48 protein-coding genes and 1 tRNA gene (2 of these 49 cut by a window edge) are annotated in these 57,671 nt (G+C 58.7%); 18 read left to right on the top strand and 31 right to left on the bottom strand.

All coding sequences use genetic code 11. From position 1 onward, the window contains the following. The 5 genes from HMPREF2787_RS05210 to HMPREF2787_RS05230 all read right to left on the bottom strand — a co-directional run. A protein-coding gene (locus tag HMPREF2787_RS05210) for an anaerobic C4-dicarboxylate transporter (RefSeq protein WP_070858583.1) crosses the window boundary here: on the bottom strand, nucleotides 1-1,098 show its 5' portion. The gene continues 216 nt to the left of window position 1, outside the view; the window shows 1,098 of its 1,314 coding nt (coding positions 1-1,098); the start codon lies at nucleotides 1,096-1,098; its stop codon lies beyond the left edge, outside the window. Nucleotides 1,099-1,137: 39 nt separating this feature from the next. Continuing rightward, entirely contained in the window at nucleotides 1,138-2,586 is a 1,449-nt protein-coding gene (aspA, locus tag HMPREF2787_RS05215) for an aspartate ammonia-lyase (protein WP_069359542.1), read from the bottom strand. A 293-nt stretch (nucleotides 2,587-2,879) separates the two neighbouring features. Continuing rightward, a complete protein-coding gene (gene hisG / locus HMPREF2787_RS05220) occupies nucleotides 2,880-3,725 on the bottom strand; it encodes an ATP phosphoribosyltransferase (protein WP_016422792.1) in 846 nt (281 codons plus the stop codon). Between the two features lie 14 nt (nucleotides 3,726-3,739). Next, nucleotides 3,740-4,003 carry a phosphoribosyl-ATP diphosphatase gene (locus HMPREF2787_RS05225; protein WP_005510825.1) on the bottom strand — a complete coding sequence of 88 codons (264 nt, stop codon included), beginning with the start codon at nucleotides 4,001-4,003 and terminating at the stop codon, nucleotides 3,740-3,742. A 22-nt stretch (nucleotides 4,004-4,025) separates the two neighbouring features. Further along, nucleotides 4,026-4,709, bottom strand: coding sequence for an HAD family hydrolase (locus tag HMPREF2787_RS05230; RefSeq protein WP_083326665.1), 684 nt, complete (start codon nucleotides 4,707-4,709; stop codon nucleotides 4,026-4,028). Nucleotides 4,710-4,864: 155 nt separating this feature from the next. Here HMPREF2787_RS05230 and HMPREF2787_RS05235 point away from each other — a divergent pair, with 155 nt between their 5' ends. Beyond that, nucleotides 4,865-5,770: a thioesterase family protein gene (locus HMPREF2787_RS05235; RefSeq protein WP_070858585.1), complete on the top strand. Its 906-nt coding sequence runs from the start codon at nucleotides 4,865-4,867 to the stop codon at nucleotides 5,768-5,770. A 7-nt stretch (nucleotides 5,771-5,777) separates the two neighbouring features. Here the strand turns inward: HMPREF2787_RS05235 and metH are convergent, their stop codons facing one another. Genes metH through HMPREF2787_RS05255 form a run of 4 tightly spaced genes read right to left on the bottom strand, consistent with a single transcriptional unit; the run spans nucleotide 5,778 to nucleotide 12,152 of the window. After that, a complete protein-coding gene (metH, locus tag HMPREF2787_RS05240; protein WP_070858586.1) occupies nucleotides 5,778-9,437 on the bottom strand; it encodes a methionine synthase in 3,660 nt (1,219 codons plus the stop codon). A gap of 49 nt (nucleotides 9,438-9,486) precedes the next feature. Next, the gene (locus HMPREF2787_RS05245; RefSeq protein ID WP_070858587.1) at nucleotides 9,487-9,894 is read right to left on the bottom strand and encodes a hypothetical protein; all 408 of its coding nucleotides are present in this window, start codon (nucleotides 9,892-9,894) and stop codon (nucleotides 9,487-9,489) included. Between the two features lie 2 nt (nucleotides 9,895-9,896). Continuing rightward, complete coding sequence (gene mshC / locus HMPREF2787_RS05250; RefSeq protein ID WP_070858588.1) at nucleotides 9,897-11,252, bottom strand: cysteine--1-D-myo-inosityl 2-amino-2-deoxy-alpha-D-glucopyranoside ligase; 1,356 nt, start codon at nucleotides 11,250-11,252, stop codon at nucleotides 9,897-9,899. Between the two features lie 18 nt (nucleotides 11,253-11,270). Next, nucleotides 11,271-12,152: an undecaprenyl-diphosphate phosphatase gene (locus HMPREF2787_RS05255; protein ID WP_040361409.1), complete on the bottom strand. Its 882-nt coding sequence runs from the start codon at nucleotides 12,150-12,152 to the stop codon at nucleotides 11,271-11,273. A gap of 132 nt (nucleotides 12,153-12,284) precedes the next feature. Between HMPREF2787_RS05255 and HMPREF2787_RS05260 the strand changes: the two genes are divergently transcribed. The 3 genes from HMPREF2787_RS05260 (at nucleotide 12,285) to HMPREF2787_RS05270 (ending at nucleotide 15,593) form a co-directional block, all read left to right on the top strand. Continuing rightward, entirely contained in the window at nucleotides 12,285-13,220 is a 936-nt protein-coding gene (locus tag HMPREF2787_RS05260; RefSeq protein WP_070643496.1) for an aldo/keto reductase, read from the top strand. A gap of 108 nt (nucleotides 13,221-13,328) precedes the next feature. Next, nucleotides 13,329-14,492, top strand: a complete 1,164-nt coding sequence (locus HMPREF2787_RS05265; protein ID WP_210401194.1) for a hypothetical protein — start codon at nucleotides 13,329-13,331, stop codon at nucleotides 14,490-14,492. Then, a complete protein-coding gene (locus tag HMPREF2787_RS05270; protein ID WP_070858590.1) occupies nucleotides 14,493-15,593 on the top strand; it encodes a quinone-dependent dihydroorotate dehydrogenase in 1,101 nt (366 codons plus the stop codon). It abuts the gene before it with no gap. Nucleotides 15,594-15,728: 135 nt separating this feature from the next. Here HMPREF2787_RS05270 and HMPREF2787_RS05275 read toward each other — a convergent pair whose 3' ends face one another. Further along, entirely contained in the window at nucleotides 15,729-16,313 is a 585-nt protein-coding gene (locus HMPREF2787_RS05275) for a YbhB/YbcL family Raf kinase inhibitor-like protein (RefSeq protein WP_070858591.1), read from the bottom strand. 226 nt (nucleotides 16,314-16,539) lie between these two features. Between HMPREF2787_RS05275 and HMPREF2787_RS05280 the strand changes: the two genes are divergently transcribed. After that, a tRNA-Leu gene (locus HMPREF2787_RS05280) sits at nucleotides 16,540-16,625 on the top strand. 77 nt (nucleotides 16,626-16,702) lie between these two features. Here the strand turns inward: HMPREF2787_RS05280 and cls are convergent. Continuing rightward, complete coding sequence (gene cls / locus HMPREF2787_RS05285) at nucleotides 16,703-18,196, bottom strand: cardiolipin synthase (RefSeq protein WP_065419942.1); 1,494 nt, start codon at nucleotides 18,194-18,196, stop codon at nucleotides 16,703-16,705. Between the two features lie 186 nt (nucleotides 18,197-18,382). Between cls and HMPREF2787_RS05290 the strand changes: the two genes are divergently transcribed. Next, nucleotides 18,383-18,715, top strand: a complete 333-nt coding sequence (locus HMPREF2787_RS05290) for an ArsR/SmtB family transcription factor (RefSeq protein WP_048734120.1) — start codon at nucleotides 18,383-18,385, stop codon at nucleotides 18,713-18,715. 60 nt (nucleotides 18,716-18,775) lie between these two features. Here HMPREF2787_RS05290 and meaB read toward each other — a convergent pair whose 3' ends face one another. From meaB to HMPREF2787_RS05305, 3 genes are all read right to left on the bottom strand, one after another. Continuing rightward, complete coding sequence (meaB, locus tag HMPREF2787_RS05295) at nucleotides 18,776-19,888, bottom strand: methylmalonyl Co-A mutase-associated GTPase MeaB (protein WP_048734122.1); 1,113 nt, start codon at nucleotides 19,886-19,888, stop codon at nucleotides 18,776-18,778. A gap of 66 nt (nucleotides 19,889-19,954) precedes the next feature. Then, on the bottom strand, nucleotides 19,955-22,174 hold the full coding sequence (gene scpA, locus HMPREF2787_RS05300) for a methylmalonyl-CoA mutase (RefSeq protein WP_005510731.1): 2,220 nt from the start codon (nucleotides 22,172-22,174) through the stop codon (nucleotides 19,955-19,957). Between the two features lie 8 nt (nucleotides 22,175-22,182). Then, entirely contained in the window at nucleotides 22,183-24,075 is a 1,893-nt protein-coding gene (locus HMPREF2787_RS05305; protein ID WP_070858592.1) for a methylmalonyl-CoA mutase family protein, read from the bottom strand. Between the two features lie 386 nt (nucleotides 24,076-24,461). Between HMPREF2787_RS05305 and HMPREF2787_RS05310 the strand changes: the two genes are divergently transcribed. After that, nucleotides 24,462-25,133 carry a TVP38/TMEM64 family protein gene (locus tag HMPREF2787_RS05310; RefSeq protein WP_070858593.1) on the top strand — a complete coding sequence of 224 codons (672 nt, stop codon included), beginning with the start codon at nucleotides 24,462-24,464 and terminating at the stop codon, nucleotides 25,131-25,133. A gap of 127 nt (nucleotides 25,134-25,260) precedes the next feature. Then, entirely contained in the window at nucleotides 25,261-25,833 is a 573-nt protein-coding gene (locus HMPREF2787_RS05315) for a DNA-binding protein (protein WP_070547119.1), read from the top strand. 4 nt (nucleotides 25,834-25,837) lie between these two features. Here HMPREF2787_RS05315 and HMPREF2787_RS05320 read toward each other — a convergent pair whose 3' ends face one another. From HMPREF2787_RS05320 to HMPREF2787_RS05330, 3 genes are all read right to left on the bottom strand, one after another. Beyond that, complete coding sequence (locus HMPREF2787_RS05320) at nucleotides 25,838-27,238, bottom strand: SPFH domain-containing protein (protein WP_070858594.1); 1,401 nt, start codon at nucleotides 27,236-27,238, stop codon at nucleotides 25,838-25,840. Nucleotides 27,239-27,329: 91 nt separating this feature from the next. Beyond that, nucleotides 27,330-27,767, bottom strand: coding sequence for an NfeD family protein (locus HMPREF2787_RS05325; protein ID WP_042388696.1), 438 nt, complete (start codon nucleotides 27,765-27,767; stop codon nucleotides 27,330-27,332). 60 nt (nucleotides 27,768-27,827) lie between these two features. Then, the gene (locus HMPREF2787_RS05330) at nucleotides 27,828-28,682 is read right to left on the bottom strand and encodes a DUF3097 domain-containing protein (protein ID WP_048734135.1); all 855 of its coding nucleotides are present in this window, start codon (nucleotides 28,680-28,682) and stop codon (nucleotides 27,828-27,830) included. A 65-nt stretch (nucleotides 28,683-28,747) separates the two neighbouring features. Here HMPREF2787_RS05330 and HMPREF2787_RS05335 point away from each other — a divergent pair, with 65 nt between their 5' ends. Continuing rightward, nucleotides 28,748-29,605, top strand: a complete 858-nt coding sequence (locus HMPREF2787_RS05335; RefSeq protein WP_070858595.1) for a hypothetical protein — start codon at nucleotides 28,748-28,750, stop codon at nucleotides 29,603-29,605. 40 nt (nucleotides 29,606-29,645) lie between these two features. Here HMPREF2787_RS05335 and HMPREF2787_RS05340 read toward each other — a convergent pair whose 3' ends face one another. The 6 genes from HMPREF2787_RS05340 to HMPREF2787_RS05365 form a co-directional block, all read right to left on the bottom strand. Next, nucleotides 29,646-30,704, bottom strand: coding sequence for a ferrochelatase (locus tag HMPREF2787_RS05340; RefSeq protein ID WP_016422770.1), 1,059 nt, complete (start codon nucleotides 30,702-30,704; stop codon nucleotides 29,646-29,648). A 121-nt stretch (nucleotides 30,705-30,825) separates the two neighbouring features. Further along, the gene (locus tag HMPREF2787_RS05345) at nucleotides 30,826-31,818 is read right to left on the bottom strand and encodes a VWA domain-containing protein (RefSeq protein ID WP_016422769.1); all 993 of its coding nucleotides are present in this window, start codon (nucleotides 31,816-31,818) and stop codon (nucleotides 30,826-30,828) included. Between the two features lie 115 nt (nucleotides 31,819-31,933). Then, entirely contained in the window at nucleotides 31,934-32,782 is an 849-nt protein-coding gene (locus HMPREF2787_RS05350; RefSeq protein ID WP_016422768.1) for a DUF58 domain-containing protein, read from the bottom strand. Next, nucleotides 32,782-33,786, bottom strand: coding sequence for an AAA family ATPase (locus tag HMPREF2787_RS05355; protein WP_070858596.1), 1,005 nt, complete (start codon nucleotides 33,784-33,786; stop codon nucleotides 32,782-32,784). The genes HMPREF2787_RS05350 and HMPREF2787_RS05355 overlap by 1 nt, the downstream gene beginning before the upstream one ends. Nucleotides 33,787-33,840: 54 nt before the next feature. Next, on the bottom strand, nucleotides 33,841-35,469 hold the full coding sequence (locus tag HMPREF2787_RS05360) for a DIP1281 family NlpC/P60 protein (RefSeq protein WP_070858597.1): 1,629 nt from the start codon (nucleotides 35,467-35,469) through the stop codon (nucleotides 33,841-33,843). A 629-nt stretch (nucleotides 35,470-36,098) separates the two neighbouring features. Further along, entirely contained in the window at nucleotides 36,099-36,608 is a 510-nt protein-coding gene (locus HMPREF2787_RS05365; RefSeq protein ID WP_069359556.1) for an Rv1476 family membrane protein, read from the bottom strand. 366 nt (nucleotides 36,609-36,974) lie between these two features. Between HMPREF2787_RS05365 and acnA the strand changes: the two genes are divergently transcribed. The 6 genes from acnA (at nucleotide 36,975) to HMPREF2787_RS05395 (ending at nucleotide 45,309) form a co-directional block, all read left to right on the top strand. Beyond that, nucleotides 36,975-39,761, top strand: a complete 2,787-nt coding sequence (gene acnA / locus HMPREF2787_RS05370) for an aconitate hydratase AcnA (protein ID WP_080971469.1) — start codon at nucleotides 36,975-36,977, stop codon at nucleotides 39,759-39,761. A gap of 222 nt (nucleotides 39,762-39,983) precedes the next feature. Further along, complete coding sequence (locus HMPREF2787_RS05375; RefSeq protein WP_016422763.1) at nucleotides 39,984-40,550, top strand: TetR/AcrR family transcriptional regulator; 567 nt, start codon at nucleotides 39,984-39,986, stop codon at nucleotides 40,548-40,550. A gap of 142 nt (nucleotides 40,551-40,692) precedes the next feature. Next, nucleotides 40,693-41,442 carry a glutamine amidotransferase-related protein gene (locus tag HMPREF2787_RS05380; protein WP_016422762.1) on the top strand — a complete coding sequence of 250 codons (750 nt, stop codon included), beginning with the start codon at nucleotides 40,693-40,695 and terminating at the stop codon, nucleotides 41,440-41,442. Between the two features lie 47 nt (nucleotides 41,443-41,489). After that, on the top strand, nucleotides 41,490-42,236 hold the full coding sequence (locus HMPREF2787_RS05385) for a glutamine amidotransferase (RefSeq protein WP_083326666.1): 747 nt from the start codon (nucleotides 41,490-41,492) through the stop codon (nucleotides 42,234-42,236). Between the two features lie 45 nt (nucleotides 42,237-42,281). Next, on the top strand, nucleotides 42,282-44,558 hold the full coding sequence (locus HMPREF2787_RS05390) for a sensor histidine kinase (protein ID WP_070858598.1): 2,277 nt from the start codon (nucleotides 42,282-42,284) through the stop codon (nucleotides 44,556-44,558). Beyond that, entirely contained in the window at nucleotides 44,551-45,309 is a 759-nt protein-coding gene (locus HMPREF2787_RS05395; RefSeq protein ID WP_224433497.1) for a response regulator transcription factor, read from the top strand. Before HMPREF2787_RS05390 ends, HMPREF2787_RS05395 begins: the two co-directional genes overlap by 8 nt. Here HMPREF2787_RS05395 and HMPREF2787_RS05400 read toward each other — a convergent pair. After that, nucleotides 45,306-46,937, bottom strand: a complete 1,632-nt coding sequence (locus tag HMPREF2787_RS05400; protein WP_038625400.1) for an ABC-F family ATP-binding cassette domain-containing protein — start codon at nucleotides 46,935-46,937, stop codon at nucleotides 45,306-45,308. The genes HMPREF2787_RS05395 and HMPREF2787_RS05400 overlap by 4 nt on opposite strands. A gap of 20 nt (nucleotides 46,938-46,957) precedes the next feature. Here HMPREF2787_RS05400 and HMPREF2787_RS05405 point away from each other — a divergent pair, with 20 nt between their 5' ends. Beyond that, nucleotides 46,958-48,166, top strand: coding sequence for a lycopene cyclase family protein (locus HMPREF2787_RS05405; protein ID WP_049190721.1), 1,209 nt, complete (start codon nucleotides 46,958-46,960; stop codon nucleotides 48,164-48,166). Nucleotides 48,167-48,264: 98 nt separating this feature from the next. After that, the gene (locus HMPREF2787_RS05410; RefSeq protein WP_070858599.1) at nucleotides 48,265-49,728 is read left to right on the top strand and encodes an amino acid permease; all 1,464 of its coding nucleotides are present in this window, start codon (nucleotides 48,265-48,267) and stop codon (nucleotides 49,726-49,728) included. Between the two features lie 400 nt (nucleotides 49,729-50,128). Here HMPREF2787_RS05410 and HMPREF2787_RS05415 read toward each other — a convergent pair whose 3' ends face one another. The 7 genes from HMPREF2787_RS05415 to HMPREF2787_RS05445 all read right to left on the bottom strand — a co-directional run bounded on the left by HMPREF2787_RS05415 (nucleotide 50,129) and on the right by HMPREF2787_RS05445 (nucleotide 56,579). Further along, on the bottom strand, nucleotides 50,129-50,593 hold the full coding sequence (locus HMPREF2787_RS05415; protein ID WP_070858600.1) for a metal-sulfur cluster assembly factor: 465 nt from the start codon (nucleotides 50,591-50,593) through the stop codon (nucleotides 50,129-50,131). After that, nucleotides 50,586-51,101: a Fe-S cluster assembly sulfur transfer protein SufU gene (gene sufU, locus HMPREF2787_RS05420; protein ID WP_070567113.1), complete on the bottom strand. Its 516-nt coding sequence runs from the start codon at nucleotides 51,099-51,101 to the stop codon at nucleotides 50,586-50,588. The genes HMPREF2787_RS05415 and sufU overlap by 8 nt, the downstream gene beginning before the upstream one ends. Nucleotides 51,102-51,121: 20 nt before the next feature. Then, nucleotides 51,122-52,375, bottom strand: a complete 1,254-nt coding sequence (locus tag HMPREF2787_RS05425) for a cysteine desulfurase (protein ID WP_049190724.1) — start codon at nucleotides 52,373-52,375, stop codon at nucleotides 51,122-51,124. Further along, nucleotides 52,368-53,129 carry a Fe-S cluster assembly ATPase SufC gene (sufC, locus tag HMPREF2787_RS05430; protein WP_049190726.1) on the bottom strand — a complete coding sequence of 254 codons (762 nt, stop codon included), beginning with the start codon at nucleotides 53,127-53,129 and terminating at the stop codon, nucleotides 52,368-52,370. Before sufC ends, HMPREF2787_RS05425 begins: the two co-directional genes overlap by 8 nt. 92 nt (nucleotides 53,130-53,221) lie before the next feature. After that, a complete protein-coding gene (gene sufD, locus HMPREF2787_RS05435; protein ID WP_016422751.1) occupies nucleotides 53,222-54,412 on the bottom strand; it encodes a Fe-S cluster assembly protein SufD in 1,191 nt (396 codons plus the stop codon). Between the two features lie 5 nt (nucleotides 54,413-54,417). After that, complete coding sequence (gene sufB, locus HMPREF2787_RS05440; protein ID WP_016422750.1) at nucleotides 54,418-55,884, bottom strand: Fe-S cluster assembly protein SufB; 1,467 nt, start codon at nucleotides 55,882-55,884, stop codon at nucleotides 54,418-54,420. Further along, nucleotides 55,881-56,579, bottom strand: a complete 699-nt coding sequence (locus HMPREF2787_RS05445; protein ID WP_038625383.1) for a helix-turn-helix transcriptional regulator — start codon at nucleotides 56,577-56,579, stop codon at nucleotides 55,881-55,883. Before HMPREF2787_RS05445 ends, sufB begins: the two co-directional genes overlap by 4 nt. Nucleotides 56,580-56,765: 186 nt before the next feature. On the opposite strand from HMPREF2787_RS05445, the gene mptB reads away from it, so the two are divergent. Beyond that, nucleotides 56,766-57,671, top strand: partial view of a polyprenol phosphomannose-dependent alpha 1,6 mannosyltransferase MptB gene (gene mptB, locus HMPREF2787_RS05450; protein ID WP_070858601.1) — the 5' portion only. 834 nt of this gene lie beyond the right edge of the window; the window shows 906 of its 1,740 coding nt (coding positions 1-906); it begins with the start codon at nucleotides 56,766-56,768; its stop codon lies off the right edge, out of view.

Consider the following 57,671-nt stretch of genomic DNA (forward strand, 5'->3'; position numbering starts at 1 on the left):
TCCCACCGCGAGTGCAGCGGGCATGATGGCCTTTGCCGTGGCCGCCTGCGAGTACAGCAATGCGGCCGCGAAGAAGAGCACGATTGCCAGCATCCACGGCATTGTGGTCAGTAGGCTGCCGGACGCGGCCTTAATGTCGTCGATGTAGTGGTTGATAATTGTGGTTCCCAGCCACGCCACACCGAGAACGCAGACGCTGGCGGACATGCCCGATTTGAACACCGGTGTGTTCAAAATGGTTGCCGCGTCCAACTTGCAGGCCAGCACGATAACGGTGGCAGCGGTCAACATGATTGACATGATCGCCTCGTTTCGTGGGAGCGTGGGGTCAGCGATGAGGCCGACCTGTTCAGTGCTGATGGTCGCGTAGACCATCACCGCGAGAATCGAGAGTAGGAAAATCGCCACGGACCACTTGGCCGACTTGGTTGGCACGTATTCGCTCATCTGGCCACGTGGCTTGGAGACTAACCCCTTTTCCAAGCGGCTTTGATACTCCGGATCGTCGTCAAGCTCTTTGCCTAGGTGATTCGTGACAAAGGCGGTCGGAAGGATGGCGAGGAACGTCGAAGGAATGATAATCGCCAGGAGTGTGAGATAACCAACGCCGCGGGGTTCCATGAGCGAAGCCATCAGCACCACAGCCGCTGAAATGGGTGATGCCGTAATCGCCAACTGAGATGCGATGACCGCCACGGACAGCGGGCGGGACGGGCGAACGCCTCCCTCCTTGGATACTTCGGCGATAACTGGGAGGGTGGAAAATGCGGTGTGGCCGGTGCCGGCGAGCAGTGTCATCAGGTAGGTGACAACCGGGGCCCAGTAGGTGATGTGTCGCGGATTCTTGCGCAGCAACCGTTCGGCAATGTGGACGAGATAGTCCATGCCCCCGGCCTTCTGCATAGCGGCAATTGCCGCGATTACCGACATAATGATGCCGATGACATCGAACGGAATGTCGTCTTTGGTGACCGGAACCCCGGTGATGCCCAGCGCCAAAACGCCCAGCCCACCGGCGAATCCGATAGCAATTGAACCAAGACGCGCGCCAAGGACAATCGCTGCTAGAACGATAAAGATTTGGACGGCAACTAACATGTGTATCTCCGAAAAGTCACTCGTTAGACTTGTTGCCGCTTAGGACAGATCGTCGAGGCGAGACTCCCCTGCCACGTAGCGCTTCCCCCGGTATTCCGGGTGCATGAGGTTCTCGGTGCTCAGGACCTGGTTGAGCTCCTTCTCGTCCATCAGCCCGCGTTCGAGGACAATGTCCCGGACGGAGCGGCCGGTGCGAGCGGCTTCCTTGCCGACCATATCGCCCTCGTGGTGGCCAATGACCGGATTCAGGTAGGTCACGATACCGATGGAGTTTTCCACATAGCCGCGGCAGACTTCCGGGTTAGCGGTGATGCCGGTAATGCACTTGTCGCGCAGAGTGTCGGTAGCATTGCGCAGCAGTTCAATCGACTCGAAGAGGCATGCGCCGATGACCGGTTCCATCACGTTTAGCTGCAACTGACCGGCCTCGGCTGCCCAGGTCAGGGTCACGTCGTTGCCGAAGACCTTGAAGCAGGCCTGGTTCGCGACCTCTGGGATAACCGGGTTAACCTTTGCCGGCATAATCGAAGACCCAGCGGCGCGCTCCGGAAGGTTGATTTCATTCAGTCCGGCTCGTGGACCCGATGCCAGCAGGCGCAGGTCGTTGCACATCTTGGAAATCTTCATGGCCGCGCGCTTCAGGGATGCATGCACGCTGACGTAGGCGCCGGTATCGCTGGTGGCTTCGATTAGGTCCTTCGCAGAGGTCACCTTAAAACCACTGACCTCACGCAGCGCCTGGGTCACGGCCTCGCGGTAGCCCGCCGGCGCATTCACGCCGGTACCGATAGCGGTTGCTCCCAGGTTGATTTGCAGCAGGCGTGCCGACGCAGTTGCGATGGACTCCTGCTCTTCCTCAAGGTTGTGGGCAAATGCGTGGAAAGCCTGTCCCAGGGTCATTGGAACGGCATCCTGCAGCTGCGTGCGGCCCATTGTGATGATGTCGTTGAATTCATCACCCTTGGCGTGTAGGGCCTCAACCAGGGAGTCGAAGTGCTTCTGCAAGCTCAGTAGCGACATGTGGATAGCAAGACGGAAACCTGTTGGGTAGGCGTCGTTGGTTGACTGGCACTGGTTGACATCATCGTTGGGGTGAATGACGTCGTATCGGCCCTTTTCCAGACCGAGCAGTTCCAGAGCGAGGTTAGCGATGACCTCGTTGGTGTTCATGTTGAGACTCGTGCCAGCGCCACCCTGGAAGACATCGATTGGAAACTGATCCATGCAGCGTCCCTTTTCCAGGATTTCATCACATGCGGCGACAATGATGTCTGCAACATCGCTGGGCAGCGTGTGGACGCGCTGGTTGGCAATGGCCGTGGCCTTCTTTACCATCACCATGCCACGAATGAATTCGGGCACGTCGTTGATGGTCTTGGCTGAGATTTGGTAGTTGTCGATTGCGCGCAGGGTGTGGATGCCGTAGTAAGCCTCTGCCGGAACCTCCATAGAGCCAAGCAGGTCGACCTCGGTACGTGTTGCGGACATGTGGAAGCAATCCCTTCTCGTAGGCGCAGTCTTATGAACCACAATTCGTGGCGCTGCGGTTACACCGTCAAAACTACAGCGCTGGCGCAACTGCCGCTTTTCCGGCATAAGGGGACTATGTCAGTACGGCTAACGCCGTGCGCATGCTCAGTGTCAAGCCTACTACTTACGTCGACGTAGGTGGGAGTGAAAATGCATTGGTCAGTTCCCCGCTCGAGATGGGGATCCATCTCGAAATGGGCCCCTACTTGAGACGGCACGCCCCCTCACCCCTCGAGCAGGTCACGTCTCCACTAAATACGCGCGATACGGATATTCGAAGCCAAGATCGCCTCGGCACCAATCTTCGCCAGGGCATCCATGAGCGGGTTGGCCTCTGCCTTCGGAACTAGCGCGCGAACTGCTACCCAATCCTCGTTAGCCAGCGGCGACACGGTCGGACCAGACAGGCCCGGGGTGAGCTTGGATGCCTCTTCCAGCGCGGACGCACGGATGTTGTAGTCAATCATCAAGTACGTCTTGGCATGCAGAATGCCGGTCATGCGACGTAGGAACACCTGCTGCTCCTCGGTGACCTCTACGCCCTTGCGTCCGACAACAACTGCCTCAGAGCTGACCAAAACATCGCCGAATGGCTTCAATCCCTGCTTGCGCAGGGTACGACCGGTGGAGACAACATCGGCGATTACGTCGGCAACTCCCAAGCGGATGGAAATCTCCACTGCACCATCAAGGCGAATAACGGTGGCGTTAATGCCACGAGCCTTCAGATCCTCGCGCACCAGGTTCGGGTACGAGGTGGCAATGCGCTTGCCCTCCAGAGCTTCTACGGTCCACTCCTCATCGGCCGGAGCGGCGTAGCGGAAGGTCGAGGCGCCGAAGCCCAGATTCAGAACCTCATCGACCGGAGCCAGCGAGTCAGCGGCCAGGTCGCGGCCGGTGATGCCCAAATCCAGATGGCCGTTGCCAACGTAGATAGGAATATCCTTCGGGCGGAGGAAGAAAAACTCAATGTCGTTGGCTTCGTCGTGGATGGTCAGGCTCTTGGAGTCGCCTCGACCCGGGTAGCCAGCTTCCTTCAGGATTTCGACTGCCGCCTCGGACAGCGATCCCTTGTTGGGCACGGCAATACGCAGCATGGTGTTGATTTCTCCTACAGGTACTTGTAAACATCCTCGGGGCTCAGCCCGCGACCGACCATGACCACCTGCAGCCAGTACAACAGCTGCGAAATCTCCTCTGCGAGGGCTTCGTCAGATTCGTGCTCAGCTGCAAGCCAGACCTCACCGGCCTCTTCGACAATTTTCTTGCCCTGGAAATGCACACCAGCGTCCAGCGCCTTGACTGTGCCCGATCCCTCGGGGCGCGACTGTGCTTTTTCCTTCAGCTCTGCAAACAGGTCATCAAAGTTCTTCACCCGGTCTATTGTTCCATGTCGTCTACTCGCCCGCGAAAGCAGCCCGCAATAAGCCCAAATTCGAGGTATCCAAATTGCCCGAAATGAAGCACGCCGGGGGTACTAACGTCCCCACATCAGCCTGCGAAACGCTCACATCCGGCATTGGATTCCACACCACCGTGCATCCCGCAGCGAGTGCAGAGCGCACCCCCGTTGAGGAATCTTCGATAGCCAGGCAGTCCTCTGGCGCAAATCCGGCTAGCTCTGCGCCACGCAAGTACGGATCCGGTGCCGGTTTGCCGTTGGCCACCTCATCGCTACACACTGTCGCCGCGAAGTGCTGCTCCCCCATGACATCAATGCAGGGTTGCGCCACGTGCCGACGGGTATTGGTCACCAACACCACCGGAATGTCAGCAGCCCGGGCCTGGTCCAAAATCGCCGGCACACCCGGGCGCCACTCCACCCCATGTTCTAGAACCAATTCAGTGAAGCGACCTTCGACGAATTGGGAGCCCGAGGCAAACAGCTCGTCGTCAAGCGTGCGTCCCGCATGATCAGCACAAATCGACAGCGTGTCCCAGAGCGTGTTGCCGACGCACTGCATGCGCAACTCCGGAGTCAGGCGGCGGCCTACGAATTCCGAGAGGTCGTACGTGGCAATCTCCCACAGGGGTTCCGTGTTGATGAGGCTGCCGTCCATATCCCACAAAATTGCTTTCACACCATGCGACTATGCCAGGCACGCAAGCTTTTAGCGATGATGTCAGCAAAACCGTCGGATGAAGGTTTAGAGTTTCAGGAAGGAAAGTATGTTGCGGTGCTGCATGAAATCACCGCATGAACGTGTCCCGCGTGAATGAAAGGCATCGACTCGCTATGACAACCACTGAAGATTCACTCGCCCAGGCTATCGACCAACCCGAGGCATACTTCATTCCGCTAGGGACGGTCACCGAAGGCGAGCTCAGCTACGAGCGCTTCATGCCCACCAGCTTCACTTATGGGGCGTGGGGGCCGTTTCAGCACGGTGCGCCGCCGTCGGCGCTGCTGACGCGCATGTTGGAGCGCCGCCGTCTGGAAAGCGAGGGGATGCGTATTACTCGCATCGCCGTGGATCTGTTGTCGGCTGTACCGTACACGGAGCTCCGCGCGCGCTCATGGGTCTCGCGCCCGGGGCGGCAGATCGCCAAGGTCGAAGCCGAATTGCTTGCCGACGTCAAGGGTGCGTGGCGCCCAGTTGCCACGGCGTCCGCATGGATGATGGCCACTGCGGATACGCGGGATATTGAGCGTGCATTCGACAAGCAGGTGCCCGGGCCCGAGGAATGCAGCGCCGAGTACATTCCGCTTACCGACGATTGGAGTGGCGGCTACATCGAATCAATTGAAGCCCGCGCCGGCGCGACGGAAGAGCTGGCCGAGACGCAAATTCACTGGGTTCGCGCGCAGTACCCAATCGTGCTCGGGGAGGACCCGACTGCGGTGGAGCGAGTCATGCAGGTAGCTGATACCGCCAACGGTATCGGGGCCACGCTGAGCCCGCACCAGTGGGCGTTTATGAATACCGACTTAGTGGTTCACCTGCACCGACTCCCCCAGCTCGGCGCCTCGGAGAAGTCGGCGGAATCGGAGTTGCAGTCGGAAGACGGCGGCTGGGTGGGCATCGCCGCCCGCGGTTCCATTGGGCCGGACGGAATCGGCATGACCGCGGGCGAGCTCTACGATGTGCACGGCCCCATCGGCCGCAGCATGCAGACCTTGCTGGTGCGACCGCAGGGATAACGCGAAGCTACACGTTAAAGTACTTCGCTTCCGGGTGGTAGAGCACGAACGCATCGGTGGACTGCTCTGGGTGCAGCTGGAGCTCCTCAGAGAGCTCCACGCCGATGCGCTCCGGCTGCAGCAGGTCAATCATGCCCTGACGGAAGGTCAGATCCGGACAGGAACCATAGCCGAAGGAGTAACGAGCGCCGCGGTACTTCAGGTCAAAGAAGTCCTGGGTATCGTCGGAGTCTTCCGCGCCAACACTTGTGCCGTCGGAGAACGCGAGCTCGGAGCGAATGCGCTGGTGCCAGTACTCGGCCAGCGCCTCGGTGAGCTGCACGCCGATACCGTGAACCTCCAGGTAGTCGCGGTATTCGTTCTTGGCGTAAATATCGTTGGCGAAGTCAGCGATGGGCTGTCCCATGGTCACCAGCTGGAACGGCATGACGTCGGTCTGTCCTGCGGCGATGGCATCTTCGCGCGAGCGAATGAAGTCAGCAATGCATAGGAAGCGACCACGCTGCTGGCGCGGGAAGGTCCAGGACACCACTGGCTCTGCCGCGGGGTCGGGCTGCTCCCCTTCCGCAGGTAGCGGCAGTACGTGGACGGTATCGCCCTCAGAAACTGCTGGGAAGTAGCCATAGACGACAGCCGCATGCTGGAGGATGTTCTCGGCGCGCAGGCGCTGCAGCCATGCGCGCAGGCGTGGGCGACCATCGGATTCGACCAGTTCCTCGTAACTCGGCCCCTCGTCGCCGCGGGTGCCGCGCAGTCCCCACTGCCCCATGAACAGAGCGCGTTCGTCGAGGGTGGTCAGGTAGTCGTCGAGGGGCAGGCCCTTGACAATGCGGGTTCCCCAGAACGGCGGTGTCGCAACGGGGACATCTGCGGCGACGTCGGAACGCTCCGGCACCTCGGGGGCTTCAGCAGCAGCCTTGGCGGCGCGCTGCGCGGCGATGCGCTTGGAGCGCTCACGGCGGGCGCGGCGAGCTTCCTTCTTCTCGCGGGCAGCAATGGCCTCTGGCGAATTCTCGTCTGGGCCGAGGCCCTTCTTAGCTGCCATCAGCTCGTCCATGATGCGCAGTCCTTCGAAGGCATCCCTGCCGTAGTAGACATCGCCGTGGTAGAGCTCGGACAGGTCGTCTTCCACGTAGCTACGCGTCAGCGCGGCGCCGCCGAGCAGTACTGGGAAGCGGGTGGCATCGCCGGCGGAGTTGATCTCCAGCAGGTTGTCCTTCATCACCACAGTGGACTTCACCAGCAGGCCGGACATGCCGATGGCGTCGACATCCAGTTCCTTGGCGGCGGACAGAATCGTAGCGATTGGCTGCTTAATGCCCAGGTTATGCACGGTGTAGCCGTTGTTGGAGAGAATAATCTCCACCAGGTTCTTGCCGATGTCGTGGACATCGCCCTTCACCGTGGCCAGCACAATCGAGCCCTTGGAGCCCGTGGCATCCTCGGCATCCATAAAGCCCTCGAGGTAGCCCACCGCGGCCTTCATCGTCTCGGCCGACTGCAGCACGAATGGCAGCTGCATCTGGCCGGAACCGAACAGGTCACCAACGGTCTGCATGCCACGCAGCAGGTCCTCGTTGACAATCGCCAGCGGTTCCTTTTCCTTCATGCCCTCATCGAGGTCAGCCTCGATACCCGTGCGCTCACCGTCGATGATGCGCTGCGCCAGGCGGTCGAACAGCGGCATGGCGGCAAGCTTTTCGGCCCGGGCGTCCTTCGCGTCAGCGGCGGAGACTCCTTCAAAGAGCTCCATGAATACCTGCAGTGGGTCGTACTCCCCGTCGGGGTGTCCCGCTTCACGACGGCGGTCGTACACCATATCGAGAGCGACTTCGCGCTGTTTGTCGTCGATCTTGTTCATCGGCAAGATCTTGGAGCTGTGGGCAATGGCGGAGTCCAGGCCGGCCTCGATGCACTCGTTGAGGAACACCGAGTTGAGTACCTGGCGAGCCGCCGGGTTCAGACCGAAGGAGATGTTGGATAGGCCGAGCGTGGTGTGCACGTTCGGGTGGCGACGCTTAAGTTCGCGGATGGCTTCGATGGTTTCGATGCCGTCGCGGCGAGTTTCCTCCTGGCCAGTGGAAATCGGGAAAGTCAAACAGTCGACAATAATGTCCTGCTCGCGCAGTCCCCACGTGCCGGTGATATCGGCGATGAGGCGCTCGGCAATCTCAATCTTCTTGTCCTTCGTACGCGCCTGACCTTCTTCGTCGATAGTCAAAGCGACCACGGCAGCACCGTGCTCAACAACCTGGCGCATAATGCGCTGGTAGCGCGAGTCTGGGCCATCGCCGTCTTCAAAGTTCACAGAGTTGACCGCGCAGCGACCACCGAGGTGCTCCAGGCCAGTCTTCAAAACTTCCGGTTCCGTGGAGTCCAGCATGACCGGCAACGTCACCGAGGTGGCGATCTGCGATGCCAGGGTTGCCATGTCATTGCGACCGTCGCGCCCCACGTAGTCCACACACAGGTCGATCATGTGTGCGCCATCGGTGACTTGACCGCGGGCGGTGTTTAGGCACTTCTCCCAGTCGCCGGCCAGCATGGCCTCGCGGAAAGCCTTGGAACCGTTGGCGTTGGTGCGCTCACCAATCATGGTGATGCCGGTTGTCTGCGTCAGCGGGGTTGCCGAGTACAGAGAAGCGACCTCATCGATTGGCTTTGCATTCGGATCCGTCGATGGGCGTGCTGCCTGAACAGCAGGGCCCTGCTCGGCGTAGGCGCCTGCACCGGTAATAGCATCGCGCACAGCGGAAACATGCTCCGGTGTGGTACCACAGCAGCCACCGACCATCGCCAGGCCAAACTCTTCAACAAAGCCGCGCAGCGCTGTGGCTAGCTCTGGTGCGGTCAGCGGGTAGGTCGCACCGTTCTTACCCAGCACTGGCAGGCCCGCATTCGGCATCACCGATACCGGAATGGAGGCGAAGTTGGACAGGTAGCGCAGGTGCTCGCTCATCTCGTCCGGACCCGTTGCACAGTTCAGACCAATCATGTCGATCCCCAGCGGCTGCAGCGCTGCCAGGGCTGCACCAATCTCCGAGCCCATCAGCATGGTGCCTGTGGTCTCGACAGTCACGTGGACGACAATCGGAATCTTCTTCTCAGCCTGTCGCATGGCGGCCTTGATGCCATTGACTGCTGCCTTGACCTGCAGCAAGTCTTGACAGGTCTCAATCAAAAACGCATCCGCGCCACCGGAAATCATGCCGAGTCCGGCCTCCGTGTAAGCGTCGCGAAGCTGAGCGTACGGAGCGTGCCCCAAAGACGGCAGCTTCGTGCCCGGGCCCAGCGAACCGAGGACAAAGCGTCGCATACCCTCGCGCCCCGGCCCCATTTCGTCAGCGACCTTGCGGGCGATTGCGGTGCCCTTGTGCGCTAGCTCCTGGATACGGTCTTCAATGTCGTAATCCGCGAGGTTCGGGAAGTTGCAGCCGAAGGTATTGGTTTCCACCAGGTCGGCGCCGGCCTCGAAATAACGCCGGTGAATCGTCTCGATGATGTCGGGACGAGTGTCATTGAGAATCTCATTACAGCCCTCGTATCCGAGGAAGTCCGCGTCAACGTCGAGGTCAAAAGACTGCAGCTGGGTACCCATGGCGCCATCGCCAATGAGTACACGGCTGTGCAGTGCGGTGAGGAACTCGGAAGAGTGGCGATCAGTCATGAATAGACACCTTAGTCTACTTTCATAACCGCGCCGTTAATCGGGCTGGTTATTCGATCTCAAAGTAGCTTTCCGCCTTCACCGCAGGCAGGTCCAAACCGACAGCCTTCGTTGCGGAATTGATAATCGCGAGAATCTCGTCGAGCTCCTCATCAAAAATCGAACCACCGTGCTCATGCTCAATCGCAGCCACGCGCTGTAGGCAGTTCTCTACCGCCTGCGTTGCGGCTTCTTCTCGCTTATCGACGGCCAGTTCCGCCGCCTGATCAATACCAGCGGCGACCTCACGGAGGGCTTCCCCGACCTGGTCGGCTACCGATTCGTCAAAAAGTGGCTCCCAGAACTCGCGTTCCTCGGGCTGCAGGTAGCTGCCGGTGGCAAACATGCGCAAATCGGCAACTAGCTTATCGATGTTCTCTTGCGTTACTTCGACAGCAGACAGATCTGAGTTGCTCATGCTCAAATTTTAACGCCAAGCAGCGCGTCCAGCGCGGCGGCAACGAATTCTCCGGCACCCGCTGCGCCGGTTACTGTGCCAGCATCTGCCTTGTTGCTGGTATCCGAGGACCACTCCGCAGCCCAGGCATCGATAGCGGCCAGAGCAGCCGGCGTATCCAGGTCATTGGCCAGGCTTGCGCGCACATCGGCAACCAGTGCCGCTGCTGCGCTCACAGCCTTCTCATCGGTGGCAGTCTTTGTAGCTGCGCAAGCCGCACGCCAGGCCTCGTGACGTGCCTTGGCCGCCTCCAGCACCTCGTCCGACCAATCGCGATCAGAGCGGTAATGGCTGGCGAACACGCCAATGCGAATAGCACTCGGGTCGACGCCGGCGGCCACCAGCTTGGAGACAAACACCAGGTTGCCCAGCGACTTGGACATCTTCACGCCATCGAGCGCAATCATGCCAGCGTGAACATAATGGCGCGCCATACGTGCACAGCCAGTAGCGGCTTCAGCGTGAGCCGCCGAGAACTCGTGGTGCGGGAACGCGAGATCCGAGCCACCGCCCTGAATGTCGAAGCTCTTACCCAGGCGGTTGGTGGCAATCGCCGAGCACTCAATGTGCCAACCCGGCCGGCCCGCACCAAAAGGAGCCTCCCAGCTTGGCTCCCCGGGGCGAGCGGCACGCCACACCAGCGCGTCCAGTGGGTCCTCCTTGCCCGGGCGATCCGGGTCGCCACCGCGCTCCGCAAAGAACTCCGCCATCTGCTCTGCCGAGTAATTGGACTCGTAACCAAAGTTCTCAGTGGCACTCTTGCGGAAGTACACATCCGGGTACTCGTCATCGGTGAGCTGGTAGGCCGAGCCATTCTCCAGCAGCTTCTCGACCATTTCCACGACCTCGCCCACGGACTCAATGGCGCCGATATAGTCGCGCGGTGGAATCACCGACAGGTTTTCCATATCCGAGCGGAACAAATCAATCTGCGAGGTGCCCAGCTCGCGCCAGTCCACCCCATCGCGCTCCGCACGTTCGAACAACGGGTCATCGACATCGGTGATGTTCTGCACGTAATGCACCGAGTGTCCATTGTCCAGCAGCTGACGGTAAATCAGGTCAAAGGTGAGGTAGGTTGCTGCGTGCCCCAGGTGCGTGGCGTCATAGGGTGTGATGCCACACACGTACATGGTCGCCTCCGGTCCCGCTTCCACCTGGGAGACCTTCTGATCCGCGGTGTCGTAGAGGCGTAGGGGTACCGATGTTGAGCTTTCGTCGTCAAGCGAACGCGCCTTACCTGTATTGCTGGCGCGGTTGAACACATCGAAACGCGCATCGCCGAGACTGGGAACCTGTGGTTGGGGCCACGAATGCATTAAATACTCACTACCTCACTAAACAGCGTTGATCGTGCCGAAGCCGAGCAACACCATAACAATCAAACCGACCGGGATGCGGTACGCGGCGAACCAAGCGAAGGAGTGGTTCGACACAAACTTCAGCAGCCATGCGATAGACGCATAGCCGACGACGAAGGCAATCAGCGTACCGATGGCCAATTGCGCACCACTAGCGGCCTGTCCCGCCGCAGGGTCAAACGCGTCTGGAAGCGAAAAAATTCCAGCAGCGAAAACAGCGGGGATAGCCAGCAGGAAGGAAAAGCGCGTTGCAACCTCTCGGTCCAAGTGCAAGAACAGGCCGGCAGACACCGTACCGCCCGAGCGCGACACACCCGGAATGAGCGCCAGACACTGTGCGAAACCCATGACGATGGCATCTCGCATGGTCAGCTCTTCATAATTGCGCTCACGACGGCCGAACTTCTCTGCGGCGATAAAGACAAAGGAGAAAAGCACCAACACAGCGGCTGTAATCCAGAGATTGCGCAGGTTATCGCGGATGAGGTCCTTCCCCAGCACGCCGATGATGGCAATCGGCAGCGTACCGACAATCACCATCCAGCCCATGCGGTAGTTGAAACCGCGGGCTTCCTTATTGAACAGACCGGCAAACCAGCCAGTGAGGATCTGCCAGATGTCCTTGGCGAAGAACACCAACACAGCCAATTCGGTGCCAAGCTGTACCACAGCGGTGAAGGATGCGCCGGCGTCCTGGCCCCACAGCAGCTCCGAGACAATCCGAAGGTGCCCCGAGGAACTCACCGGGAGAAATTCCGTCAGACCTTGCACTACGGACAGGATGATTGTCTGCGCCCAGGTCATACCGGTGCCGGCGGTATCGGCAGCGGTATCCGCTGAGGCGCTTAGTGTCGTCATGATAGTCACGGGTGTATAGGCTACTCGTCCGGTTTGTGTTGTGGCTATAGCGAGGTTTCGGTGCGGCGATAGCGAGACCTCTCCCGCGGAACTTTTCCCGCGACCGCACACGGGTGTCCTAAAGTAAAAATCGTGCAACAACGAATTCTGGGCAACAGCGGTTTACGCGTCTCCGCCTTGGGGCTGGGTACGGCCACCTGGGGTGCGGGTACCAGGCAAGACGAAGCCGGACGCATCCTGACGGACTTCCTCGACGCCGGAGGCAACCTTGTCGACGCTTCCCCACTCCACGGCGGCGACACTGTTGCCGACATGCTGGGTGCAGTCATCGCAAAGCGCGGTGTTGCCGACGAATTGGTGCTCTCGGTCGCATCTGGCATACACCCCGAGCGGCCCGTCGGCAGGCGCGTGGACTGCTCGCGTAAGACACTGCAAAAGGACCTCGACGAAACGCTCGGACGCCTCGGCGTCGAACACATTGACCTGTGGTCGCCCGGCTACTGGGATGGGCTGACCCCACCGGAAGAGGTCGCCGATACCCTGGAATGGGCTGTGCGCACGGGGAAAGTACGTTACGCCGGAGTGCGTGGATACAGCGGTTGGCAGGCAGCGGTGACGCATGCCGCCGCGGATCGAATCGCTCCGGTGTTCGCACAGCATGAGTACTCGCTGCTCCAGCGAAGCCCTGAGGCAGAACTGCTGCCCGCCTGTGAGCATTTGGGGCTCGGCTTTATCGGTGGCGCCCCACTGGCCCAAGGTGTTTTGACCGCCAAATACCAGCACATCATTCCCGAAGACTCCCGCGCTGCTTCCGAACACGCCGACGCAGAGGTACAGGACTATCTCGACACACGCGGCGTCACGGTTGCAGGCGCGCTGACCACCGCAGCCAAGGGGCTCGGCGTCAGTGCTGCCGTCGCAGCGATTTCCTGGGCACGCGATCGGCCGGGCGTCACCTCGATTCTCGTTGGCGCTCGAGACCGCGCTCAGCTACGCGAAAACCTCACCGCCGAACAACTCACGCTGCCACCGCAGATTTGCAACGCGCTTGACGACGTCACGCTGTAATCAGTAACCGCATTCTTATAAAGGCTTATAAGGCGCAACGAATGCGAGAACTTCCCACGGCTGGAGGCGTCCACAAAGTAATCAGGCCGGGGTGGTAGTTTCTATAGCGTGAGTGAAAACAGTCGTCGACGTGTCATAACCTCCCTTCTAGCGGGGCTTTCCGCTAGCGCAGTGGTCCTGGCAGGATGCTCCTCCGATGTGGAAGGAGACATCGATGCCGGAATGGGCAACGCCACGCCAGTGCCGGCCGCTTCACCCGCTGCTCCCGATACTGCTATCGGGAAGGCCAAGAAGATTGATGAGGGCGTTACTGATGCCGTGCTTGTCGGCGACCGAGTTGTCCTGAAGGCCGGGGACAAGATCTTTGCCGGTCCGCTGAATAACCCAATTGAGCGATCAATGAAGCTGGACGCGAAGTGTGGTGAGCTCGCGCCGGGCGGCCCTAACGCTCTGCTGCCGTGTGAAGATGGCATCCACGTCATTACTGACCAGGCTACGGAAACGGCCGTTGTCGGCCGTGGCACCAACTACTCCGCCGCAGTTGGCCTGGAAGGCGGCCGCATCATCGGTGCCCATGCGGATAGCAATGTCGTCGATGTGTTCGGCGCTGATGGCGAGTTGGCCAGTGATTTCAAGGCTGCCAATAACGGGTCGCAGCTCGTTGAGATTCCCAAAGCGGACAATGACGCGGACGTCAAGCTGTTAGAGGTCAACCGTCCGGAGACTTCGGTGCATGAGCTCAAGCTCGATGAGTCCCGCGCTGGCTCTGCGCTGCGTGCGGGTATCGGCGTCGGCAAGGTAGCTTCCGGTGATCATGTCATTGCTGCCGCAGACACCAAGGGCAACCAGCTGCTTATTTACACTGCCACTGACGTCATTCGCCTCCACCAGGCAGCTCCGGCCCCGGAGGCTCCGTGGGCGGTAGCGGTCGATGAATCGCGCGGAATTGTCTGGGTGACTTCGACGAAGGTGAACAAGCTGACTGGCTACGACATCAGCTCGGGTACCCCAGTCAAGGTCGCGGACATCAACACGGTTGCAGACCCACAGTCGGTTGTCGCCACCGAGGATGGCCAGATTGGTGTCTTCTCGGCTACCGGTGACGGGGCCCAGATTTTTGACTCCGCGGACGTCGATAAGGCAATTGCTGATTTCAAGCAGTATGCAGAAAAGATCCGTGAGGAGATGTCGGTTCGGGAACCAGCCGATAAACTACCGACCGGTGCAGGTGACACCAAGGGAGCAGACGACTCCGAGGGAGAGACTAAGTAGATGCCTTCGAAACTTCGCGCCAAGTCCTATCAACTCGCGCTAAAGGCAATGTTCCAGGTTCCACCGGAGCAGATTCACGAGGCCATCTCGAAGACCCTGAAGGGGCTGCAGAAGTCGGAGAGTCTACAGCGGGCGGTGAGCAAGCTACTCGTTGTTGACGATGCTGTGCTGCGTCAAACCGTGTTCGGTGTGGACTTCCCGCGTCCGCTGGGGCTCGCCGCGGGCTTCGACAAGGCTGCTATTGCCCCGGATTGCTGGGGGCCAATTGGTTTTGGCTACGCGGAACTGGGAACCGTGACTGCCAAGCCGCAGCCGGGCAACGATCGCCCGCGTCTGTTCCGTCTGAAGGAAGACCGCGCCATTTTGAACCGCATGGGTTTCAACAACCCCGGCGCCGCTGCTGTAGCGGAGAACTTGCGGGCGCGTCGCAGTGACGACGTCATCGGTATCAACATTGGTAAGACCAAGGTGACTCCGCTGGAAGAGGCCGTCGATGACTATCGAGAATCGGCTAGCCAGCTCGGCGGCTTGGCGGACTACGTTGTTGTTAACGTCTCCTCACCGAACACGCCGGGTCTGCGCGACCTTCAGGCAGTGGAGTCACTGCGCCCGATTCTGGCAGCGGTGACTGAGGAGACCGACTCGCCGGTGCTGGTCAAGATTGCTCCTGATCTCACCGACGATGATGTCATCGCAGTTGCTGACTTGGCGGTTGACCTTGGGCTGGCAGGCATTGTGGCTACCAACACCACCATTTCTCGCGAGGGCCTGCGTACGCCCGCGGATGAGGTCGCGGAGATGGGGGCCGGTGGAGTCTCGGGTGCTCCTGTGGCAGCTCGGTCACTAGAGGTGCTGAAGCTGCTGCACGAGCGCGTCGGAGACAAACTAGTTCTCATCAGCGTCGGCGGCATTGAAACTGCTGAGCAGGCGTGGGAGCGGATTGCCAACGGCGCTTCCCTGTTGCAGGGCTACACACCGTTGATCTATGGCGGTCCAGACTGGATTCGTGACATTCACCAAGGGTTGGCCCGCCAGATTCGAGCTCAGGGATTCTACTCCATTTCGGAGGCAGTCGGCTGTGGTCTGCCGTGGCGTGGTTAATTGCTGAAAGCCGTTGAGGCTTCCTAACCCAATAAACACGTGACCCCGGGGCCAGCTGCCATGAAGGCGCTGGCCCCGGGTTTTCTATATGAGTAGCGCGCCCGGTCGGTAGTTGCCCGTGTGGGCGTCGTATCCCTACTCCCCGACGTTCTCCCACCACGGCGTGATGATGGCACGCGCAATCGAGTGGAAGTACAGATTGAAGCCAAGCACGGTCGGCGTCGCATCTTCCGGAACTTCAAGCTTCTCCACGTCGACCGCGTGCACCGCATACATGTAACGGTGTGGGGCATGCTGCGCCGGTGGGTTAGCTCCGTAGTGACCACGCATGCCCGAGTCGCCGACAAGCTGGATAGCGCCTTCTGGCAGCTTAGAGCCGTCTTCGGAGCCAGCTCCCTGTGGCAGACCCTTTTCGGTCGCTGGAATGTTGAAGACAGCCCAGTGCCAGAAGCCCGAAGCGGTCGGAGCATCCGGATCGAAGCAGGTCACGGCAATGGACTTAGTGCCCTCCGGCAGATTTGCCCAATCCAGTTGTGGGGAAACATTCGACGGAGCGCGGAATTCATCCGCAATCTTCTCGCCGTCCTTGATATCTGGCGAGGACAGCTCGAAGGTTGGCAAATCCTTCAGCGGTGCGTACGGATCTGGTCCCGGGAAAACCGGAGCATTTGCAGTGTTGTTTGCTGTGTCGTTTGCGGTGTCGTTGGAATTCGTAGTCATAACTACCAGTTTGCCTACTTTATGAGCGCGCTGCAGGGACTTCACCAGACTCCCTATCTGCAGGGCCTGATTCTCAGTGCGAATCCAAGGCGGATGCGGGGCTAACACCGCTGATGTAATTACACCCAGGTTTGGCGCGCTAATGCCCCTCTGACCTGCCAATTTGTGTTTCATTATGTAGTCGGGATACAGTATCACAGGTCAGCACGGAAGTGCTTCCTACCCGGTCCGGGTGGCGGAATGGCAGACGCGCTAGCTTGAGGTGCTAGTGCCCTATTAACGGGCGTGGGGGTTCAAGTCCCCCTCCGGACACAAGATAAATCCCGAGAAACTGCAATTAGTGCAGCTCTCGGGATTTTTGCTTTGTCTGTCGGACCAATGGGACTGCCCTATTGCAGCGCCGAGGTCAAGCGGAAAACAGAGTCCAGGTAGCGCTGGCGAAGGGGCCGGTCATTCCATTCCTCCTGGGTGAGCAGGAAAGATTTGTCGCGGTACTCGTCGGCAAGCGTGATCAGTTTGTCCACGATGGAACCGGCGGCGGAAAGAAGCGTGATCTCGTAGTTGAGGCCGAACGAGCGCATATCCAGATTGGAGGAGCCGAACATGGCCATGCGGTCGTCGATAACCATGAACTTGGAGTGCAGGACCGCAGGCGCCGGATAGCGGTAGATCTTCACGCCAGCGGTTAGCAGTGCCTGGTAGTAGGACTGCTGCGCGTGGCCGACCATGAACTGATCGGACTCTTCGTTGACGTAGAGCTGGACGTCGATGCCTCCATATGCGGCAGAGGTCAGCGCCATGAGCATGGATTCGTCGGGGACGAAGTACGGGCTGACGGCGATAATCCGCTCGTGTGCCTGGTAGATCATGTTATTGAAGACGCGCAGGTTCGGCTCCGTGCTGAAGCCCGGACCCGACGGCAGCACCTGGACAACGTTGTAGTTGTCGTTGACTTCGGTGTTGTGGAGTGAATAGTCCCTGGTGGCGTCTGGGGTCTTGTATAGCTCGCTGGTCCAATCAACCGCGAAAATTGCGTCGAAGGCCAGCGCAATATCGCCCTCGAGTTCAATCCAGGTGTCCACCCATCGGCGGCCGATCTTATGGTTCTTTTTCTTCTGATATTCGGGCTCAATCAAATTCTGCGAGCCCATGAATACAATGTCGCCGTCAACAACTACGAGCTTGCGGTGATTACGCAGATCCAGGCGGCGCCAGGTGAGCTTCAGCAAGCTCACGGGCAGCATCGGGTGCCAGGAGATTTTAGCCTGGTCCAGGCGCTTTTTCAGCTTGTAGTAGCCGGGGTACTTCCACGAACCAATTGGATCGACCAGTACCTTGACCTCTAGTCCCCTGTCGTGCGCGCGTTCAAGAGCCTGTATGAAAGGCTCCGTGCTGGAATCCAGTGCAAAGATGTAGGACTGCACGTGGATTGATTTCTGGGCCGCATCGATGGTCTCAATCATGCGGTCAATGGAGGCGTCGAATTCGGTGAAAAGTCCCTTTTCCGCGCTGGCAATTGCCGGCATTCCCGTGAGCTGGCGCGAGAGCTTGAATACGTTGACAACGTCATCTTCTATCTCGGCATCGTCCGGTACGTCGGGCAGATGCTCGGTACGTTCCGCAATGAGCTCCTGTGCCAGTGCCTGTACCTCATGCCGACGGCCCGTAATCTGCTGCGAGCCCAGGAAGAGGAACAGAGGTAGGCCGATAAATGGAATCAGCAGAATCAGCAGCAGCCACGCCGTCGAAGCCGATGGGCTTCGGTTTTCCGGCACCCATCCAATCGCGATGAACTTAATCGTGTAGTCGAGTGCGAAAAATAGTACTTGCCACCACGTTAAGTCCTCCACCAGCCACGGGAAGGTACCCATCAACCAATCCATGCAGATGATATTACTGAAGGAATTTTCAGTACCTTTGGTCGCGGCCCCTTAGGTGCACTCTCCCCTTTTCGTGACAGCCTATTGTGACATCTGAAATTGAATACTGGTATCAATACGTAGTAAGGTTCAACTCATTGAACATCGCAAGCGTTTGGCATGTCGACTTCGAAAGGACTACCCCTCCAAATGACTGAGAAGGCTCCTACGAGCACCGAGTTCGACGTTGCCACTAACGTACTGAAGTTGATGGCCGACAAGACGCGTCTCTCGATCCTGTCGCTCCTCCGTGACGGGGAGATGACCGTCACCGCCATCGCTAGCGCGCTCGATCGCCCCGTCCCCGCGATTTCTCAGCACCTGGCGAAGTTGCGCATGGCCAATATGGTGCAGACCCGCAAGGAGGGCACGTCTAGCTTCTACTCTCAGCCCGACGAGCACCTTACCAACCTCGTGGTCAACGCTCTCCACTTCGCCGAACACACGCTCTACAGCGATCCGCCCCATCACCGCGGTCAGTAGGCGCACACGGATACGCCCGCTTTACTCGCTTTACGACGAAAACCCCGCGCCTTTCTGAACCTAGTTGGCGAGCCCGGCGTTCGATGCCCTTCCCTGGTCAAATGCCTCCATGATGCGCTGGGCGGCGAGCGTCGGTGTGAGCAGCCCCGAGCGGAGTTGTTTTTCCACCAGGGTGCTCTCTGTCTGCACAGCCTCGTTGGTGTTGAGCCGCTGCAAGAGCGTCTCGTGAACCATGGACCACATCCACTTAATCTGCTGGTTAGCGCGGTTTTCATCAAAGAGATGATTCTCGTGCATAGCCTCGACATGGTCTTCGATGGCTTGCCAGAACTTGTCGATGCCGTCGTCCTCCAATGCCGACATAGTCAGTACCGGTGGCGTCCAGACTTGGTCTGAGGAACGAACCATCTTCATGGCCGTCATCAGATCACGCGCAGCGCGCTTTGCCGGGCGCAAGTTCTTACCATCCGCCTTGTTGATAGAAATCACGTCGGCCATCTCCAGCACACCCTTCTTGATGCCCTGGAGCTGGTCACCAGCGCCGGCGAGTGCCAGAAACGCAAACGTATCCACCATCTGGGCCACCGCGACCTCGGACTGACCGACGCCGACAGTTTCGACGATGACAATGTCGTAGCCTGCGGCCTCGAGCACCACCATGGCCTCACGCGTTGCCTTGGCGACACCACCGAGTGTGCCCGCAGAGGGCGACGGACGAATGAAGGCTTCATCCGCGGCCGAGAGTCGGGACATACGGGTCTTGTCGCCCAGAATCGAACCACCGGACTTCGTCGACGACGGGTCGATGGCCAGCACTGCAACGCGGTGGCCCTCCTCGATCAGCTTCAGTCCGAGGGTTTCAATCGTGGTTGATTTACCGACGCCGGGGACGCCGGTAAGGCCGACACGCATGGCCTTGCCGGAAAATGGCAGCAACTTCACCAGTAGTTCCTGAGCCAGCACCTTATGCGCCGGAGCAGTCGACTCCAGCAGCGTGATTGCCCGGGCCAACTTAGTGCGGTTTCCAGCCCGCACGCCCTCAAAGAGGTCGTCGACATCGATCCGTCGTCGCGCACGGCGGACGACTTCGGGGGCTACAGCGGTCTTTCCCTCAACGACCGTGCCAGCGGTAGTGACGAGGGTGCCCAGGTTTTCTTCAAGATACTCGTTCATCGCTACTTCTCAATTCCGACAACGCGCTGAGCTGAACAGTCAGCCCAGCGCGGATGCGGTAGTTATTTAGGACTCTTCGTCAACGGCAAGGTCGAGGCCCAGCTCGTTAGAGAGCTTGGTCATCATGTCGATTGCCGAATCAGCGATGACAGTGCCCGGCGGGTAAATAGCCGCGGCGCCGGCATCGTAGAGTTCCTGGAAGTCGCCCGGTGGGATAACACCACCGACAACAATCATGATGTCCTCACGACCCAGTTTTGCCAGCTCATCGCGCAGGGCAGGAACGAGCGTCAGGTGTCCGGCGGCCAGCGAAGAAACACCGACGACGTGGACATCCGAGTCGACTGCCGACTTGGCGGCCTCCTCCGGAGTTTGGAACAGCGGTCCCACGTCAACGTCCATGCCGAGGTCCGCGTAGGCGGACGCGATGACCTTCTGGCCACGGTCGTGACCATCCTGGCCCATCTTGGCCAGGAAGATACGGGGACGGCGACCTTCCTGCTCTTCGAACTTATCGGCCATGGCGATGGCCTTGGAGACGTTGGACACGGCTCCCTCCTTGCCAACTTCGTCCTTGTAGACGCCGGAGAGAGTACGGATCTCGGCCTGATGGCGGCCAAAGACCTCTTCCATGGCGTCGGAGATTTCACCGATGGAGGCCATGGCGCGAGCACAGTCGACAGCGAGCTTCAAAAGGTTCTTGTCCAGGTCCCCCGGTTCACCCGGGTTACGGCAAGCGTCGGTCAGAGCGGCCAGTGCCTTCTGAACCTCTTCCTCGTCGCGCTCGGCGCGCAGGCGAGCCAGCTTGTCAATCTGCTCCTGGCGCACGCGGGAGTTCTCAACCTTGAGAACCTCGATGGCCTCGTCCTCTTCGACCTGGTACTTATTCACGCCGATGAGAGCCTGACGACCCGAGTCAATACGGGCCTGCGTACGAGCTGCAGCCTCTTCAATACGCAGCTTCGGAATGCCCTCGATGGTGGCCTGTGCCATACCGCCGGCCTCTTCGACCTCGTCGATGTGCTGGCGTGCACGCTTGACCAGCTCATTAGTCAGCCACTCGATGTAGTAGGAACCAGCCCACGGATCAACCGGACGCGTGGTGTTGGACTCCTGCTGAAGCAGCAGCTGAGTGTTACGAGCAATACGGGCTGAGAAGTCAGTCGGCAGTGCCAGAGCCTCGTCCAGTGCGTTGGTGTGCAGCGACTGGGTGTGGCCCTGTGTTGCGGCCATAGCCTCAACAGCAGTACGCGCGACGTTGTTGTAGACATCCTGAGCGGTCAGCGACCAACCAGAGGTCTGCGAGTGAGTACGCAGGGACTGGGACTTCGGGTTCTTCGGGCCAAACTTGCCAACCAGCTCGGACCAGAGGATGCGGCCTGCACGCAGCTTGGCGATCTCGGTGAAGGTGTTCATCGAGATGCCCCAGAAGAAGGACAGACGCGGAGCGAACTTATCAACTTCAAGGCCAGCGTCAATACCGGCCCGCAGGTACTCGATGCCGTCGGCAAGCGTGTAAGCGAGCTCAAGGTCGGCCGTCGCGCCCGCTTCCTGAATGTGGTAGCCGGAAATCGAAATCGAGTTGAACTTCGGCATCTTTGCCGAGGTGTACTCGAAGATCGAGGAGATGATTCGCATCGAAGGCTTCGGCGGGTAGATGTACGTGTTACGAACCATGAACTCCTTGAGAATGTCGTTCTGGATCGTACCGCGCAGCTGCTCGGTCGAAACGCCCTGCTCTTCAGCGGTGACAATGTAGAAGGCCAGAATCGGCAGCACAGCGCCGTTCATGGTCATAGACACCGAGACGCCGCCCAGGTCAATGCCCTGGAAGAGCTCACGCATGTCGTAAATCGAGTCAATTGCCACGCCGGCCATACCGACGTCGCCGGACACACGCGGGTTGTCCGAGTCGTAGCCACGGTGGGTAGCCAGGTCGAAAGCGACCGAAAGGCCCTTCTGGCCGGCCGCGAGGTTGCGGCGGTAGAAGGCATTGGACTCAGCTGCGGTGGAGAAGCCAGCGTACTGGCGAATAGTCCACGGTTGGTTGGTGTACATGGTCGGGTACGGCCCGCGCATGAATGGGGCGATACCCGGGAAAGAATCTACCGGGTGGCCCTCGGCAGCAGCGGCGTCGCGGTCAGCGCGATCGTAGACGCGCTTGACATCGATGCCCTCTGGAATGGTCCACACTTCACCAGCTTCCGCGGCAGCTGCCTTGTTAGTGGCAGCGGCCGCGTCGTCGGTGTTGCGGGAGATGTCAGCGAAATTTGGGATGGTGGTCATTACTTCCTTCACGCTCCCAGTTCGTTCAGCAGTCGGGACAGCTCCGCGACAGCATCGATGGTCATGTTCAGGTATCCGTCGGGGCGAGCGTCCTCAGCGGCATTGGCGAAGCTCTTCTCGGAGCCGGCCACCAAGACCTCCTTAGCGCCGGCGGCGCGGGCGGCCTTGACAGCGTCCTGGCCCGAGGCCTCGTACTCGCTGTCGGCTGCGCACAGCACGACAATCGGTGAGGCCTTCACTGCCTCTTCGAAACCGGCCTCGCCCGGCACAACCTGGCCGGGGTTGGCGACGGCGATACCGCCGGAAGCCAGCAGGTTGGAGGTAAAACCAGTGCGGATGTTGTGCTTGGCCAGCGGACCCAGCGGCAGCATGGCAATCAGCGGACGGTTGCCCTTTTCAGCCAGGAAGTCATCGGAGCGGTTGCGCAGTGCCTCGAAGTCGCTGGCCCAACGGCGAATCGGGTCGCCCTCCGGGCGAGCCTCGGGAGCCAGTGGGGCTTCAGCCAGGTTCGGGAACTCGTTGATAGCGGTGACCTTGGTGCGGCGGTGTGCGATGTCGGCGCGGCGCTTTTCCCAGGTAGCGTCCAGGGCGGTGCGAATATCGGCCTGCGCGGAGGCGAAACCGCCGCCGGCCTCAGTGGCAGTGAAGATCTCCCACGCCTTGTCGGCCATTTCCTCGGTCAGGTCTTCGACGAAGTAGGAGCCACCTGCTGGGTCGGCGACGTACCCAAGGTGAGACTCTTCCAGCAGCAACAGGTTGGTGTTGCGAGCGATGCGAGCCTTGAAAGTCTTGGAGACGTTCGGCATGCCGCCGACAACTGCGTAATCAAACGGCAGAACCTCAACTGAGGAGGCACCGCCGACACCTGCGGCGAAGGAGGCGACAGTCACACGCAGCATGTTGACCCACGGATCGCGCTGGCTGAACATGACCGGGGCGGTCACAGCGTGCATCGGAGCGCGGCCAGCTTCAGGGGCGCCGATAACCTCAGCAACGCGGGCCCACAGAACGCGAGCGGCGCGGAACTTCGCAATGGTGTCGAATTGGTCGTCGGTAGCGGCAAAGCGGAAAGCGATCTGGCCGAGGGCTTCTTCAGCGCTCAAGCCCGCTTCGGTCAGCGCACGCAAGTAGGCGACACCAACGGCGAGACTGTAGCCAATCTCCTGGATGTTGTTTGCACCCAGGTTGGAGAAAACAACGCCGTCGACAAGCAGGGCGCGGACGTCGCCCGGCTGCTTAGCCGCCTTGACGGCCAGCTGAGTGGCCTCGTCGAGAGAGACATCGTCAATACCGGCAAAAGCGGAGGTCAGCGGAGCTGCAGAAAGCTCGACTGCGATGTTATCCGGATTAGTCGGGTTCGCCTGCTCGATGTAGGACGTCAGTGCTTCCGCAACCTGCGCAGTCTTCTTACCAGCATGCACGGCAATCGGAGCAAGGTCGACGTAGACGTTGTTGAGCAGAGCCGGCACATCAGCGGCTTCGAGGGAGCCGGTGAAGTCCAGGCGGATGTCCGTGGTGCCGTTTTCCAGGGCAGTCAGCAGAGTCTCGTTGACGGCCTTTGGGTCAAGTGCATCCTCACCTGGGTACTGGCGACCGAAGGTTTCCCGAACGCCCCAACCGTTGGTGTTGTCCGAAGTGACCTTTGCGCCACGGACGAATGGGAACTGGCCCGGAGCTGGGCTTTCCGCGAGCTCGTCCGCGCGGGTGTAGAGCGGGCGGACATCCACACCGTCATAGGTGGTCTGAATCAGTCGTTTCCAAATATCGAGCGGTACATCTGCAACGTCTTGCTTGTGCACCCGCGCGAATACCTTGGCCACGCCCTGATACCAGGAATTCTGCAATTCCTCGAAGTTTGGTGGCAGCGTGGAAGGTGATTCGGGGGTCGTTCGGTCAGTCACGACAGACCTTCTCCCTTACATGTTCTAAGCAACGCCTCTATCAATCCATGACCGAGGAAATTCGGCTGCGACAATTTCCGAATTCTCCGCGACGGAAAGGGATCTAAAGGCGTTGGCTTCCTCCAATAGTCAATAAGAGCCACTAGTCAGACGCTAAGACTCACCCGAGTGTCCATGCACTGAACTTTTCAGCTATTTGTGCAATACCCTTACGTTCGGTTTTGTGCTGACAGGCACGTCAAGTGCTCGAGCTAAGGCATAGTGACCTTGATTCCCATCCTAGTGAAATAATGGGCAAACGCCTTTAGCCGCTGACTAGCCCTCCTCGCAGAGCCTCCAACGCGCAGGTCACACGCTTCCCCGCAATCCCCGGTAACCTCAAATGGGTGAACGTATCCGATGTGCGAATTACCCCTACACTCAAAAAGGTTCTGCTGGTGCTAGCCGTAGGTGTGGGGGTCGTCGTCACGCTGTACGTCGATGTTCCCACGGTCGCTACCATCCGGCAGTGGTCCATCGATGCCGATGACTGGTTCCCGCTCCTCTACTTCCTCGCATACGTTGCACTGACTCAGTTCCCAATCCCCCGCACCGTATTCACTTTGGCTTCCGGAATCCTCTTCGGGCCAGTGCTCGGTTTCCTGCTGGCAATTACTGCGACGACGGTTTCTGCCCTTCTCTCCCTATGCATTGTGCGGTTTTTGGGGCGCGATTGGTTTCGCACGCACCTGACCAACCGCCGTCTTCTCAGTCTCGACCATCGGTTGGAGCAACGCGGCTGGCTCACAGTGCTCAGCTTGCGCATGATTGCTGGCGTGCCATTTTCGTTTCTCAACTACGCCTGTGGACTGTCGTCGATACGCATCGTGCCGTATATCATCGCCACTGCCCTAGGTTCGGCGCCGAACACACTCGCCGTCGTTCTGCTTGGCGACGCGCTGTTGGTCGGCTTCGACGTGCGCTTTGCGGTGGCCACGGGAATTCTGCTCGTGCTTGGCTTGCTGGGACTTCTTGCGGACGCCAAGTTCCCTGTCGTAACCGGTTCTTCGAAACGTTAAAACACCGCTTGGCGCTCTTGAGCTAGACGTGAGTTTCCGGCGAGTTGGTGTGGGGCGCCCGTGAGTGTGCGGAGGGAAGGAACGTGTCTTAGCCCAACTGTCAAGGGGTGGGGCTAGACTAGAGCGTATGTATTCAGTCTTTGCCAGGTATCGCGGTCGATCTACTCGCAGGGCAGATCACGTTCAGGCCTCTGCGCAGGCACTTTCCGGCCTGGAAGGCGTAGGAACTGTTGAGGTTGCAGGTATCGAAGAGCTTCGCGCAGCTCCTGAAAATGCTGTGGGAGTCACCACGCTTGTGCTGGCGCTATTGGCCGCAGGTGACTGGGCGATAGGTATCGGTGTTTGTCCTCAGGACGACATTGAGCAAGCGCATCTGGCATCGAGCTCAGTCATCGGTAAGGGAGGCAGGGCCGGCACGGTAAAAACCCGCATTCGGACTAACAATCCGCGTGGTAAGGATTACTCGGAGGATATTGGTGCAGCATTCACATTGCTGCACCACGTTATCTCTCGTAGGTCCCCCGAAGGCCGCGAGGCAACTGGTTTGGTTCGCGCTGGTTTTTCACAGGTAGAGGCCGCGGAAGAATTGGGAGTTTCTAAGCAGGCCGTCAATCAGCGCCTCGCTGCAGCTGGCTGGCAGGCGGAGCTGGCCGGATGGAACCTGGCCGTCCACCTGCTTCAGCGAGCTGATGAGTTATAAAAACTTACTGCCCATTTTCCGGGGCGTAAGGGTCACGTGACCATCCAGAAAAATCTGGACGATCGGTGGAGTGCGCACCGCCGCCTGCATTGGTATTACCGGTGCCAGGAGCCGAGGGCAGGTCACGTTTGCCGGAAGGAACTGACGGCGCAGCCGGTGTGGCCGGCGCAGCGGGTGCAGCCGGTGTCGCAGGTTCAACCGCTGCCGGGCCGTTCTGGCCACCCAACTGTTCAGGCTGAGCGGGCTGAGCCGAATCAGCGCGGCGATTCTTCTTCCTCTCAGGGGTATTACCAGCTGCTGCAGCTACCGGATCATCAACCGGGCGGTTAGCGACCTCGTTCGCCGCGGCAACTGCACGAGCCAACTCCGGATTAGTCGACATGTCGAACCAGTTCTCGTCGCGGCCCTGCTCAGCCTCTTCCTTGGTCTCTCGGCTCACGGCCGGAGGCTCATAGCGGAAGACACCGTCGGCATCCTTCTTGCCGAAAGCCCTAGCGAAGCTCTCGAGACTGTCGCCAAACTGCGACGGAATCATCCAAACAGTATTGCCGTCCTTATTTGCCAGCTCAGGCAACTTCTCCAGGTACTGCCAGGCAAGAATCTCAGGTGTCAACTGTGAAGCCTTAACAGCTGCGTTGACCTTCTGGATAGCGCGAGCATTACCCTGTGCCTCAAGGTAGGTAGCGGCGCGAGTACCCTCAGCGCGCAGAATGGTTGCCTGACGCTCAGCCTCAGCAGCCAGAATTGCTGCGTGCTTGTTACCTTCGGCGGCCAGAATCTGTGCCTGCTTACGGCCCTCAGCAGTTTTAATATCGGCTTCGCGGGTACCTTCCGCAGTCAGAATCATGGCGCGCTTCTCGCGATCGGCCTTCATCTGCTTTTCCATCGACTGCTGAATCGACGGTGGCGGCTCAATGGCCTTCAGCTCCACACGAGCGATACGAAGACCCCACTTGGCAGTGGCCTCGTCCAGCTCGCCGCGCAGACGGCGGTTGATGTAGTCACGGGAAGTCAGTGTCTCTTCCAGTGTCAGGCCACCCACGACGTCGCGAAGCGTTGCGGTGGTGATCTGTTCGACGCCGAAGATGTAGTCATCGATACCGTAAATTGCCCGATCCGGTTCATTGACCTGGAAGGTCACGACGGTATCGATAGCCACAGTCAGGTTGTCTTCGGTGATCACTGCCTGTGGCGGGAAGGTAACCATACGCTCACGGGTATCGACCTTCTCGCGCACTCGGTCAATGATCGGGATGATGAAGTTCAGGCCGCTGTTCAGTGTCTGCGTGTATCGTCCCAGTCGCTCTACGATTGCCGCTTCACCCTGAGGAACCAGGACAATCGCTTTGAGAACCAAGGTAACAACCACGAGAATGAAAACGACGAGGATGATAAAGCCTTCCATGGGATTCCCTCGTAGCTAGAAACTGTGTGGTCAGTTATTTAATGGTCAGTAACTAAGAGTGCTCCGAGCGCCCTTTAAGTGAGTTGGCTGCTCAGAGCAGCTTGTCCACTACTGCGGTATTGCCCGAAATCTCTACAATCGTGACTCTTTCCTTCGCATCGAAGGTCTGCGCAGTCAGAAGACTGCGCGCGCTCCACAACTCGCCATTGACCTTAATCAGACCCGCTGACGAGGAAACTGGCTCGATGACCTCAGCATGACGGCCCGCTAGCAGTTCCGGACGCGACTCCAGTTCGGCGGACTTGTCCGGTTTTGCCATCTTTTTGCGCAACACAGGGCGAACTGTCAGCACAAGTGCGGCGGACACAACGGCGAAGATAACCACTGATAGCCAAAGCGGCGCTCCAAGCTGGCTCGCACCGGACGCTGCCAGTGCACCACCTCCGAGCATTAACAGTGCTAAATCTCCGACTGCGAGTTCACCGAGAACCAGTAGGAGGCTTGCTCCGAGCCAAAGGAGAGGAATCACGCCCTCACCCTACCTACTTTGCAGAACAAATGTGGGGCGAGTGGAGCCAGTATTCCGGGGTCAGTACTGCATATGTGGCTCAGTTACGAAGTCGACCAGGCGCTCAACTGCGCCAATCAAATCTGACTCCAGATCACGGTAGGTGTGTACACCTGCGTAGACACGTCGCCAGCCCTCCTTGGGGTCGTCTCCCCAGCCCAAGCGACGGCAGATTCCTGTCTTCCAGTCCTCCCCGTAGGGAACTTCCGGCCATGCCTCGATGCCTACCGACGAGGGTTTGACCGCTTGCCAGACATCGATAAACGGGTGGCCTGTGACCATCACGTGCGGGCCGAGCTGCTGAGTCATGCGGCTTTCCTTACTGCCCTCCACCAAGTGGTCTGCCAGGACTCCGACGCGGCGCTTCGGACCCGGACCAAATTCGGCCAAGCGTTCTGGAAGGTTGTCCAAGCCCTCCAGATACTCCACGACTACGCCTTCGACACGCAAATCGTGGCCCCATACCTTCTCGACAATTGCCGCGTCATGAATACCCTCGACCCAAATACGGCTGGGGAGAGCAACTTTCGCCTTGACGTTGTGAACCTTGCGCGAGCCCGATGCCGATAGATCCTGTGAGGGCTTTTTGGGTTGTGCCTTCGGACGCACCAGAGTCACAGGTTTGCCGTCGATGAGAAATCCGCGCTCGTGCATGGGAAATAGCCGCGACTTGCCGTGGCGGTCCTCCAGCCGGACGCACCAGCCGTCGAAAGTTTTCTCCAACCCGATAATCGCACCGACGAATCCGTCATAGGACGCCTCGACGACAACACCATTTTCTGCTGTCACCTCGCGTGCCGGCTGTGGGATACGACGGCGGTGGCCACGTGCGCCAGCGAACACGTCCTGATTGCGGTACGGGTCTTGAAAGCTCATGGGTACTGAGATTAACAGCATCGGTTACGGGACCAACGACACGCTGCACTAGGATGAGCTGCACTATGCAGCGCAGTGTTCTCGACCAGGTCTGGAGTCCAACTCAGCACATCGCCCTTTGGCTGGGCGCGTGGTTGTCGGGTTTGGAAAACTACGATCATCTCCTCGACGCGCTAGACTCGCTCGGCGGACCCACGTCAGTTCCGGGGACGTTCGTGCTTGCCGACGCCACGGTTCCGAATGTCATCGATTGCGACGCTGATCTCGATCGAAGCGACATGCTCCGCCTTCTTCGAGCGGTTACTGAAGCGGGAGATTGGCACAGTGACCACCGTCCCCTCGTCCGCCTCATTCTCTCCGGGCCCGGTGATGCACCTGCACTGCCTGCGGGAACCGACGCCGCTGAAGCTGCACGCGCAGCAGGCTCGGCCATTGTGATTGCGGATGCGGAGCCGGGCTGGAACCATGTGCTCATACCAGTGACAACGCCGGTGCCAGGCCTACCGCAGTGGCATTGGTACACACTGGAAAGCCACATTCCCGAGCCGGCCTATCTCTCCCCTGGCGAGGCGGATTTACAGCTGGCAGATGCGGCGCGGGTTGCGGCTGCCACGATTGCGGCGATGCCGCGTTCACCGCTGACGTCGTCAAGCAGTGGTGCCCCGAAAGTGGATCCCCGGCTGATGGTCGGCATGCTCGATGATCACCTGGACATGGCTTTTGTGCCGGATGATGTGCCGCGCCGTGCACTGGGAGTGCTCGCCAGAGCTGATCGGGTGTCGTCGATTCTGGCGGTGGCACAGGGCAGCGAGTCGGGGCACGGCAGCGCCGCGTTTGATGCGCAGCTCATCCCCTTGTGGCGAAAGATTCGGCAGGCGCGGATGAGCGCGGTGGAATACGCGATTCAGGAGTGGACCCGCTAGAGGTTTTCCTTGCCCCGTGGCCCAATTGACGCCAAAGGAATCAGTGTGGGCGGCGCTTTGCCGGAGTGCAACAGGCTGCGGCGCAGGGCGCGCCGTTGCAGGCCGAGCCGAGTAGCGGTTCACTTCCCAGGCGGCGGGGTTCGCCATCTGCGATGCGCTCTTCGATGAGCTCCACGAGCATGTCAGTGAAAGTAGCCGTCGGGCCAGGCGTTGCGACACGCTCGATGACGATGTCGTGATGAGCCATTTCATCCTGTAGCTCGGCATCCAAATCCCAGGCGACCTCAACATGGTCCGAGATGAAACCAATCGGGCACACTACTGCGGATCGGAGGCCGTTGGCGACCTTCGCTTCAACGTGGTCGACGATGTCAGGCTCCAACCACGGCACGTGCTCCGGGCCAGAGCGGGACTGCCAGACGACGTCAAAATCGGTGATACCCACTGCATCGGCGACGAGCCGTGCTGCTTCGTTGACCTGGCGGGAGTAAAGATTTCCGCCGAGCTCTACCGGCCCGGATGCCTTGTCCGCAGAGACCGGAATAGAGTGAGCGGTGAAAATAAGCCGGGCCTTGTCACGGCGGTCATCCGGCAGCTTGGCAAACGCCTCACGCACTGCGTCTGCATAGGCTTCTATAAAGAGCGGATGATCGTAGAAGCTCCGGATTTTCTCCATGTCAAAAGCACGGTGGCCCAGAGATTCGCGCATCCGAGCAATGTCTTCGTGATACTGGCGGCAGCCGGAGTATCCGCCCCAGGCGCTAGTGGCGAAAACGAGCGCTCGCTTAACGCCGTCATCAGCCATCTTTGCCGCGGTGTCTTCAGCCATCGGATGCCAATTGCGATTGCCGAAATAAACAGGCAAGTCATAGCCACGGCGAGTCAGCTCAGTTTTAAGGTTGGAGACAATTTTGCGGTTTAAATCGTTGAGCGGGGACTTACCGCCGAAGTGCGCATAGTGAGCACCGACTTCGTCCAACCTCTCCGGCGGAATTCCGCGGCCGCGGGTGACATTCTCCAGGAAGGGACGCACATCGGCCATCTTTTCGGGACCGCCGAAAGACAACAGCAAAATAGCGTCAAAATTATCAGAAGACATAGCCAATCATGTTAGTAGCGCAGTCTGAGGACTCCATAAGACGACTGCTCAATGCCCCCCGGCGTCTCTTGCCGATTGGGGTTCCATACCAATCGCTTGACGACGGCACCCTAACCCCGCCCTACTGCGGAATTCGACGATTGGTTACAAGCAGTGAGCCCACGGTCACTAGCAGCATCGTGAAGGCTGCAATCAGATAGGGCCTCGGATTCTCGGCCCGCTTGAGTTCGTAACCGATGTCATCTTCCAGTGAGCCATAGGCATCGCGGAGCTGCTCGAGGGAACCAGCGCTGAAGAACTCACCTTTTGTTCGACGGGCGATCTCTCGCAGCGAATCGTCGTCGTTAGGCACTGGAATCAATTCGCCCTGAACCGTGATTGCGCCTTGCGCGGTACCGAACGAAATCGTGTTGACAGGCACCCCGGCCTTGGCGGCTTCGGCGGCCGCGGTATACGCGCCGCGGGGATCGTCGAGCTCTTGTGGGACGGTCTGTTTGCCGTCGGAAAGCAGCACAATTGTCGCTGGCGGGGCGCCTTCTCCCCCGCCCTGAACCGAGTCGCTGAACTGATTGATGGCATCCAGCGCGGCAGCGATAGCATCACCGGTCGCAGTCGCCTGATCTAACTCAGCAGCCTGGAGCGCTCGATTCACGGTGTCATGGTTGGTAGTCGGGCTGACAGCAGTGCGAGCGCGACCAGAGAACGTCACCAGGCCGATATTGAGGTCGTCGGGAAGGTTCTCCACGAACTCTTGGCCGGCTTCTTTAGCGGCAGTGATGCGGTCGGGCGCAACATCTGTGGCCGACATGGACAGCGAAACGTCGACCACCAGCATAACCGTCGCTCGGTTGCGGGCGACTTTGGTCTCCGAAATCGGACCAGCCAATGAAATGATGACCAGAACTAGCGACAACAGCGCACTGATAGCTACGACATGGCGCAGGCGTGCCGACGACTTATTCCCTAGTGATCCAACGATGGTGAAGTTGCCAAAGGCAATGGCACGTTGCTTTCGCTGCTTAGTGCTGATCCAATAGGCCACGGCTGCCACTAGAGGCAGAGCGAGTGCGAGCAGCCACCCTGGGTGCGCAAAAGTTGAGTTTAGGAACGTCATCGCGGTATCAGTTTCCTCACATCCAGTCGCCTAAACAGTCGCGTATAAACCAGTGGCTATAGCCGGTTAGTCGGTGGCCCAAAAAAGATAGCACTAACAAGCGGTTACTCAGACGCTAATGTTGGCCAATTTGTCGAGCAAAATCCAGTACCCAATCGGAATCCGTACGCAAGGTAATAACGCGAGCACGGCATTTGCGCAGTTCATTGATTACACGCTCGTGGTGGGCACGAGCCTGAGCTGCATACTCGGCGCGGGTCTTGTCGTTGATGTTGAGTTCAATGGTCTCGCCGGTTGCGGAATCCGCCATGACCACCGGGCCTTCGCCGGGTAAGGCTTCATCGGCTGGATCTACCAGGCGAATCGCCATAATCTCTGTCGAGGCCGAGGCAACGCGCAGCGGGCGCGCCCAATCGAGTGATCCAAGGAAATCCGAGATGACAACCAACAGCCCAGCGCGCGGAGCCTGAGTCATTACTGTGTCAATATCCGCTGCGAGGTTATGCTCAGCAGTCGCGTCAGCCAACTGCTTGAGCAGCATCAAGCTGTGGGCACGGCCCTGGCCCGCGGGCACTGGAGTGCCACCGGCGATTAATCCAGTTCGGGACCCCGGGGCGTCGTTAAGCATCGTCACAGCGCCGGCAGCGGCGGTGAGCAGATGTCGTTTGGTGGTATCGGCCAATCCCGTGGACAGACGTGCGGCGGGTTCGGCGACGATCCAGCACTCCAGCTCACGCTCGGCCTCGGAGGTGCGAACGTGCGGCACTCCAGTGCGGGCTGTCACTGCCCAGTTCATCTGGCGAACATCATCGCCGATGACATATTCGCGGGAGCCAACCGGCTCAGAGCCATCTCCAGTAGCGGTGGAGAGAAAGCTGCCGCGCAAAAGTCCGTTGAGCTTACGCGTAACAGTTAGCTCTAAGTACGCCAGGACGCGTGCAAGATCGTCTTCACGAGCTGACATTAGGAGGCAGTGCCCTCATCGGAGCCAGTGCTCGCGCCTTGGGGAAGGCGCACGTGAGACAACACGATGTCAATAATCCGTTCGGGAGTAACGCCATCGGCCAGGCCCTCATAGGACAGGACCAAGCGATGACGCAGCACGTCGGGAAGCACGGAGACCACATCGTCCGGCACGACATAGTCGCGACCGGAAAACAGCGCATGGGCGCGGGCAGCCGCGACAGCACCAAGAGTTGCACGCGGTGATGCGCCATAGGAAAGCCAGCGGTCGACATCCTTCAACTCCGCCCGTATCGGATTGCGGGTGAGTTCGATGACGGCCACGATGTAGTCAATCAGTGTGTGGTGGACAAAGACTTCGCGGGTAGCGCGCTGCAGTTCCCGAACACTCTCTGGGGTGAGAATCTGCTGCGCGACTGGAGGGGTGGCTCCCATGCGGTAGACAATCTCCCGCTCTTCCGCCGGAGTGGGGTAACCCACGAGGACCTTAAATAGGAAACGGTCCCGCTGGGCCTCCGGCAGTGGGTAGACACCCTGGTTTTCGATTGGGTTTTGCGTGGCCAGAACCAAAAACGGCTCCGGTACTGGCGTGGACTCCCCTGCGATGGACACCTGGTGCTCTGCCATGACTTCCAGCAGAGCCGACTGCACCTTCGCCGGTGCGCGGTTGATTTCATCAGCGAGCACGATATTTGACATGACCGGGCCGGGCTCGACAATGAACTCCGAGGTGTCCTGGCGGAAAATCCGGGTGCCGACAATATCTGATGGCACCAAATCCGGAGTGAACTGGATGCGGGAGTAGGACCCACCCATCACTGTGGCAAAAGTAGACACTGCCAGAGTTTTCGCAACACCCGGAACACCTTCGAGCAGGACATGACCTCCTGCGAGCATCGCGATGAAGAGCTGCTTAATCAGGTGCTCCTGGCCAACCACAACCTTCCCCAGCTCCGCGTATGCGCGCTCGAGGTCCGTGTGGTCAGTGGGCGTTGGGTAGGTCACAGAGAAACCCTTCTTTAGGTCGGTCGCCCGACCTGTAGAACACGTCGTTAGAAACTAGACGAGGCGGACAACGTTCGGTGTCATTCCGTTATAACGGACTGGCGAGATCTTAACCACAGAACCGGACTGCGGTGCCTCAATCATCTTGCCATCGCCCAGGTAGATAGCGACGTGGCCATGACCATTCGGGCCCCAGAACAGCAGGTCACCACGCTTCATCTGAGATGCCGGGTAGTGCTTTCCGCGCTGGTACTGGTAGCCGGTGTAGTGAGGCAGGTCAATGCCGACAGCGGCGTAGGCGTACAGAGTCAGGCCCGAGCAGTCGAAACCAATCTTGTTGTAGTCGCCGTGGGAGTCAGCTACTCCGCCGTCACGGATGCCCTTGGTCGGGCCGTTGGCGTTGCCGCCACCCCATGCGTATGGGACACCGAGCTGCCCCATCGCACGTGCGATGACAGTCTCAACCTTCTGGCTGGAAGAACCCGAGGTGCTCTGACCGGTCTCCGGATTCGTTGGCGCCACAGTCTGTGCCGGGGTGCCGCTTGACGACGAGCTGCCGGTACTAGACGATTCCGAAGTCTCGGTGGACTCAGAGGAGTCCGAAGATTCGGTCGTCTCAGAGGAACTGGTGGAGCCAGTGGAGCTGCTAGAGCCAGTGGAGCCGGTGGAGCTATCAGAGCCAGTGGAGCCGGTCGAGCTGCTCGAACCAGCCGAGTCGGTAGAGCTGTTAGAACCAGTGGAGCCAGTGGAGCCAGTGGTGCTAGAGCTTTCATCTGTGGACTCAGAAGAGGAATCCTCATCAGTCTGGTTCGACTGCGCCTCTGCGCGAGTCTTAGCTGCGGCTTCCTCAGCGGCCTTCTTGGCAGCGGCGTCTTCCGCTTCCTTGCGGGCCTGCTCGTTCTCATAATTCTGGCGCTGGGAGTTCAGCTCGTTGACCGCGTTTCGGGCTGCATCCAAAGATGCCTTTGCGGCATCGCGGTCGACCTGAGCCTGCTGGTAATCAGCTTGCTCCTTCTGAAGCTCCTCGTTTGCCTCGGAGTACGCGTTCTGAGCATCGGTGTTTCGCTGATTTGCGGTGGCCTCCGCCTGCTGAGCCTCGTCACTCTTCTTGCGAAGCGTGGACTCCTGGTTAGCAGCCTCGGTGCGATTCTTATCCAGAGAGTCAACGGTCTGCTCTTGACGATCAGCTTCGCGACGCAAGGCGGACAGGCGGTTAATAGCCTCGGATGCATCTCGCGCACCCTCGAGGATCGAGCCACTGGAACGTCCCTGGCGCATGATGGTGCGGGCTAGCTCGTCGAACTGCTTCTGGGCACTAGCGAGCTCAGCGCGGGAACGATCGAGTTGGATCCGTGCCTCGTCGACCGCCTCGCGCGCACGGTTAGCGGCATCTCGAGCGTTCTCAAGGTCTACCATGGCCTTGTTGACATCCTCGCGGAGAGTGCCCATGCGTAGCTCGAGGTCAGATACCCGGCGCTCGCTGGAAGTTACCTCGGCGACCAGGGACTGCAAGTACGACTCGGCGTTAGAGGCCGCCTCGCGCGCTTGACGGATCTGGGCGTCGCTCGGATTTAGTTGTTGTGCAGCTGCGACCTGAGTGTTCGTCGCCAGAAGACCCGCCGTGATAATACCGGCAATTGGACGAGTCCAATATGATGCACGGACTTTGCGATTACTCGGCACCGCGTTACTCCTACATTTCTCCTATGGGTGCGTTCACGCCTCAGAATCGACACCAGCGACTTCCCCATCGTTGGATATCTTCCTGTTGTTGCCTCCAGGTCTTGAGTGGAACTTCGAAAAACGTCGAACCGAAACCAGAACCAAAAGCAACAGCGGCGCTCCCGCGAGTTTTCATTGGTCAATACTGGACCCTTGAGTCCACTATTGGCATCACGAAGCACTTTACGGGTCAAAAAGCTCTAAAAAAACATAAGTAACAAAATTACCAACTGTCCCCCACTTTGTAACCGTTTCGTTATATGCCGTGGCCTGCGGTTATGATGAGCCCCGGTTTTCTGTGTGAATTATGTCACTATGTGGTGACTTATCGGCGTGCCGGACTGCCGCGGACCTTTACCTGGGGTACCGGGCATAAGAAAAGGTCAAGCGCTCATGCTTGACCTTGGCGAAAATCGTTGACACGGTTACGGCGACTGCAACAGTGTTATCCAATTGAGATAGTGACTGAGTTCTCCACTGCTACCAGTTTTTGGGGCATTTACCCTGTCCCTTGTCGTGGGGTGGAAAACCGGGACGGTGAATGTATTTAGTGGGGCCGTTAACTCCAGCGTCCGTCGTAAAGCGAACTCTTAGGCGGTTGGGCGTGTGCGTAGCCAGTAGAACGTCAGCCCGACGAAGAGTGCGACGATAACGACGCCTGCGATGAGGCTGTAAAGAGTCCACGGAACGACGTAGTTAGTGAGCTCGTGCAAATAGGCATCGAGACCCGCCGGATAGTCTCGCGGAGTCTCCATCATTGCGTGGTCGGCGCGTTCAATGGCTGCGCGGGGGAAATCGGCAGATGCGGTGGCCACATTGCCCGGTGTGCGCACGACAGTCGTTCCGCCGACTTGGTCTGCTACTTGGCGGGCAAAGGAAAAGATGTCGGTGTTCTTTTGTTCGGCGACGGGGTAAATCTTCTCGCTATCTAGGTAGATGATATTGAAATTGGGCACCCCCCGATTTTCTGCATCGTCGACAATTGGCTGGACTGCTTCTCGGAGCTGTGGGTTATTTGTCACGATGTTGTCGGTGCGTAGCTGAGCGACCGCCTTTTCGACGGTTTCTTTCGCTGCCTGTGAATCTGCTGGCGTATGCATTAACTGCCTTCCGTATCGTGCTCCTGTTTTGCGTGAGAATGGTTTCCACGCGCCCCAATTTGGCGGAGATGCTGCTTCGTTTGTCCTATCTATAATGGCCTGTCTTGGATGTGAACGGGGGTAGCTTGACTCGGCGCGCCGCGGGCAATCTACATACAGAACGTTCGTACTGTTATTGTTGATGCAAGGACGGTAACGCTTCCTTAAAACGTGTGTGTGGGCTCGTGTGCCCCGCGTCGTGATTATTGCTTTAATTGGTTGATAAGGGGCGGCGTGATCGCACCTATGCCTTGTGGAGAGCCGAAATTCGAGTGCCGGACTCTTCAGTTAAGGCGACAATTCACCCGAATAGAAATGGAGCTGACTGTGGCTGAAAGCAAGAACTCTTTCAACGCCCTGCGCAAGCTTGAGGTCGGAGATAAGTCTTATGACTACTTCGCTCTTGACGCCGTGCCGGGTATGGAGAAGCTGCCTTACTCGTTGAAGGTTCTCGGTGAGAACCTGCTGCGCAACGAAGATGGCGCCAACATCACTGAGGAGCACATCAAGGCTGTCGCCAACTGGGTTCCTTCCGCTGATCCGTCGATCGAGATTCAGTTCACCCCTGCTCGCGTTATTATGCAGGACTTCACCGGCGTCGCCTGTGTTGTTGACCTGGCTACCATGCGTGAGGCTGTTAAGACTCTCGGCGGCGACCCGGATCAGGTTAACCCGCTGAACCCGGCAGAGATGGTCATCGACCACTCGGTCATCATCGAGGCCTTCGGTAGCGAAGACGCTCTGGCTAAGAACGTCGAGATTGAATACCAGCGCAATGATGAGCGCTACAAGTTCCTCCGTTGGGGTACTGGCGCATTCTCCAACTTCCGCGTTGTTCCTCCGGGAACCGGTATTGTCCACCAGGTCAACATCGAGTACCTGGCTCGCGTCGTCTTCGAGAACAACGGCCTGGCATACCCGGACACCTGTGTTGGTACTGACTCCCACACGACCATGCAGAACGGCCTGGGCATCCTGGGCTGGGGTGTCGGTGGTATTGAGGCTGAGGCCGCAATGCTTGGCCAGCCGATCTCCATGCTCATTCCGCGCGTCGTTGGCTTCAAGCTGACTGGTGACATTCAGCCGGGCGTTACCGCAACCGACGTTGTGCTCACCGTCACCGATATGCTGCGCCAGCACGGCGTCGTCGGCAAGTTCGTAGAGTTCTACGGCGCTGGCGTTTCCAAGCTGCCGCTGGCCAACCGTGCAACCATCGGTAACATGTCGCCGGAGTTCGGTTCCACCGCCGCAATCTTCCCGATCGACGATGAGACCGTCAAGTACCTGGCCCTGACTGGCCGTGACAAGGAGACCCTGGAGCGCGTCGAGGCTTACGCCAAGGCTCAGGGCATGTGGTTGGACGAGAACACTCCGGAGGCTGAGTACTCCGAGTACCTCGAGCTGGACCTGTCCACCGTCGTTCCGTCCATCGCTGGCCCGAAGCGCCCGCAGGACCGCATCGAGTTGGCTTCCGCCAAGGAGCAGTTCCGCAAGGACCTGCACAACTACTCCGACGGCGAGATCAAGGGCGCTGTCAAGGCTTCCGCACCGACCTCCGAGCTGGCCGCAGACTACAACGAGTCCCGCGAGGGCCACGGCGAGTCCGCCGCTAACGGCGCTGAAGGTCGCCCGAGCTCCCCGATTACCGTCACTTCCCCGAAGGGCGGCGAGTACACGCTCGACCACGGTATGGTCGCTATCGCTTCCATCACCTCTTGTACCAACACCTCCAACCCGTCGGTCATGATTGGTGCTGGTCTGTTGGCACGCAAGGCAGTCGAGAAGGGTCTGCAGGCTAAGCCGTGGGTCAAGACCATTTGTGCTCCGGGCTCCCAGGTTGTTAACGGCTACTTCAAGCGTGCTGACCTGTGGAAGGACCTCGAGGCTCTGGGCTTCTACCTGTCCGGCTTCGGTTGTGCAACCTGTATCGGTAACTCCGGTCCGCTGCCGGCTGAGATTTCCTCCGCCATCAACGAGGCCGACCTGGCTGCTACCGCGGTTCTGTCCGGTAACCGTAACTTCGAAGGCCGCATCTCCCCTGACGTGAAGATGAACTACCTGGCCTCCCCGATCCTGGTTATCGCCTACTCGATCGCCGGTACCATGGACTTCGACTTTGAAACCGACGCCCTGGGTCAGGACGCAGAGGGCAACGATGTCTTCCTGCGCGACATTTGGCCGTCCACCGAAGAGATCGAAGCAACCATCGAGGCCTCCATCTCTTCCGAGCTGTACGACGAGGACTACAAGGATGTCTTCGCTGGTGACGAGCGCTGGCAGAACCTGCCGACCCCGGAGGGCAAGACCTTCGCTTGGGACGACAAGTCCTCCTACATCCGCAAGGCACCGTACTTCGACGAGATGGAAATGGAGCCGGCACCGGTTTCCGACATCAAGGGCGCTCGCGTCCTTGCTGCCCTGGGTGACTCGGTGACTACCGACCACATCTCCCCGGCTTCCTCCATTAAGCCGGGCACCCCGGCTGCTCAGTACCTCGACTCCATGGGCGTTGAGCGCAAGGACTACAACTCCCTGGGTTCCCGTCGTGGTAACCACGAGGTCATGGTGCGCGGCACCTTCGCTAACATCCGCCTGCAGAACCAGCTGCTTGACGGTGTTACCGGTGGCTACACCCGCGACTTCACCCAGGAGGGTGGCCCGCAGGCCTTCATCTACGACGCTGCCATGAACTACAAGGAGGCTGGCACTCCGCTGGTCGTCGTTGGTGGTAAGGAATACGGCACCGGTTCCTCCCGTGACTGGGCAGCTAAGGGCACCCTGCTGCTGGGCGTCAAGGCTGTTATCGCTGAGTCCTTCGAGCGTATCCACCGCTCGAACCTCATCGGCATGGGCGTTGTTCCGCTGCAGTTCCCGGAGGGTGAGTCCTGGAAGTCCCTGGGTATCGATGGCACTGAGACCTTCGACATCGCTGGTCTGGAGGAGCTGAACAACGGCTCCATCCCGAAGACCGTCAAGGTTACGGTTACCAAGGAAAACGGCGAGTCCTTCGACTTCGACGCTGTGGTCCGCATCGATACCCCTGGTGAGGCTGACTACTACCGCCACGGCGGTATTCTGCAGTACGTCCTGCGCAACATGATCAAGGGCAACTAGTTTCCCTTTGACTCGTGCGCGCTAGGGCTTGTTACAAGCAGCGCTTCTAGAGGCCGGTAGGTAGCGCTAGCCCGCGGATTCATACCCCACGGGCTAGCGCCCTGCCGGCCTCGGGTTTCTCTACCCCAACCAAAATGAGGCTTGGGAAGTATAGGAATGGCGCTGCCACGTCATGCAGTGAAACATGTCCCTGGGCGTCGCCGGCAAGAAAAGAGTTTCCTTATGCCAAAAGTGAGTAACCAGGATTTAGCTCAACGGCGGCACGAAATTCTCGACGGCGCTCGGCAGTGCTTTGCAGAATTCGGCTACGACGGCGCAACGGTCTCTCGTCTGGAGTCCGCTACCGGTAAGTCTCGCGGTGCTATTTTCCATCACTTCGGATCCAAAGAAGGTCTGTTCTTAGCATTGGCCGAAGAAGATGCCGCAAATATGGCGGAAGTCGCGGAGGCTTCCGGCTTAGTGGAAGTAATGCGTGATATCGTGGCGAACCCAGACAAGCATGGCTGGCTGGGAACTCGCCTTGAGATTGCCCGTCGCCTTCGCAGCGATCCGGAGTTTAAGGGCCAATGGTTGGGCCATCAGGATCAATTGGATGACGCTGTTGCCCACCGATTGACCCAGACATCCTCATCCGGCTCCCTACGGTCGGATTATTCGGTTCGCACGATGCAGCTTTTTCTCGAGCTGATGCTCGATGGCATCATCGTTCGTCTGGCATCTGGTCGCACTGTCGACGAATTGGATTCCGTGCTTGATTTAGTTGAAGACAGCTTACGGCGCAAGGACTAGCCACTCAGGCTAGGCCTGATAGCGTTACGTACCACCCGCTCCCCTAATACGGGAGCGGGTTTCGGCTTTCTGCCGTGCATTTACCCCGTTTGACCGGTGAAGATGCATAGATTTCACTCAATATGGACTAAGCTGTCTATTTATGAGTGTGGGTAAGTTTTTGTTGGTGGCGCTCCGCCCCGCAGATGGTGCGGGGCAAGCCGAGTACCAGGACTTTCTGGATTCCACCGGGCTTGAGCCCAGCCAGTTGGATCTGTTTACCATCGACGCTGTCGGCGCTAAGTTGCCCGACCTGACCTCCTATGACGGCGTATTTGTCGGAGGCAGCCCATTTAACATCACCGACCTTGAGCATTCGGGTTTGCAGAAGTATTCGCACGATGTGCTTTACGACGTACTTAGGAGTCCTGTCCCCGCACTGCTTATCTGCTACGGCGCTAGCTACACAGCCTTTACTTCGGGTGGTTTGGTTAACCTGCGCCACGGCGAAGTAGCGGGTTCTACCCGGGTAGAGCTCACCGAAGCCGCCACTCAAGATCCAATAGCTTCGGTGTTGCCTCCGGTTTTTTATGCGTTGACTGGCCACAAGGAATCCGTTGCGGAACTTCCCAATCACGCAACTTTGCTTGCCACAGGTCCAACCTGTCCGGTGCAGATGTACTCGATCGGATCGAATAACTGGGTTACCCAATTTCATCCGGAGATGAATGCTAACGGACTGCTCCGCAGAATGTCTTTCTACACCGACGTCGGTTACTTTGACCCGTTGGAAGTCGACGCGATTCGACTAAAGGTATCTGATGTGGACCTCCAGGCCGTCTCGTCAATCATCCCCCGATTTATGCACGTATGTACGCATGCAGCCAATCCGAGCCTGCTAGTGGTGCAGTAGTCTCCGTCCCCCTCTAGCTCCCTTTTTCACGAAATTTGTTCCCGCAAATGTCTACCTCCGCCAAGCCCTTCCTCTTGCTTTCCACACGCGGCGAAGATGCCGCAGCTCACGCTGAACATCTCTCATTTGCCAGGAGGTGTGCATTGGCGCCGGCAAAGTTGCATCAAATTCGCCTGGAACAGTCTCGTCCGGGGAATCTGAATCTAGATAACTACTCGGGCGTAATCGTTGGCGGAGGACCCTTTAACGCCTCTGATGACGATAAGAGCTATCTACAGAAGGAAGTCGAGACCTGGTTCGAGGATTTGTTGGCAGAAGTGCTCGAACGAGACTTCCCCTTCTTCGGAGCTTGTTATGGCGTCGGCCTGCTCGGTACTGCTGGCCATGGCCGTGTCTCCCGCAAGCACGGGGAGCAGGCAGCTGTAATCGAAGTAGCTGCAACTCCAGATGGCGAATCAGATCCAATTCTTGATGGTTTACCGGCCCACTTTCACGCCATCGTCGGCCACAAGGAGGCCATCGAAGAACTGCCTGGCGACGCTACGTTGTTGGCAACTGGAAAGGACTGCCCCGTACAGATGTTTCGGTTGGGCCGCAATGCATATGCGACGCAGTTTCACCCGGAATTAGATGCCAACACGTTTGCCCAGCGTCTCCAGATTTACGCAAATGAGGGCTACTATTTACCAGGAACAGATCTTAAAGCGGTGTCGGCCGCGCGACAGTTGGATGTTGCTCGAAGTGGGCGTATTCTTCAGAATTCCGCTCGGCTTCATACCGCATGTAGAGACTAATTAGTTTTATCTAGTGGCAATAAGCAAAAGGAATGTGATTGTCGCATGGAGAGGTGGAATCCCGATTCGGCACTTGCCGGACAGTCACCATCAATTGAAATGTCTGTGCTGCGATCCGGCGCGATTATTATTGCCGTCACCGGCTTTTTGTGGCAGGTTGAATCGGCTGTTCGTTCTGTCCCCTTTGAAAACTTTCTGAGCCACTGGTTCCCTTTTGCATCACTGCTCATATTCATTCTCAGCGATATGTTGCTGATTTGGGCTGTGATTAATAATACGCGGCGAGGCCTTATTACCGCACTGCGTGTGCCGATGTACATCATGTTGGTTTTCCTGATGTTGGTTTCAACCTATTGGGATCTCCCTCATAACGTCGTTGGAAATGCGCTCTGGTATAGCCCATTTTCAGGTTTAGCCCTCGCTGCATTTGCTCTGACAGTGCCACTCCACATCAGTTTGTCCGTGATGGTATTTGTTCCCGGACTTATTGCGGTCATTAATTCGTGGTTGCTGGGACACACTTTTTGGCTCGACATGTTGTCGGATGTCGGATTCAATCTCATCAACACTTTTCCATTTGTGATTATTGCGGGCTCTGCACAACCCGTCGCAAGGCTTATTGACTTCACCTACGAGAACTCTCGAAAGGTGAATGAGAGAGCGGAGCGCATGCGTGTCCGCGGCGAGGCGATGAGCAGCTTCAACGCCTATGTCCATGACTATGTATTGGCCGCATTGTCTGCAATTGGTAAGGGCTCTAAGATTGACTTCTCGCTAGACGAGCAGACTGGGCTGTTTTTCTCGCCTCGGCAAACAGTAAGCGGTAGAACTTTTGCTGAGGCTGTACGGGCGCAATTGATGTCGGTGAGCCCCGACATTTCGGTAACGCTAGACACCAGCGAAGAAGGCGGTCCAGTTCGGCTGCCAGGAGAAGTTGCTAACACGTTCCTATTAGCCGCAACCGAGGTGGCAAATAATGCCAAGCGTCACGCAGGTGCCGCAGCGGAAAAGAAATGCCACATTCGTGTTGCCTCGGGAGAGGTGTCCATTGATTTTCGTGACGATGGCACCGGGTTCGACCCCGAGGGAATTGACCCGCATCGTGCAGGTATCCGGTTGAGCGTTAAAGGGCGAATGGAGGCCCTTCGCGGTGGAGATGCTCTCGTTAATTCAAAGCCTGGGAAAGGTACTCAGGTTATTCTCAAATGGCACGGTAATACCTCTCCTGTGGAAGAGGAAGATGTAGTCGATTCCTCCGCTCACACGACATCGCTGTATGACCTCATGGGAATGTCAATTGTTTTTTCCTGGCAGTTCTACGGCGCGATCGTCGGCGTGTTGTTCATGGTTCTAGTCAGTAATGGACAATTATTTACCGTGGCCGGGCAAATCAGTCTGGCATTAGCGATCGGCCTTCTCGGGCTGATTATGTATGGCCGCCATTCACAATTGCCGTTAGCCCGTGCAATCGTAACTGGTGTCGCGATCGTTGTATTAGCTGTGGTGGGGCTCTACCAGCCCATTCCAAATAATTTGGAATGGTCGTATTTCTGGCACTTTAGCTTAATTTCTTTTGCATCTGCATTGCTCGCCATCCGCGGCCGCCCCTGGGTTGCGCTGAATTCAGTGCTCGGTGGCGCGATCATGGTGGAGCTTCTCAAGTTCTTCCCCTTTGCCCCCTCGGATACGACCCACATCAGTATCTCTGGAGTTGACCTGTTAGTTCGCTCCGTGATGTTGGTCGCGGGAATTTTGACGTCCATCATGGTCCGCTTTTTTATGCGCACCGTTCCGCAGTCTATTCAGGATTATAATCGTGCGCTGTACGCTGCCGGGGCCGCCAAAGAGTACGAAATTAGCAGCCAGAGTAACTACGAATGGCTGCAGCGCCGGGTCGGCCCCATTTTTAGCGCCGCTGCAGTTTTGGAAGAACCGACCCCGCGACTGCAGTTGCGTGCGCGGCTTACAGAGCAGCTTCTCCGAGACGTCCTACGTTCGCCGCATCTAAATGTTGGGTCCCTTCACCAAGCTGTTTGGGACGCCCGCGCAAGAGGTGTTCATGTCCGGCTCCTCGATGACCGCAATCACACGCAGGCCGTTTCCGATAGCACCGATGTGCGCCGTATTCCGCTTGTCGACGACGATTCCGCGGTGGCCAAGTTGATGCCGAACTTCCTCGAAGCAATCGATAACGCCGAAGAAGGATCGGTAACAATTCGCCTATTGCCCCCGGGCAGACGTGCATTTGCATCTATTTCTGATGACAATGGAGTGCAAAGGTTTGATGAAGCCGGTGAGAGGATAGTGATGTCACGTGACTAGGGAGAATATTGCGGGAATGAGCAATGCTTCCATCGACGTCTCGGCTGCAATTGACTCCGACAACATCGGAGATTACAGCGTGCAGTCGGATCGTTTGCTTCGCGTTGCTGCGATTGATGATCATGCCTTGACTCTGCAGGGGCTCGAAACCCTGCTTTCTGCAGAGCCAGACTTTGAGCTCGTCGGCTGTTATCAAACTGTGCCGGAGCTACTGGCCGATGTGGGCACCGATGACCGCCTGGATGTGGTCGTGCTGGATCTACGGCTGGCGGATAATTCAGATCCAGCGCAGAACGTTCTGTCGCTGGAATTGGTTACCGATCACGTGCTCATCCTTTCGTCAGCTGAAAGCCCATACCTTGTCCGAAAGGCAGTGCGTACCGGAGTGATGGGGGTTGTGCAAAAATCGGAAACCCCGGAGACAATCGTGTCTGCAGTACGGCTGGCGGCACTTGGCAAGGGCGCGCTGACTACAGAATGGGCATCGGTAGTTGACTCTGATCCCCTGCTCGACTCTGTCGATCTGTCAGAACGCCAGCGTGAGGTACTGGAGCTTTACGCCTCCGGTGAGTCGACGAAGCGAGTCGCGTCGATGACAGGGCTGACACCGAACACCGTGTTGGACTACTTGGGTCGTATTCGAGCCAAGTATGCGGCTGCTGGCCGGGCCGAGAACAGCCTTAACAAGTCGGAGATGTATAGGCTCGCTCAGCAGGACGGTTACCTGCCAGGGCCAATGGATCCGTCTTAAGCCAGCTCGACGATTTCCATGTAGTCGTCGCTCCAGAGGTCTTCGGTGCCGTCGGGAAGCACGATGACGCGCTCGGGCTCTAGCGCCTTGACCGCACCTGGATCGTGGGTAACCAGAACGACGGCCCCGGTGTAAGTGCGAAGTGCATCGAGAACCTGTTCGCGGGACTGCGGGTCGAGGTTGTTAGTGGGCTCGTCGAGAAGCAGGACGTTTGCGCGGGAGCTAACCAGCGTCGCCAGCGCCAGACGTGTCTTCTCACCACCGGAGAGGGTTCCCGCTGGCTGCTGCAGCTTGTCGCCGGAGAACATAAAGGCACCGAGCAGGCTCCGCAGTTCCGGCTCGTTGACGTCAGGGCAGGCGTAGACCGTGTTTTCCCAGACAGTCTTGTCCGGGTCAATCGTGTCATGCTCCTGGGCGAAATAGCCGATGCGCAGGCCGTGGCCGGAGACAATGCCGCCTTCGCCATCGGTGCGCTCCACACCGGCGAGTAGCTTCAGCAGCGTCGTCTTACCAGCGCCATTGAAGCCGAGGACAACCACGCGGGACCCCTTGTCAATCGCAAGATCCACACCGGCGAAGACTTCCAACGAACCATACATCTTGGTCAGTCCCGTGGCGTTGAGCGGAGTCTTGCCACAGGGCGCCGGTTCTGGGAAGGAAATATGAGCGACCTTATCCTCGACGCGGACCTCGTCGAGACTGTCCATCATGCGCTCAGCACGAGCCACCATCTGCTTGGCCGCACGGGCCTTCGTCGCCTTCGCACCTAGCTTCTCGGCCTGCTTGCGCAGTGCGCTGGCCTTCTTCTCCGCGTTAGCGAATTCACGGCGACGTCGAGCCTCATCGGTCGCGCGTGCCGACAGGTAGTTCTTCCAGCCCATGTTGTACACATCAGCTTCGGCGCGCACCGCATCGAGGAACCAGACTTTGTTACATACGGCCTCGAGCAGCTCAACATCGTGCGAAATCATAATCAAGCCGCCCTCATGCTTACTGAGGAATTCGCGCAGCCAGGTAATCGAATCCGCATCGAGGTGGTTCGTCGGCTCGTCGAGAAGCAGCGTCGTGGCGGACTTGCCCGAGCCTTCGGTAGCGGCGAAGAGAATCTGCGCAAGCTCGACGCGGCGGCGCTGACCACCCGAAAGCGTCTTCAGCGGCTGGTCGAGTACGCGCTCCGGCAACCCCAGCGCGTCGCAAATGCGGGCTGCCTCGGCGTTCGCCTCGTAGCCGCCGAGATCGTGGTAGCGCTCCTCGAGACGCGAAAACTTCCTAATCGCCGCATCGCGCTTGGTGTCAGTGGTCGCGGTCTCCATGATCTCCTGCTGGCGATCCATGCTGCGGCGGATTTGGTCAAGACCTCGCGCCGACAGCACACGGTCGCGGGCGGAGATGTCGATGTTGCCCTCGCGCGAGTCCTGTGGCAGGTAACCAATCGAGCCAGAGCGCACTACTGAGCCACCGTAGGGCTCAGTTTCACCGGAGAGAATACGCATAGTCGTCGTTTTGCCAGCACCATTTCGCCCGACGAGTCCAATCCGGTCTCCCGGCTGGACGCGCAGCTGCTCACCCGGCGCAGTGAGCAGGGTACGGGCGCCGACTCGGACTTCAAGGTCATGGGTCACAATCACGAACGAGTAGCCTACCAGTTATGACTTCATTTCCCGTGACCGCCTCCGTCGTCGGCCTCGGGCCCGCCGGAAGAATCGCCGCCCACCGTGCATCCGCTCGCGGCTGGGATGTCACCGCTTATGACCCAGCCGGTGGCACACTGCCCTCGACGATTGGTCTCTGGTGCGACCAACTCCCCGACTGGTTGCCCAGCGACTTCCTCGCCGCCACCTTTCAACCCAGCGTCATTCTTGCCGACGGCACCGAACGTCAGCTCGCCCGCAACTACGGCGTTGTTAACAAGGACTGCCTGCAAGAACTTGGCGGTTTCCACATCGAACGCCGCGCACTCACCGATTCCGAAACCACGGGTACTGACATCACAATTGTCACCACCGGGCGCACGCACGCCGCAGTCGGGCGAGGTGGGCAGGTACGGCAGCTCGCCATCGGGCACATCTTTTCGCTTGACGACGTCCCCAGCGCCCACCGCCGCGCAGTCCTCATGGACTTCACTCCGGCTGAACCGGTTGACCCAGCGGCAGAGCCGGCTAGTTTCTCCTATCGCATTTTCTTGGATGACAGGACCTTCCTCATTGAAGAGACCATTCTCGCTACTCCGACTCCTATGGTTGACGGGTATCGTGGCGAAGCCGGTGCTGCAGTCCGGATCGGCGGTGAGGCCGATGACTCCGCACTTTTAGCGCTGTTGCGTAGACGCCAAAGTGCACGGTTGAAGTCCCTGGGGCTTTCGGAAGATCTGGCCATCGATGAAGAAGTGGTGTCCTTTCCCCTACTGGCAAACTTTCCCTCTCGCCGCGGTAACTTCACGCACAGTGGACCATCCATGGGCACTCTCTTCGGCTTTGCTGGTGGTTGGATGCATCCTGCCACTGGTTACTCGGTGGGTTCGGTTATCGAAGATGTCGACCGCTTCTTGGCCGATATGGAAAAGAAGGGAAGCCGGACGCTGGGGACGTCGTTAAGCATGCGATTGCAGCGATGGCTACGCGAACGTGGACTCGCGGCGCTGCTGGGGTTCGATGCACGACAGACGGGTGCGTTTTTTCGGGCGTTCTTTTCGTTGCCGGAAAAGGACGTGTTTGCCTATTTGATAGGGACATCCCCACTGACGACGCTTCGCGCTATGGCGAAAGTGGCCGTGCCTTTGCTGAAAATGAGTCCGCGTACGTGCGGAAAGCTCATCGCAGGGTTTGTGCGGGGACCTGGGAGATGGAGAACTCGTTGACCGGGAGCATATACATCAGCCGATTTGTGGGGTGATACCAACAATTAAAGCCGTGTGGTTTTTGCATTCACCGGAGTACAAACGCTTATGATAAATGAATGACTTCGACGCAATCTGAGGAGACTTCCTCACAAAACCATAAGCTTCAGCGCAGGCTGAGAGCTCGCCACCTGAACATGATTGCCATTGGTGGTGCCATTGGTACGGGCCTGTTTGTTGCCTCCGGTGCGACCATTTCGCAGGCCGGTCCAGGCGGTGCGCTTATCGCTTACGCTCTTATCGGCATCATGGTGTGGCTGGTTATGCAGTCTCTCGGCGAGATGGCCGCTTACCTGCCGGTGCCCGGTTCCTTCCAGGAGTACGGTCGCCGATACGTCTCAGAATCCTTCGGCTTTGCCATGGGCTGGAACTACTGGTTTAATTGGGCGATTACTGTGGCCGCAGAGCTCGTCGCTGCTGCACTGGTGATGCGCTATTGGTTCCCGGATGTGCCTTCAATCGTCTGGTCCGCGCTCTTCCTCGCGATTCTATTCGGGCTGAATGCCCTGTCCGCACGCGCATTCGGCGAAGGCGAGTTCTGGTTTGCGACCATCAAGGTCATCACTGTTATCGTCTTCCTCGTTCTTGGTGTCGGCATGATTTTCGGCATTCTGGGCGGGTCCTCCCCCGGCTTTGAAAACTGGACCACGGGCGACGCCCCGTTCGTAAATGGTGGAATGGGCCTACTGGCTGTTTTCGTCGTAGCCGGCTATTCCTTCCAAGGCACCGAGATGGTTGGTGTAGCAGCAGGTGAGGCCGAGGATCCTGAGCGCACAATCCCCCGCGCGATTCGAACTATCTTCTGGCGCATTTTGCTGTTCTACATCGGTGCCATCGCTGTCATCGGTTTCCTTATTGCATACACGGACCCCAATCTTCTGAACGCCGCCGAGGACAACATTTCTATTTCACCGTTCACTCTGGTCTTCGAGCGCGCAGGTATCGCAATTGCCGCTGGCCTGATGAACGCTGTCATTCTGACCTCGGTGCTATCCGCAGGTAACTCCGGTATGTATGTGTCCACGCGTATGCTGTTCTCCCTGGCTCGCCAGGGACACGCTCCGCGCTACTTCGGTAAGCTCTCCGGGCACGGCGTTCCGCTGCGCGCGCTGATTGCCACCGCGCTCATCGGTATGGCTGGCTTCATTACCTCATTGGTAGGCGATGGTGTGGCGTATACCTTCTTGCTGACACTTTCTGCGCTCGCGGGCTTTATCACCTGGTTTGGTATCTCTTTCAGCCACTACCGCTTCCGCAAGTGTCTGAAGGCCCAGAACATCCCGTTGGATTCTCTTCCCTACCAGGCAAACTTTTTCCCCGCCGGTGCCGTTTTGGCACTAATTATGTGCTTCTTTGTGGTGGCCGGACAGGCACTCGATCCGATCCGCACCGGCGAAAATATCTTCGCTATCCTCACTCCGTACCTGGGCATTCCGGTATTCGTCCTGCTGTGGTTCATCCATAAGAAGGTCACGGGCTCCAAGCTCGTTGACCCGGCCACCGCAGACATGACTCGCGAATAGCTGCGAAGAGCTGTGAATAGATGCGAGTAGCTATGCATCTCGCATCTAACTCTCACAACTTGGATTAGCAGTCGAAGACAATAGCGACCCCGCCTGGCACTTTTCAGTGCCAGGTGGGGTCGTTTTTAACTCCGAGTCGGACAGCTTGAAAAAATTGCGGGGATGCTCGTGTGAATACGGGCTGCAGATGTGAAACTGTGCAAGTTTATGACGCTTTCAGGCCATTTTTTGAGCCATTTTTGACATAAATGCAGTCAGTAACTCGCATCGACCCGCCGCCGGCCATAAACGTAGTCAGTAACTCAAGGCAAACGAAAAAGAGCCTAGCTGAACGAGCCAGGAGCTCGTCGCTAAGCACTTTTAACGTAGCGGTTCTCTAATCACCGCTGTCACTGATCATCTAGACCGAGAAGCCGAGAGCGCGCATTTGCTCGCGGCCTTCCTCGGTAATCATGTGTGGGCCCCATGCCGGGGACCAGACCCAGTTGAGGCGGAAGTCGCGGATACCCTCGACCTTCATAACCTCGGAGGCAGTCTGGTCGGTGAGCATATCGGTCAGCGGGCAGGCCGGGGACGTGAGTGTCATGAAGATAGCGGCAATGTCGCCTTCTTCAATCCAGATGTCATATACCAGGCCCAGGTCCACGACGTTGACTCCGAGTTCCGGGTCAACAACCTCGTACATTGCCTCTTCAACCTGGATAGCCAGCTTGTTATCGGCTTCGGTCTGCTCCGGTGCCGGCGGGACGGTGATGGACTCGTACGCATCCCCCTCATCAATGGGAGCACCAGTAGTCATGGTGTCCTCGTCGACAGCATCAGGCTGTGCGGGCGAGGTGGCGTCATTAGCGATTGGTTCAGTCATGGCGATGGCCTTCCTCGTCATCGGTAACGGTTACAGTCGCGGTACCAACGCCGTTGCCTTCAGCGGCGTTGGCCAGAGCCTCAGCGGTCGCGGCCTGGAAAGCCTTCCAACCGAGAAGAGCGCACTTCACGCGGGCGGGGTACTTAGAAACACCAGCGAAGGCAATCCCATCGCCGATAAGGTCCTCATCGCCCTCAATCTTGCCTCGGGAGGTGACCATCTTCTCGAACTCGGCAAGCTTGGCCATGGCCTCGTCGACAGTCTTGCCGACAATCTCCTCAGCCATAACTGAGGTAGAGGCTTGCGAGATAGAACAGCCCACGGCGTCATAGGAGACGTCATTGACGACAGTGAGGTCGTCGTTCAGAGTGACGCGAAGTGTGAGTTCATCGCCACACGACGGGTTGACGTGATGCACTTCCGTATTGAAAGGCTCCCGCAAACCCGCATGCTGCGGATGCTTGTAGTGATCCAGGATAACTTCCTGGTACATCTGCTCGAGCTTCATGTCCTTCTCCTTTCTTAAAGTTACGGGGTGACACCGAAGAACTTCTGTGCATGGCGCACTGCGTCGGCAAGCGCCTGAACGTCCTCTTCCGTGTTGTAGATGTAGAAGGATGCCCGGGCGGTCGACTGGGCGTTGAGGATTTGGTGAATTGGCCACGCGCAATGGTGACCGACGCGGATGCACACGCCCTGGTCGTCTAAAACCTGGCCAAGATCGTGCGGGTGAATGCCCTCGACCTTGAAGGAGACTGCAGAGCCACGCTGTTCTGGAGTAGTCGGCCCGATGATGGTCACGCCGTCAATTTCCTGCAGCTTCTCCAGTGCGAGCGCGGTCAGGTGGTGCTCATGAGCAGCCACCTTATCCATACCAATGGAATCCAGGTACTTCACCGCAGCCCCCAGACCGACGACCTGGGAAGTCATCATGGTACCCGCCTCGAAGCGCTGCGGAGGCGCCGCGAAGGTGGTCTTCTCCATGGTGACGACCTCAATCATCGAACCACCAGTGAGGAACGGCGGCAGTGCCTCGAGCAGTTCCCGGCGACCGTAGAGCGCGCCGACCCCGTTGGGGCCGAGCATCTTGTGGCCGGAGAACGCCAGGAAGTCCACATCGAGATCTTTGACGTCGACAGGCATATGCGGCACCGACTGGCAGGCATCGAGGACTACCAGCGCACCGACCTCGCGTGCACGGCGCACCATCTCCTTCACATCGGTGACTGCACCGGTGACGTTTGACTGGTGGGTAAAGGCCACTACCTTGGTCTTCTCGCTGAGCTCCAGCGAGTCCACGTCAATGCGGCCGTCCTCAGTCACGCCATACCAACGAAGTGTCGCACCGGTGCGGCGAGCCAGCTCCTGCCACGGCACCAAGTTCGCGTGATGCTCCAGCTCGGTGACGACAATCTCGTCACCTTCGCCGACCTGGTACTGACCTGCGCGGTCGTCGCCAAGCACGAATGCCACTGTGTTCAACGCTTCGGTGGCGTTCTTGGTGAAGACTAGCTCGTCATAGTCGGCGCCGATGAAGCCAGCGATGGCTTCGCGGGCATCTTCGTAGGCGTCCGTGGCCTCCTCAGCGATCTCGTAAGCGCCGCGGTGCACCGGTGCATTGTGGTGGGTTAGGAACTCCACCTCAGCATCGATGACTTGCTTGGGGCGCTGCGAGGTCGCTCCGGAGTCCAGGTAGACCAGCCGCTTTCCGTCACGGACAGTGCGCGACAGAATCGGAAAGTCCTCGCGGAGTGATGGGGTGAGTAGTTCGGCGTTAGGCATTGATGTACTTCTCGTAGCCGTGCTCTTCCAGCTCGTCTGCAAGCTCCGGGCCACCGGAGGTGATGAAGCGACCATCGTGGAAGACGTGGACGAAGTCCGGCTTCACGTAGTTCAGGATGCGCTGGTAGTGAGTAATGATCAGAATGCCGCCGTCGTTTTCGTCCTGGTAGCGGTTAATGCCGTCAGAGACAACGCGCAGAGCGTCGACGTCCAGGCCGGAGTCGGTCTCGTCCAGGATGGCGAACTTCGGCTTCAGCAGGTCGAGCTGCAGAATCTCGTGACGCTTCTTCTCGCCACCGGAGAAGCCCTCGTTGACGGAGCGCTCGGAGAACGACGAATCGATCTCCAGGTCAGCCATTGCCTCACGGACCTCCTTGACCCAGTGACGCAGCTTCGGTGCCTCGCCACGGACAGCGGTCGCTGCAGAGCGCAGGAAGTTGGACATGGACACGCCGGTGACCTCGACCGGGTACTGCATTGCCAGGAAGAGGCCAGCGCGAGCACGCTCGTCGACGCTCATCTCCAGCACGTTTTCGCCGTCGAGGAGAATCTCGCCCTCGGTGACTTCGTAACGCGGGTGACCTGCGATGGTGTAGCTCAGGGTGGACTTACCAGAGCCGTTCGGCCCCATCACAGCGTGGGTTTCGCCGGATTTAATCGTCAGGTTGACGCCCTTCAAAATCTCCTTGGGCTCGGCGGACTCGTCGGTCGGCAGCACCTGCGCGTGGAGGTTACGGATTTCCAAAGTGCTCATAGTGAAATCTTTTCCTTTAATCGGTGTAAGTGGCCTGTCCCCCGGCACTTCCGGGGTGACAGGACGGAAAGGGTGAGAAAGAAGATAAGCGGTTAGAAGCCAGCGGTGTTGAGCTCTTCGTCAACGAGCTTTTCAAGCTTCTCGCGAACGGACTCGACCGGAATCAGGTTGATGACCTCGCTGAAGAAGCCGCGAACCACCAGACGGCGAGCGGCCAGCTCCGGAATACCACGCGAGAGCAGGTAGAAGAGCTGTTCCTCGTCGAAGCGGCCGACGGTGGCAGCGTGACCAGCACCGGCAATCTCACCGGTTTCAATCTCCAGGTTCGGAACTGCGTCGGCACGCGCGCCTTCGGTGAGCAGCAGGTTGCGGTTGAGCTCGTAGGTGTCGGTGCCAGTAGCTTCTGCACGAATGAGCACGTCTCCCACCCACGCGGTGCGGGCCTCACGATGAGCGACATTCGGCTCGCCCTGCAGCGCGCCCTTGTACATCACGTTGGAGCGGCAGTTCGGCACAGCGTGGTCGACCAGCATGCGGTTTTCAAAGTACTGACCGGCATCGGCGAAGTACACGCCCAGCAGATCGACGTCGCCGCCGGGTGCCGTGAAAGCAACGCGCGGAACGATACGGACAACCTCGCCGCCAAACGTTGCGACAGTGTGGCGCAGCGTAGCATCCCGGCCGACACGAACGTGGTGCGCCGAACCATGAACGGCATCTTCGTTCCAGTTCACCATGGTCACGACGCCCAGCTTGGCGCCGTCGCCGATTACGAACTCGATGTTGTCCGCGAACGTGCCACTGCCTCGGTAGTTAATGACGCAGACGGCCTCGGCATGGGACTGCACGTCAATGACAATGTGGCCGTAGGACACCTTGTCCTCGCCCGGACCATCGATGTCGATGACGACAGGCTCCTTGGACACCGAGTTCTTCGCGAAGGTCACGATGTGCGCATCGTCGAAGTTGGAGTACGCCTGTGCTGCCACGCGGTCCGTTGGGGCGCCGGCGCGACCAAGGCGCTCGTCGTCACGCTTGACGACGTCCACAGCGACGCCATCCTGACCAGCAGTCTCGACCGAAATTGAGGCTGCAACCGGCTCTGCTGCGGTGCCGTTGTGGAGACCGCGGAGCTTACGCAGCGGCGTGAACTTCCACTCTTCATCCTTGCCATGCGGCACGGCGAAGTCCTCCACGTTGAAGGATGAGAAAACGTCGCCCTTGTTCGCCAGCACGCGACGGCTATGAGCAGCCTGGTTTTCGTTGTTAATCGTCGTAGTCATTGGTATTAACCGACCGAACCTTCCATCTGCAGTTCAATGAGGCGGTTGAGCTCGAGGGCGTATTCCATCGGGAGCTCCTTGGCGATGGGCTCGACAAAGCCGCGCACGACCATGGCCATTGCATCTTCTTCTTCGATGCCGCGACTCATCAGGTAGAAAAGCTGATCGTCAGAGACCTTGGAAACCGTTGCCTCGTGGCCGAGGGTGACGTCGTCCTCGCGGACATCCACGTATGGGTACGTGTCCGAACGTGAAATCGTGTCCACCAGGAGTGCGTCACACTCGACGTTGGAGTGCGAGTGCTTGGCACCCTTGTTGACCTGCACCAGACCGCGGTAGGCAGCGCGGCCACCGTTGCGGGCCACGGACTTGGACACGATGTTGGAGCTCGTGTGCGGAGCCATGTGCACCATCTTGGCGCCGGTGTCCTGGAACTGGCCCTCGCCAGCCATAGCCACGGACAGCACCTCGCCCTTGGCATGCGGACCGGTCATCCACACTGCCGGGTACTTCATGGTGACCTTGGAACCGATGTTGCCGTCAATCCACTCCATGGTTGCGCCCTCTTCGCACTTGGTGCGCTTGGTAACCAGGTTGTAGACGTTGTTCGACCAGTTCTGGATCGTGGTGTAGCGGCAGCGGCCACCCTTCTTCACGATGATCTCCACAACAGCCGAGTGCAGCGAGTCGGACTTGTAAATCGGAGCGGTACAGCCCTCGACGTAGTGCACGTAGGCATCTTCATCGACAATAATGAGCGTGCGCTCGAACTGTCCCATGTTTTCCGTGTTGATACGGAAGTATGCCTGCAGCGGGATGTCCACGTGGACGCCCTTCGGCACGTAAATGAAGGAGCCGCCGGACCAGACTGCGGTGTTAAGAGCGGAGAACTTGTTGTCACCGGACGGAATGACGGTGCCGAAGTACTCCTTAAACAGCTCCGGGTGCTCCTTGAGAGCGGTGTCGGTGTCCAGGAAGATAACGCCCTGGGCCTCCAGATCCTCGCGAATCTGGTGGTAGACAACCTCAGACTCGTACTGAGCGGCGACACCTGCGACCAGGCGCTGCTTCTCAGCCTCCGGAATGCCGAGCTTGTCGTAGGTGTTCTTAATATCCTCCGGCAGGTCTTCCCAGGTCTGGGCCTGCTTCTCGGTGGAGCGAACGAAGTACTTAATGTTGTCGAAGTCGATGCCCGACAGATCCGCGCCCCAGGTGGGCAGCGGCTTGCGGTCGAAGATTTCCAAAGCCTTCAAGCGACGTTCAAGCATCCACTCCGGCTCGTTCTTCTTAGCCGAAATATCGCGAACGACCGCTTCAGATAGGCCGCGCTTCGCGGAAGCGCCAGCGGTATCCGGGTCGTGCCAACCGAACTGGTAGGCACCAATAGACTCAATAATCTCTTCGTCAGTCTGCGGAGTGGCAGCCTTCGTGGATTCAGCCACGTCGGTGGAGTTCTCATGGGCGAGGGTCATTGTCCGCTCCTTTCATGTGGCAATTCAGTAAGTGTCTTTGTTACGGGAGTGAGTGGGATATTTGTGGTGCAGATACCGTTTCCATCAGCGATAGTCGCCAACGGTTGGGTGTGCTGCCCTAATAATTTACTAACGGCTTCATGCTCCGCCGCGCAGAGCTCCGGAAACTCGGAGGCTACGTGACTAATTGGGCAATGGTGCTGGCAAATCTGCACGCCGCCAGTGTTCTGGTTGATAGTTGCCGCGTATCCGGCCCGTCGGAAAGCATCGACGACGGCCTCTACGACCTCTTCCTTCTCTGCGTCCTGCCCCACAGGGGTGACGCCGAGCAGAATGTCATCAATGCGCTGACGGGCAAACTGGGCAACTGCCTGCTCACCGCCGGCCTTGCGCAGTGCGGTTAGAGCTGCGCTAGCAAGATCGTCGTAAGCGTGTCCGAATCTAGCGCGGCCCCGGTCTGTCAGGCGGTAGGACTTTGCCGGCCTGCCTCGGCCTCGGGGGCCAGTACTGGGTGCCGGAGCGGTTTCGGCGAGACCTTCGTCCACCAGAATGTCGATGTGGCGACGGACTCCTGCAGCGGATAGCCCCAGGGTGTCAGCGATAAAAGTCGCGGACGCCGGGTTGTGTTCCAGAAGTAATTGGAGAATGCGCTTGCGCGTATCACCGTCATTGACGGTCGGTTTCCGATCAGCCATGACTGGTGAGTCACCTCCTGCGATTGGACTGCTGGATCATAAAAAGGTGTCTAGGTGGCTCAGCGAGGCAAATATCCCACTTGCGCCGCTGGTGTATTAGACAACACAATTGTGTCGTAATTGGTGCATAAAGTCCAACGCATTTAAATATCAATGCAACGTCGCTGATTAGAACGCCCTTTCGGCGTGTCGAATCGTCTACTATGTGACCTTGTGAAAACTAACCGACCCGCCCCGCGCCGCTCGTCCACCTTCGACGATGCTCTCGGGGTGCGTGACGCCATACCGAAAATTGGTCTGGCCGGTTCCAGGTCGGCAACCCTCCACCAAGGCTCAGAACAGCCGCTCCAACACCGCATCAATTACCGCGAACTCCGACGCTTCACCTGGCTGCGTTGGCTGGGTACTCTTGGGGCGATCTTTATTATGGTCACCGGGATTGGCGCAGGCGCGACACCGGTGGTTGGAAATGAGTTTTGGGGTACACCACTCGGGCTGATCCTCGGTCGAATGTTGGTGGCAACGACAATCGTCACCTTCGTGGGGATTGGCATGTTAGTCACAGCCTGGTTGGGTGTCGGAGCGTTCGTTCTGGCCGGTGCGCGGACTCGCGTCACCGCGGTGACCACTCCGATGCTCATACGCACCTACGCGGCATGGGTATTGCCCTTGGTGTTTACCGCTCCCCTGTTTACGCAGGATATCTACTCCTATTTGGCGCAGGCTGCAATTGTGGAGCGGGGTATGGATCCCTATCTCGCAGGACCTGTTGACCTATTGGGAGCCAACGACCCACTGGCCCGATCGGTGCCATTGATTTGGTCGCACTCTCCGAGCCCGTACGGCCCCACAGCCCTCGCAGTGGCATGGGGTATCGCCAAGATAACCAGCGACGGGGTGATTGCTTCCGTCTTTCTACACCGACTCGTCGCCATCGTTTCGCTTCTCGTGGTGTCCTGGGCGCTGGTGCAGCTTGGTCGCCGCTGCGGAGTTAGCTCTCAGTTCACCCTATGGCTGGGCACGCTCAATCCGCTGGTATTGCTGCACCTGGTGGGGGGTATCCACAACGAGGCCCTGCTGCTTGCACTCCTG

It is taken from the genome of Corynebacterium sp. HMSC061H03, from assembly GCF_001838215.1.
Taxonomy (GTDB): Bacteria; Actinomycetota; Actinomycetes; order Mycobacteriales; family Mycobacteriaceae; genus Corynebacterium; species Corynebacterium jeikeium_D.

Bases quoted from the DNA above. Each gene is read 5' to 3' on its own strand.
- aspA (WP_069359542.1), bottom strand. From the start codon at position 2,586: ATGTCCGCAACACGTACCGAGGTCGACCTGCTTGGCTCTATGGAGGTT.
- hisG (WP_016422792.1), bottom strand. From the start codon at position 3,725: ATGCTGCGTATTGCCGTGCCCAACAAGGGATCGCTGTCCGAGGCGGCA.
- HMPREF2787_RS05235 (WP_070858585.1), top strand. From the start codon at position 4,865: ATGACAACCACTGAAGATTCACTCGCCCAGGCTATCGACCAACCCGAG.
- metH (WP_070858586.1), bottom strand. From the start codon at position 9,437: ATGACTGATCGCCACTCTTCCGAGTTCCTCACCGCACTGCACAGCCGT.
- HMPREF2787_RS05245 (WP_070858587.1), bottom strand. From the start codon at position 9,894: ATGAGCAACTCAGATCTGTCTGCTGTCGAAGTAACGCAAGAGAACATC.
- mshC (WP_070858588.1), bottom strand. From the start codon at position 11,252: ATGCATTCGTGGCCCCAACCACAGGTTCCCAGTCTCGGCGATGCGCGT.
- HMPREF2787_RS05255 (WP_040361409.1), bottom strand. From the start codon at position 12,152: ATGACGACACTAAGCGCCTCAGCGGATACCGCTGCCGATACCGCCGGC.
- HMPREF2787_RS05270 (WP_070858590.1), top strand. From the start codon at position 14,493: ATGCCTTCGAAACTTCGCGCCAAGTCCTATCAACTCGCGCTAAAGGCA.
- HMPREF2787_RS05275 (WP_070858591.1), bottom strand. From the start codon at position 16,313: ATGACTACGAATTCCAACGACACCGCAAACGACACAGCAAACAACACT.
- cls (WP_065419942.1), bottom strand. From the start codon at position 18,196: ATGGATTGGTTGATGGGTACCTTCCCGTGGCTGGTGGAGGACTTAACG.
- HMPREF2787_RS05290 (WP_048734120.1), top strand. From the start codon at position 18,383: ATGACTGAGAAGGCTCCTACGAGCACCGAGTTCGACGTTGCCACTAAC.
- meaB (WP_048734122.1), bottom strand. From the start codon at position 19,888: ATGAACGAGTATCTTGAAGAAAACCTGGGCACCCTCGTCACTACCGCT.
- scpA (WP_005510731.1), bottom strand. From the start codon at position 22,174: ATGACCACCATCCCAAATTTCGCTGACATCTCCCGCAACACCGACGAC.
- HMPREF2787_RS05315 (WP_070547119.1), top strand. From the start codon at position 25,261: ATGTATTCAGTCTTTGCCAGGTATCGCGGTCGATCTACTCGCAGGGCA.
- HMPREF2787_RS05320 (WP_070858594.1), bottom strand. From the start codon at position 27,238: ATGGAAGGCTTTATCATCCTCGTCGTTTTCATTCTCGTGGTTGTTACC.
- HMPREF2787_RS05330 (WP_048734135.1), bottom strand. From the start codon at position 28,682: ATGAGCTTTCAAGACCCGTACCGCAATCAGGACGTGTTCGCTGGCGCA.
- HMPREF2787_RS05335 (WP_070858595.1), top strand. From the start codon at position 28,748: ATGCAGCGCAGTGTTCTCGACCAGGTCTGGAGTCCAACTCAGCACATC.
- HMPREF2787_RS05340 (WP_016422770.1), bottom strand. From the start codon at position 30,704: ATGTCTTCTGATAATTTTGACGCTATTTTGCTGTTGTCTTTCGGCGGT.
- HMPREF2787_RS05345 (WP_016422769.1), bottom strand. From the start codon at position 31,818: ATGACGTTCCTAAACTCAACTTTTGCGCACCCAGGGTGGCTGCTCGCA.
- HMPREF2787_RS05350 (WP_016422768.1), bottom strand. From the start codon at position 32,782: ATGTCAGCTCGTGAAGACGATCTTGCACGCGTCCTGGCGTACTTAGAG.
- HMPREF2787_RS05365 (WP_069359556.1), bottom strand. From the start codon at position 36,608: ATGCATACGCCAGCAGATTCACAGGCAGCGAAAGAAACCGTCGAAAAG.
- HMPREF2787_RS05375 (WP_016422763.1), top strand. From the start codon at position 39,984: ATGCCAAAAGTGAGTAACCAGGATTTAGCTCAACGGCGGCACGAAATT.
- HMPREF2787_RS05380 (WP_016422762.1), top strand. From the start codon at position 40,693: ATGAGTGTGGGTAAGTTTTTGTTGGTGGCGCTCCGCCCCGCAGATGGT.
- HMPREF2787_RS05385 (WP_083326666.1), top strand. From the start codon at position 41,490: ATGTCTACCTCCGCCAAGCCCTTCCTCTTGCTTTCCACACGCGGCGAA.
- HMPREF2787_RS05390 (WP_070858598.1), top strand. From the start codon at position 42,282: ATGGAGAGGTGGAATCCCGATTCGGCACTTGCCGGACAGTCACCATCA.
- HMPREF2787_RS05405 (WP_049190721.1), top strand. From the start codon at position 46,958: ATGACTTCATTTCCCGTGACCGCCTCCGTCGTCGGCCTCGGGCCCGCC.
- HMPREF2787_RS05410 (WP_070858599.1), top strand. From the start codon at position 48,265: ATGACTTCGACGCAATCTGAGGAGACTTCCTCACAAAACCATAAGCTT.
- HMPREF2787_RS05415 (WP_070858600.1), bottom strand. From the start codon at position 50,593: ATGACTGAACCAATCGCTAATGACGCCACCTCGCCCGCACAGCCTGAT.
- sufU (WP_070567113.1), bottom strand. From the start codon at position 51,101: ATGAAGCTCGAGCAGATGTACCAGGAAGTTATCCTGGATCACTACAAG.
- HMPREF2787_RS05425 (WP_049190724.1), bottom strand. From the start codon at position 52,375: ATGCCTAACGCCGAACTACTCACCCCATCACTCCGCGAGGACTTTCCG.
- sufC (WP_049190726.1), bottom strand. From the start codon at position 53,129: ATGAGCACTTTGGAAATCCGTAACCTCCACGCGCAGGTGCTGCCGACC.
- sufD (WP_016422751.1), bottom strand. From the start codon at position 54,412: ATGACTACGACGATTAACAACGAAAACCAGGCTGCTCATAGCCGTCGC.
- sufB (WP_016422750.1), bottom strand. From the start codon at position 55,884: ATGACCCTCGCCCATGAGAACTCCACCGACGTGGCTGAATCCACGAAG.
- HMPREF2787_RS05445 (WP_038625383.1), bottom strand. From the start codon at position 56,579: ATGGCTGATCGGAAACCGACCGTCAATGACGGTGATACGCGCAAGCGC.